The sequence below is a fragment of the Marinifilum sp. N1E240 genome (genome assembly GCF_009295825.1).
Lineage (GTDB): Bacteria > Bacteroidota > Bacteroidia > Bacteroidales > Marinifilaceae > Marinifilum_A > Marinifilum_A sediminis.
The window spans coordinates 1,193,006-1,250,676 of record NZ_WHKF01000001.1; the positions used below are offsets into that span (position 1 = coordinate 1,193,006).

A 57,671-nucleotide genomic window follows, 5' to 3' on the forward strand; every position below is an offset into this window, starting at 1 on the left:
GTTGCCTTTTTTAAATTTCCTATCGATTCAATAATCAACTTTACCAAATATTTAACCATTCCATTATTTGTTCATTGGATTTATTTGAACATTAATAGTGCAAAGGCTCTAAAAAATTTGCGACTTGTACCAGTGTTTATGGCTGCATTTTTCATTTTGAGTAATCTGCCCTATTATTTGGGTGTGTTTTCAGCACCAGCTAGCACAACCATGTTATGGATGGAAGATACACGTTTAGATGGATTAATAGGAATTTTGGGAGCTCCACATTATACATCTGCAGTGTTAGCAGTCGCATCTATTATTGTGTTGGACTTAATCGTGAAGAAAAGAGGGAACTTACGAGTTAATTTAATCATGATTCCTATCCTGCTTCTTGGGGTTTTTTTTCTATTTAAAACTTATACCCGAACTGGTTGGCTGATGTTTGTTGTAGGCATATTAGTTCTTTTTATCAGAAAAGTTTCATTTCGAAATTTAGGTAAGATTGCAATTGCAGGAGCTTTATTATTCGCTGGTTTGGTATTTCTTTTTCAGACGAATGAAGGCTTCAGACGAAGGGTAATGGATGACAGAGCCGGACAGGAGGATAAATCGGCTTATGAAACAGTTGGTTCAGGTCGATTACAAATTGCACAAATCTATTTGGAGAATTTGTACGAAAGTAATTTTGTGACTTATTTAGTAGGTATGGGCATGGAAGAATCGATGCGCCGATACGAGCAAAAAGATGGAATGCCATTGTTTGCACATAATGGATTTATCCAAACTTTAGTTGATAATGGAATTTTAGGATTTCTCCTATATATCCTGTTTTTACTTACCATTTATAATTCGATTGCTGGTTCTGAGAGTTCTCACAACCAGTTAACGGTTGCTCTGTTTTTTATGTTTTTATCTTGTCTGGCAACACAACAAGCCAATTATTTTTTAGTAGATGTTTTCCTCTCTATTTACATTGGAATATCTGTAATCGAGAGTAGGGTAAATCGCTTTATCGATTACCGAAAAAAGTCTGATGTTTATGAAAAGATAAAGACCTGTCAACCTGTTTATCGTCGCTAATTATTGTGAATATATGTACGGATTTAGCTTAATAACCATAAGAGATTTAGAGCGGATTGAATATCAGGGAAGTTTTCCTGGAATTCAAACCAATTGGATATCTAACTGGTACAATACATTCAGTAAGGTTGAAGACAATATTATTGGGTATTCCAAAAAGCCTTATATAATTACAGTTCACGAGGGAACAAGACTGGTTGCTATAGTGCCTCTTTTAAAATTAACTCGTACCTATTTTAAGTTTTTCAAGTTAGATTTTTTAGAATTCCTTGGACAACAATGGTCTGGTTTAGGTTATGACATTATAAAACTAAAATCATTGGATGATTGTTTTACTAAGGACCTCACTAAATGGATAAGAAATAACATTTCATATCATTTTTTATTTCTTAAATATCTTCCTAAATCAACAAGTTTTAAGCAAAAATATAAGTTATACAGATATGCTGGTGCTCCTTATATCAAGGCTTCTTCTTTTGTTGATTATGAGGACTTTTCGAAGAATGTATACTCAAGGAAATTTAGAGAGGAATTGCGTAGAACTTATAGAAGTATTTCTAAGAATGAGCTTGAAATGACTACGGAGGTCGAGGAAATAAATGAATCAAGTTTAAAACATATAAGAGCAATTGCTAAATCTAAGGTTGTTGATGGAAAAAGCTTTCTATACGGAAACAGTTCTAAAGAGAATTTTCATTTAAAGGTATACGAAACGTTTCCATCGAAAGTGGTTTTTATAAGATTTAATGGCAAACCTGTAGCTTATGCTACCGAGATTGATTTCAAAGGAAAACGAATTGGTATTGATGCCTCTTTTAATAGAAAGTTTCGTAAATATGGGATAGGAATTCACTGTATTGATGAGGTGATTCGCAATAGTTTTAAAGAGGGAGCTGAAATGGTTTCTTTTGGTTTAGGTCTTGATTCATATAAATTCAGATACTGTAATAAAATTGAAGAGTTTTTTATGTGTTTTGATTTTAAATTTAGGCTTAAGTCTTTATTGGCATTACCATATATGTATTATCGATTGAAGAAAACAGATAAAATGGTTGGGGAGATTATGGATAAAGCATTTGCCAATCGAAAAAAAAGAAGGAATCATCACAAAAGAAAAGCAAACGAAACAAAAATAAAATTAGAGAATATAGCAATTAATGATCTATAGTCTATCGAAACAAGAAGGTTAAAAGCCTTATTACTAAAACCCAATTTAACCCAAAATCAAACTATCATGTATCATTTTAGCTCCATCTCACTAAAAGAATTGGAGAGCATAAATTACAAGGCAAGTTTTCCAAGTAATCAATATAAATGGATTTCCGATTGGTATTCTGTTTTCGAAAAGGTTGAAAACAATACAATTGGATTTCAAAAGAAACCATTAATAATTGCAGCCTACGAAGGAGAAGAATTAGTGGCAATAATACCTTTGATAAAACTAATAAGAAAATATTGCAAATGTATAAAACTGGAGTTTGTTGGGTTTTTAGGTCAGCAATGGTCTTGCATCGGTCACGATCTGATTATAATGAAAGAACTGGATTCTGACTTTATTGATGAGTTATTGCGATGGATTAAAAAAAAGATCAACTATCATTTCATCTTTTTTAAATATGTGCCAAAAACATCCATTTTAAATCAGAAGTTTAAAATGTATCGGTATTCAGGAGCTCCCGTAATTCCAATTGCTGATTTTGATTCTTATGAAGATTTCTCGCTTAATGTTTACGCAAAAAAATTCAGAAAGAAACTTAGCAGAACAATTCGAAAAATAGAAAGAGATGGTTTCAATTTGAAATTATCTTATGAAGAGATCAACGAAGCCAATTTTAAGATAATTAAAGAGATTGCAAAATCAAAAGAGATCGACGGCAAGAATTATGTGTATGGTGATAAAAATAAAGAGAACTTTCATTTGAAATTGTACGATAATTTTCCTTCGCATGTACTCTTTGCAAAATTTAACGAAACGCCTGTAGCATATGTGGCTAACATAGAGTGTGATGATGTTCGCATTGCCGTTGATTGTGCTTTCGATCGTGATTATAGAAGTTATGGAGTTGGTGTTCAATGCATGGATTGTAACATTCGAAATAGTTTTAAAATAGGTAAAAAGAAATTTTCTTTTGGTGTTGGTTTGGATGCCTATAAATTTCAGTTTACAGATAGAGCGGCACCTTTTTACATGTGTTTTGATTATCGATATCGTTTAAAATCCTTATTGGCTTTACCTTATTTATACTATAAAGTTGTAAAAACAAATCATCAGGTTTCGAAGCAATTTAAAGAGATTCAAGAATATGTTTAGTCTGAAAAGATACATAAGAGATGCAATTAGTATTTTACTATTGTTGATTTTTAAAAAGTCAGCTTTAAAGCGATTTAACAATCATGTGCTTTCAATCTACTTTCACAATCCATCTCCAGTATTGTTTAAAAGTATTGTAAGATTTCTTAAAGCTTACCAATTCAAATTTATATCCGAAAAAGAGTATTTAGAAATTGTAGAGGAAAGTTATTCTATTTTGGAGAGAATGGTGTTTATTTCCTTTGACGATGGATGGAAAGGGAATTTGAAATTGATTAAGACAATAGAGAAATACCAAATCCCAGTCTCCTTTTTTATTCCGGTAGAGCCAGTTGTTACAGGAAATTTTTGGTGGGAATACACTCCGGCAGTTTTGACTGATAATATAAATTTTTTAAGTGTTGAAGATTTAAAGAAAATTTCAAATTCGGAACGATTACAGCTTATTAATTCCGCCATATCAAAATATGATTTGAAAAGGTCGTGTGTTGATTTAAACGAACTAAAGAGCTTCAATAAACATCCTTTAATCACAATTGGTTCTCATACTTACCATCATCCAATTACTCTTAATTGTTCAAATGAAGAGTTGGATTTTGAATATCGGGAATCTAAGAAAACACTGGAAAAATGGTTAGATACAGAAATACAATCTTTCTCTTATCCCAATGGGGATTTTGATCAAAGAGATATCAATTTATTGAAGGAATGCGGATATAAAATGGCATTCACAACCAATCCGAATCTGTCAATTGAAGGAGATGTATTTCAAATACCCAGGGTGTCTATAAATTCGAATGGAGGAACCTATGAGAATATTGCACGAATGTTAGGAGTTTGGCATCGATTTGTTCAGCCTTTTAAACTAATAAGAAGTCCATATCGAATATTAAAAATTAATTTTTCAAAAACGTAGGTAAAACTGAATTATTTAATGAAAGAAGTACTTTACATAGCTCCGGGAAATCAAAACAGTAAGGGAGGAATTGGTTTATGTGTTAACAATTACTCTCGGTATATGACCGACTTTAAGGTTTTGGTAACTCATAAGTATGAGTCTAAGTTTTTGAACACGCTTTGGTTTCCAATTTGTGTTTTGGAATTCATTATTCGATTGTTAAAAGACAGGGATATTAAAATATTGCACATTCATGGAGCTTCAAAAGGAAGCTTCTACAGAAAATACATCTTGTTTTCTATAGCTCGAATTTTCTTTACTAAAAAGATAATCTATCATGTACATGGAGGAGGTTTTCGGGATTTCTATCTTAAATCTTCCCCTTTTATTCAAAAGCGTGTTCGTTATGTAATCAATTCATCAGATGTTTTGGTTTGCTTATCGGAGAAATGGAAGCATTTTTTCGCAAGCGCTTTTAAAAGCAGACGAATTGAAATTGTAAACAACATGATAATTCCACCCGTTACCACTGAAAGAAATGAAAAGGAGGGTAAGTTTATTCTGTTCTTTTTGGGTTTAATAGGTGATAACAAAGGAATTTTTGATTTGATTAAAGTAATTGCTAAAAATCGAGACTTATTCGAAGGAAAATTGGAATTGAAAGTGGCTGGTAATGGAGAAGTGGATCGCTTTAAGGAAACCATTGAAAAATGGAAAGTGAAAGATATAGTCCAATTTGAAGGCTGGGCTGATTCTGAAAAAAAAGAGCAGTTGTTTCGATCATCCAATGCCTTTATTTTACCATCTTATAAGGAAGGGTTACCCTTATCAATTTTGGAAGCTATGAGTTATGGATTGCCGATTATATCGAGTAAAGTGGGAGGCATTCCGGATTTGATTTATAAAAGCCGCAATGGCATATTAATTGAACCTGGAAATCAGATAGCCATTAAAAATGCAATTGAAAAACTAATGACCAATAAAGATCTCTGTGATATCTATTCACAAAAGTCGAGCAAAGCTGTTGTTGACTATTATCCACAAAGCGTATTAAAATCATTATTCTCAATCTACCATGAATTACAAGGGAATAAGGGATTACTTTTTGAGCAAAATTAAATTCGGAATAGGATTTGAAAGAGAATTAAAAAGAATTAAGGAGTTATACTCAATTAGTGAATCTCAATTATCAGATTTAAAACACAAAGAGTTCGTAAAACAATACCGTAATGCATTTTTACATTCAAAATTTTATAATGAATTGTATCGCAAACACGGTTTAAACCTAAATTCAGTAAAATCAATTGATGATGCTGAAAAAATTCCAATAATAACCAAGGAGGACATCAGGCATAGAGTAGATGATTTGTTGACCACAAATCGATTGTTTTTGTATAAAGCATATACCAGTGGTACCACGGGTTCGCCTTTAAAGCTTTACAGAGATTATCTATCGGTTTGTAAGGAGTATTCTTATGGATATCATTTTCAGAATATTCATGGATATAATTTGGGTGATAAGGTAATCTCCATAAAAGGAGATTTGGATAAAGATGAAATTTTTAGGTATGACAAATCATTAAACACCTTGCATTTGTCTAGTTATAATCTCAACGAAAAAAATATTCTGAAATACTATGAATTGATTCGTGATTTTGAACCAAAAGTGGTGAAGGCATATCCAAGTTCGTTACAAATTTTGTCTACAGAATTGTATAAAAAAGGTTTGAATTTAAATATCCCTTTGGCATTCACATCATCAGAAGTATTGCATGATTTTCAAAGACGGATAATTGAAAAAGTGCTGCATACCAAATTAATGGATTGGTATGGTAATTCGGAGCAAACCATCGCATTGGGACAGGTGAAAAAAGATTTGTATCAGGATGTTCCCTTGTATGGTCATATCGAAGTGCGTGATAATCATATCATCACAACAGGATTTATAAACAAATCCTTTCCCTTGATTCGATATAAAATTGATGATGTAATTAAACTGAAATGCGATAGCAGTTGCATTCGATGTTGTACCAGTAGTATTTTAGGTCGCGACAATCAGTATGTTTTACTAAAGAACGGACAACAAATTGGTTTACTCGATCATGCCTTCAATTTTAATAATGTTAAGAATATTTTTTCTGCTCAGATCGTACAAAAAGTAGCAGGTGAAATCGACTTGAATATAATTCCTGGCTTTGGATTCACAACTGAAAATAAGAATGAATTGTTAGGTAATCTCAATCAGTTGTTGGGTGATGATTGTAAGATTCATTATAATGAAATTTGTGAGGATCAGATTATTAAAACGGCTGCGGGCAAATTCAATTTAATGGTTTCCTATTTAGATACTAAGGATAAGGATTCAACAGCACAAAAGATTCTTAATGAGATTGACGCAAGTTGATAAAAAAGATTTGATACTATAACTCTATCGATAATATGGCAGTTCAGCTAATAAAAGATCTTATTGCTTACAAAATTAAATTCGGAGGTGGATTCGAGAAAGAATTGAGGCGGATTATTGAATTGAGTCAAAAATCTAAATCTGAGATTCTGGAGCTTAAAAGTGAAGCTTTTGTAAATCAGTATCGAAATGCATTTAAGAATACTGTTTTTTATAAGAATTTGTATAGAAGTAAGGGTTTAACAATTCATTCGATTAAAGATTTATCGGATATTTCAAAAGTGCCGATAATCGAAAAAAAAGAAATACGAGAGTATGCAAAAGCCATGTTGGCTAAATCGCGACTTTGTGTTTTTAAAGCCTATTCGAGTGGAACAACCGGTACGCCATTGCAGGTTTATAGAGATTTCTCTTCAACCATAAAAGAGTATGCCTACGGACATTATTTTCAGCAAATGCATGGTTATCAGTTGGGAGATCCTGTTGTATCTCTTCGCGGAACTTTAGACAGAAATACATTTTCCTATTACGATAAAACGAATAATGTTTTGTACCTGTCTTCCTTTCATTTGAATGGAAACAGAATTGAGGAATATTACAAATTGATTTCGGATTTTAAGCCGAAAGTAATCAAAGCTTATCCTAGTTCAATGCATATTTTGGCAACCGAATTGTATAAAAAGGATTTGAAATTGGATATTCCAATTGCATTTACTTCCTCTGAAGTTTTACACGATTTTCAAAAAGAAATTGTTGAACGTGTTTTAAATACGAAAATATTTGATTGGTATGGCAATGCGGAACAAACAGTTGCTTTTGGACAGTTTGAAGACAATTTGTACCGAGAATTTCCAATGTATTCTCACACCGAAGTAAAAGACAATCATTTAATAACTACAGGTTTTATCAATTCTGCTTTTCCGCTTATTCGATACAAAGTTGATGATGTAATTCAACTCTCACCGACAAGTAATGGGACATGTGTTGTTCAGAAAATTGAAGGAAGAGATGATGATTACATTCTTTTAAAGAACGGTCAGAGAATTGGTCGTCTCGATTTGGCTTTTAAGAAAGCAAAACAACTTCTCGCAGCTCAGATAATACAAGATTCGGTAGGAGAAATAAAAGTTAATTTAATTCCCGATAAAAAATTCGGAAGAAGCGAATTGAGTGGTATAAAAGCAAATCTAAGAGATTTACTGGGCGATGAATGTGAAATACTCTTTAATGAAATAGAAACGGAACAATTGATTCGTACTGAAAAAGGAAAATTCAATCTGGTAGTGTCAAATTTGAAATAGACATTGAAATATGAATGCTGAAAATATCTTAATTATTGGTGCCGGACCTCAGGCTTTATTTTTGGTTCGCGAGCTATGTCGTCTAAATCATGATGTAACTTTAATTGGTCGAAATAGTGAGATCGCTATGCATTCAAAGTATGCTAAAAAAGTATTTGTCGAGACCGAAGAGAATTTAGTAATAGAATTAAGACGCATTGCATCGGATAATTCCAAGATGAAATGTTTCGTAGCCAGTGGTTTTTACCTTTCATTTCTGATGAATCATTTTTCTGATTTTACAAAATTATTCAATGTTTTTCCAAGTAATGCTCAATCGGTTGGTAAATTGATGAGCAAAATGGAAACTTATCAATTGGCGCATAGTGTTGATGTTTTATATCCCAAATCAGTTTTATTAAGCGATATAAATATTCAATTGGAGGAGCTAAACTATCCTCAAATCATAAAATGGAACAGAGATATTTATTTGTTCGAGAAACCTCGTTTTAAAACAACCTGTGTTAAGAATGCGAATGAATTGAGGGATTTAATTAGCAAGTTATCCGAGAAGGAAAAAGAAGCATTAGTAAGTCAGGATTATTTGGGTTCAGATTTAAGAAATAACTTTTCATATGGCGCCTATGTTATTGATGGGGAAGTGAAACTGGATATCTGTGTTAACGAAGTAAGACACTTTCGTTCTGGTGTTTCATCGGTGGTGGAAGAGTATACTGGTTCTTTCGCTTCGGAGATAAAGAATGCAGCTTTTGCCTTAATTTATCAAACACAGTTTACTGGTTTTTTAGATGTGGAATTTAAGATTAAAGATGGTAAGCTCTACTTGCTGGAAGTAAACCCACGACCATTTGGATTCATTAAAATAATGAAAAAGAAATACCCCGATTTAATGCTGGTTGTAATGGGCGAAAAAGCCGAATCATTCAAGAATAAAAAACCAGTAAAATGGATTAATTTCTTACGAGATATGGTGTTGATTTTTAAAAAACCAGCTTCAGTTTTTCATATGTTAAAGCTTGTTTTCGATTTTGAAAATCGGACTTTCGATGTGTGGGACATTAATGATCCTATTCCATTTTTCTATCAAATGAAGCGATAGAGCATAACTTGAAAGAATATCAGAAAGTTGGAAGAAGTAAACTGCTAATAAGAAGAATAAACAATCCATCGGAAGAATAATGACCAATCTTTGTCTTACACTCGATTACGAACTTTTTGGTTCTGGAAAAGGAGATGTGTTTCAGCATATTATTGAACCAACCTATCGATTGTTGAATATTTGCGCTGAGCATGATATAAAACTCACCATTTTTTTTGAGGTTGTTGAATATTGGAAAATCAAAGAGAATTACGATAAAGGAGAGCATATGGGCTATAAAAGCAATCCTGCTTTAGCCATGGAGGAACAAATTAGGAAGGCACACGAATATGGACACGATATTCAACTGCATATTCATCCTCAATGGATAGATGCCAAATATGAAAACGAAGAATGGGTTCTTAACATGAAGTATTGGCGGTTACCCGAAGTACCGGATCGGGTTGATGAGACAATTAGCATGGGATTGGGTGACCTGATTCGAAAGGGGAGAGAGGAGATAGAATCCATTCTTCATCCGGTAAATCTGGATTATAGATGCAATATATTACGAGCGGGAGGATACAATATCGATCCATCTGAAAGATTGTTAAGGGTACTTAAGGAGAATGATTTTATTGCCGACAGCTCGGTTTATTATGGTGGAGTAGCTAATGGTGCACTTTCACGTTACAACTATTCATCTGTTAAGGATAGCTTGCCTTATTGGTACGCAAACGGTTCGCTTCTTTCAGTTAATGCCAGCAAGAGTGATTTTTTAGAAGTACCTGTATTTGCTCAAAAAATAAGAAGATTTAAAAAATACGATTTGGTAAGAGTGAAATCTGCCTTGCATAACAAAGTCCACTCCATCGAGAAATTTAAAAATAATAGTGTGCGAAAATCCAAGTTTGAAACTTTAAAACAGATTTTTGAAAAAGAGGCTGTAACCTGGGATTTTTGCTTGTTCTCGAAATCTAAAATGAAGAACTTTTTAAAGAAAGCACGACAGGTTCAAGCCAAATCGGATTATAAATTTCATCCCTTTGTTTTGGTTGGGCATCCAAAGGATTTTTACTATTCCGATGCCATTGATTATTTGATTCAGCAATCGAAGAAAAAGAAAATTGATTTTCTGACCATGAGCGAAATGGTGAATCGCATCCATCAACTTTAGTTCAATTTACATGATAAACGAAAGTCTCGAAAAACTACGAGCATATATAGAAGACCAGGAATATAAAGGTTGGGATCCATACGATGGATTAAATTCTAAACTCTTTCAGGCTGTCCCTTTTTTAAGAAATAGCAGACTAATGAGGTTGGTATGGATACAAACTTTTAAAAGAAATCCAATTAATTTCCGGGATCTTGCGGGGATTAAAAAAGCTTATAACCCAAAAGGTCTTGGTTTATTTCTTAGCGGTTATTGTAAGCTTTATCAATTTGATCGCACACAGGAGGTAAGATCCCGGATACTTTTTCTTAGTAAAAAGCTGTTAGAGTTAAAATCCCCAGGTTGGTCGGGTGCTTGTTGGGGATACAATTTCGATTGGCAGGCACGAGCATTTTTTCAACCTAAAGGCACTCCTTCGGTTGTAGTTACTTCCTATGTGGCAAATGCATTGCTAGATGCCTACGAAATTTTAGGAGATAAAATCTTACTTGAAACAGCAATTAGTACAAAGGATTTTGTGTTAAATGATTTACATCGATCCTACGATGGGAATGGAGATTTTTGTTTTTCCTATTCACCTCTCGATGAAACAAAAGTGTTTAATGCATCTTTACTAGGAAGCAAATTGTTAGCTCGAATATATCATTATACAAAAGAGGAAGAGCTTGCAATTGCAGCAAAAAAATCGGTGCAGTTTTGCATTAATTATCAGAATTCAGATGGATCTTGGGCATATGGAACTTTACCTTATCATGCCTGGATAGATAATTTTCATACTGGTTTTAATTTAGAAGCCCTTTCCGATTATAGAAAATATACTGAAGACTATGAATTTGATTCCCAAATATCATTGGGCTTAGAATACTACCTGAATAACTTTTTTACGAACAAAGGAGTACCGAAATATTATAACAATTCTGTTTACCCTATTGATATTCACTGTCCGGCGCAATTGCCAATTACCTTAAGTAAACTGGATAAATTTAAGAACAATCATGAGTTGGTAAATAAAGTGATGAATTGGACAATTCAAGAGCTACAAAGTAACCAAGGCTACTTCTTTTTTAGAACTGGGAAGCGATTCAAAACAAAAATTCCATACATCCGTTGGGCTCAAGCCTGGATGTTTTTGGCTCTAACAACCTACAAAAGTGAAACTTTAAAAACACCGGAATATGAGAAAGAGAATTACGATAATGAACTCGCCGGTTGATGTTTTAACCATGCGCGAAACCATCAATTTAATTGATGATTCCATACATCAGAAAAAATCCATTCAGCATATTGTTGTAAATGCAGCCAAATTGGTTCACATGCAGGATGATGAAGAATTGTATCAGTCGGTTATTAGTAGTGATATAATAAACGCTGATGGAATGGCTGTTGTATGGGCCGCAGAAATTCTTGGGAAACCACTTCCGGAAAGAGTTGCTGGGGTTGATTTGATGCAGGAACTTGTGATTTTAGCTTCCGAAAAAAAGTATAAGATATTTTTCTTTGGAGGTAAGGAGGATGTAGTTAGTGAAGTGGTTAGAAAGTACAAATCGGTATTTGGAGAAGAGATTATTGCCGGATATAGAAATGGATATTTTAAGAAAGAGGAAGAAGCTACTATTGCAGAGCAAATTGCAGTATCTGATGCTGATATCTTATTCGTAGCCATTAGTTCTCCTACTAAAGAAATTTTTCTGAACACCTACAAAGAACAATTGAAAGTTCCTTTTATAATGGGAGTTGGAGGCTCTTTCGATGTGGTTGCAGGAAAAGTAAAGAGAGCACCAAAATGGATGCAAAAATCTGGATTAGAATGGTTCTATAGGTTCATGCAAGAACCGGGTAGGATGTGGAAACGATATTTGATAACCAACTCTAAATTTATCTATTATGTTCTAAGAGAAAAGATAAAAAACATATTCTAACCAAATATGTTATCAATACAACACTTTAAAACCTTAATAAACCAACCATGATTAAAGGACGAGAAAAAACGCTAGCCCGGATTAGTACGCTTTCGCAAGTGGCTTTATCCGTGGGCTGTTATTGGTTCGTTGCCTGGGCGGTAACAACTTATTTACGACCGGTTCAAATTGCAACTCATGATAGCAATACTATTTATTTGTTGATCATTGCCATTTGGTATACTCTAATTAAAGAATTCAATCTTGGGAAAATACTAAGGGTTAAAACTTACTCAGAATTGTTTGCTGAATATTTTGCCATGGTATTTATCAGTTCGGGATTACTCTATTTAGGGAGTTTATTTTTAACTGATACAGTTCAAGTTTTGATTTTAGGACTATTTGCATGTTTAAATATGTTGGTGCTTTTCGGATTTAGAATGTTAAGTTATACAATCTTTAAAAAGATTAGAGGAAAAGGATACAACACAAGAAATGTATTGATTGTTGCTGATGATGAATCTTATCTTCATTTTATAGATAGAATGCTTTTTATTCGCGATTGGGGATACAATGTATGGGCAATAATGTCAGATGGAAAGCACATAAAAAACAAGTATGAATCCAATGTAAGAGTTATTCATGAGCATTTTCAACTTACCGAAATTATTGATGCTAATGTTGTTGATGAAGTGATTTATTGCAAAGGTAATTTTGATAATGATGAGGTGAGAGCTCTGATATATGCTTGTTCCGAAGTCGGAGTTACTTTTCGTGTGTACTCCGAATTATTGAGCGTAGTTAGCATGCGATCGCACTTAACTTATTTCAAAGAATTGCCATTTCTTACATTTGCGAATACAACCAAAAACTACTTTGCTTTGAAAGTTAAGGAAATACTGGACTTTGTATTTTCTTTTTTCATCGTACTACTCATATCACCTGTGATGTTAGCCATTGCCATAGCCATTAAAATAGAGGATGGAGGTTCGATATTCTTTAGACAAAAAAGGGTGGGTCTTAACGGGCGATTGTTTGCATGTCTGAAATTTAGGACAATGGTCGAAAATGCAGAAGCATTACGTGTTCGTCTCGAGAATCAGAATGAGCAGGAAGGACCTGTGTTTAAAATAAAGAACGACCCAAGAGTAACAAGAGTTGGTCGATTTCTTAGAAAGACATCTTTAGATGAATTGCCACAATTTTTCAATGTTTTAAGAGGTGAGATGTCAATTGTAGGACCTCGTCCACCAATTCCTTCTGAAGTACAACAATATCAACGTTGGCAACGTCGACGATTAAGTATGAAACCTGGTATTACTTGTATTTGGCAAGTTTCGGGTCGCAACAACATACCTTTTGATGAGTGGATGAAATTAGACATGATGTACATTGATACCTGGTCGCTAAAGCTTGATTTAATGCTTTTTTTAAGCACGATAAAAGTTGTGTTAACCGGTGATGGACAATAAGATATAAATCCAAAGGAGAGAGTTGATAATGGATAAGAACTCCTGTTTGTTTATTCATTCATTCTCTCCAAACCTGATTGTAAGTTGTAACAATTTACAAGTATGGGTAGGTAGTTCCTATCTCGTAATTTTTAATTCGTAATTCATAAAAAACCAAGACCATGAATAAAAAGTATTTACTCCTAATGAGTCTTCTTATAGTAATGAGTCTCATTTCCTGTCGATCGAATAAAGATTTGGTTTACCTGCAAGATGCAGAAGCTGAAGTATTAACTCCTGAATTTGTAACCAAAGTTCCGGAATATAAAATCAAGACCAACGACAATTTATTTGTCAGTATCAAGTCTATGAATCCTGAAATAAACCAATTGTACAATCCTGCACAAAGTACAGGTGGACAACAAGGATCGCAGCAATTGTACAGTCAGTTACCAGATCAATATCTAAATGGATATTTAGTAGATTCCAATGGGAATATTTCACTTCCTATTATTGGAAATGTTGGAGTAGCAGGATTATCACAAATTGAGGCTCAGGCAAAGGTTCAGGAACATGCTGATGAGTATTTGAAAGATGCCAGTGTAAAAGTAAAACTCTTGAATTTTAGAGTAAGTGTTATGGGTGAAGTAACAACGCCTGGTGTTTACTACAATTACAATAGTAGTCTATCTATTTTAGAGGCGCTTAGTATGGCAAATGGAATTACCGATCATGCTAAAATAAACAGAGTTTTAGTAATGCGAACGAACGATAAAGAAAGTAAAACCTATCGCATAGATCTGTCTTCAAAGAATTTTCTTAAGTCGGAAGCCTTCTTTTTGCAACCAAATGATGTTGTTTATGTGGAGCCTCATAAAATTAAAAGTACTGATATGAACTCCAATATTTATAGTATTCTTCTATCTACGGTTTCTACAGCAGTATTAATTACAAGTTTGATTATTTCTAACTAAGATTGAATAACATGCAATATGTTGATGAGGTAATGGACTATTTCGATAAAAAGGAAGGTCCTGACGTAAAAGATTTCCTCTATCGGATTCTTTCGAAGTGGAAATTATTCATGATTTGTGGTGTGCTAGGCATATGTATAGGCTATTTGGTAAGTAAATACTCTACAGCTGTGTATATGATGCGTAGTTCTTTGCTTATTCATGTTGATCCTGACGATACCAATGCAAAGCAAATGTTCGAGGGGTATCAACTTCGTGAAAAAGCCAATATCCAGAATCATGTGGAAATATTAAAATCTTATACTTTAAACCGAAAGGCGATGGAAAACCTGGGCTGGAATCAGTCCTGGTATAAAATGACCATATTTTCGGATAAAGGAATGTATAGAAATGAACCGTTTGATATTGAAAAACTCGAGGGCACAAATCTATTAGACATTCCTATTTCGATTTCTCAGATAGATAAACATTCATTTAAAATTAAAGTTGATGGAAAAGCCGAATTTGAAGGCAACGAGATAGATGTGAAATTCGAGAAAGAAATCTATGGTAATCAAACATTTAAAAATAAATACTTTCATTTTACAATAAAGCCTAAACAAACAAAGGTGGATAAAAATCCAGATTATTATTTTGTGTTCAATGATTTGGATAAGTTAACCTTGAAATACATGGAAAGTATGATCATAAGTGTTGCTGAGAAAAAAGCAGAATTAATTCATTTGCGAATTGATGATAGCGAACCAGCAAGAGGTGTTGATTATTTGAATGAGTTGAATTGGGTTTATTTGCAGTTCGGATTGATTGAGAAAAATAAAAAATCGGAGAATACAGTTCGATTTATTGATTCACAATTGGAAGGAATTGTAGATTCTTTGCAACTGGCCGGTCAAAGCTTTACTAATTTCAGATCTCGAAATCGAATTGTTGATTTGGGGCAGGAAGCTGGTGTTGTGGTAGCCAAAATGGAGGAGATAGAAAGCGAGTTGTCTAAGGCACAAATTTCCTTTGAGTATTATAAGAATCTTTTGAGAAATTTGGATGATGCAAATCAAATGAAACAGGTGGTTTCTCCATCAGTTGCAGGAATTACCGACCCATCGCTTGATGCTTTGGTTTCCAAGTTGACTGATTTGTACGGGAAAAGAGAGGTTTTATCATATAGTGTACAAGCAAAAAACCCAAGTTTGGTAATTCTCAATAAAGAGATCGATTTAATTCGTCAAAGTCTAGATGAGAATTTAAAATCGATGGTGGCTAATTCGCAAATTGAGGTAAAAAGTTTGAGTGATAGAATGCAGAAAGTGCAAGCACAACTTTCCCGAATGCCAAAGAACGAACAGAAGTTGAATAATATGAAACGCAACTTCGATTTAAATAATGAACTGTATACTTTTCTCTTGAAGAAGAGAGCTGAAGCAGCAATTGCTAAGGCATCTAATGTTTCCGATTCTCAAATTATTGATCCTGCTCGATTGGCAACTATCATAAAAATTAAACCTAAACTTGCCATTAATTTACTTATTGGTATGTTTTTAGGATTGGGCTTTCCTTTTTTACTTATCATTTTAAGAGAATTTTTTAATGATAATATTCAAAGTAAAGAGGAATTGGTTAAGAAAACTCAGTTGCCAATTTTGGGAACAATTGCGCATAATCGATATGCAAATAATCTTCCAGTTTTTCATCAGCCTCGTTCAGCAATATCCGAATCGTTTCGAACTTTACGAACCAATTTGAACTATGTATTGCCCGATCATCCAACCAAAATTATTGGGATACACTCAACAGTTCCAGGAGAAGGCAAATCATTTGCTTCGGTGAACTTAGCAAGTATAGTTGCAATGAATAACAAAAAAGTTCTCCTGATTGGCGCCGATATGCGCAAGCCAAAAATTGAGGGAATGTTCGATTTAGAGAATAAAGTTGGATTAAGTACATATCTGATTCGTTACAACAAATGGCAGGAGGTTGTTCAGAATACGCACATCAAAAATTTGTACTGTGTTACTTCTGGTCCGGTTCCACCAAATCCTGCAGAATTATTAGAGAACGGTCGTTTGGAAATGTTTTTGAATGCGATTAAAGGTAAATTCGACTATGTATTTATTGATAATGCTCCGGTTTCGGTTGTAACAGATGGTTTTATTACTGGAAAATTAGCTGATGCAAATCTGTTTGTTCTGCGTCAGGGATTTAGCCATAAGGAACAAATTAATTTTGTGAATCAAATTTCCGAAAGAGGAACATTGGAGAATGTATCCTTGGTTTTAAACGATGTTACGGCAAATGGAATATATGGTACGAATAATAATGGTGAAGGCTATTATTTCGAAGAACCTTCGCCTGGAATTGTCCGGCGTTTATGGGAAAAAGTAAGTAATAATTAATCAAGATATAAAGGTTCGATGAAAATCGAGCCTTTTTTTATTCCTATAGATTGAGATAGATTGAAATATTTGCATAATTTTAGAAGAGTATTGTTCCCAAAACTTTCGTTTATGATTATTGCAGTTGATTTTGATGGTACTATTGTAGAACATAAATATCCACAAATTGGTAATGAAATACCATTTGCAATTGAGAGTTTACTTGCCTTGCAAAAAGAAGGTCATCAGCTTATTTTATGGACTTACCGTACAGGAGAATTATTGCAGGAAGCCGTGAATTATTGTAATAATAATGGTCTTGTATTCTACGCAATCAATCGTAATTATCCCGAAGAGGAATTTGAAGAAGAAACTGTAAGTCGAAAAATCTATGCGGACTTATATATCGATGACAGAAATATTGGAGGATTACCTGATTGGGGACATATTTACAATTTAATTTCTAACTATGAAATTGAACAAGAGAAAGAAACAAAGCCCAAAAATCCGCTAATACGTTTTCTAGATCAGATTTTTGGGGATTAATTCCTAAAAGGACAATTCAATTTTGACTTTCTTTTTCTTTACTTTTTCGTGCTTTAATTTGCCAATGAGTTTGCGTCCTAAGCCTCTTTTTACAGCAACATAAGAGGTGTGATCGAGTACATCTATTTTACCCAATTCATCTTTCTTCAATTTGCCCATTTTAAAGAAAAAGCCAACCAAATCCACCTTATTTACCTTCTCTTTTTTACCAACACCTACATATAAAGTTTCCCACTCTGGCGATTTTGGTGGATTACTATCTTCTGTTAAGGTTAGAGTTTCCATATCAGTCGGTATAAACTCTGGTATTCTCTCATCTTCTTTAAGAACAATAAATGAATTGCCATCAGCATGCATACGTGCTGTTCTTCCATTACGATGAACAAAAGCCTCTTCAACTCTCGGCAATTGATAGTGAATTACATTTTTGATTTCAGGAATGTCGAGACCGCGTGAGGCAAGATCGGTTGTAATCAGTAAATGATTACTACCATTTCTAAATTTTATAAGAGCTCTTTCTCTGTCTGATTGTTCCAATCCGCCGTGAAAAATATCACAGCTGATTCCTTCATCCAATAGCAATTCTGCAATTCGCTCAACTGCATCACGATGATTGCAAAATACCAAACTAGGCTGATCTCCAACTTTACAGATTAGTTGAAAAAGAGCATTTAATTTGTCCTTATCATTGGCAATTACCTTCATTTGAGTTAAAGCAATTTGTTTTTCCTCTGGTAGAAAATTAATTTCCTGATGAGATATGATTTGAGCAAATTCAGGAATTTCAATTCCTTGTGTTGCCGATGTTAAAACCTTTCTTAGGCGATTCGGTAATGCTTGAATAACTTCTGACATTTCTTTCTGAAATCCCAATTCCAAAGCCTTGTCAAATTCATCTAAAATTAACAGTTTAATTTTTGAGCAATCTATATTTTCGCGGCGGATATGATCGGCAATTCTACCTGGAGTTCCGATTAAAACAGTCGGTGGCGTTTTTAAATTGTTTTGTTCTATTCGCATTGAATGTCCGCCGTAGCAACAGTTTACTTTCATGCCTGTTCCCATCGATTTAAAAACAGATTCTATTTGAAGAGATAATTCTCTGGCAGGAGTTAGTATCAAAGCTTGAACACCAGATTCATTAGGTTTTAAGTCTTGCAGCATTGGCAACAAAAAAGCCAGCGTTTTACCAGAACCAGTAGGAGATAAAAGGACTAAATCCTTATTTGTCTTCCAGGATTTGGAAAAGGCATTTTGCATTTCGTTTAATTCCTGGATACCCAGTTTTTTCAGTATTTCTTCATTTTTAAATCGCATGGCGCAAAGGTAATAACAATTATCAGTTACCAATTATCTGTTTGTCATTCTAACTTTAATTAATAATTCAAATAATATTTTTATAAGATGTAAGTAAAAAGAAATGATTTTTATTCAAGATCTAAAAGTATTAGGTTTGTGATGATAACAGATCATATTCCTATTTTTCAATGACAAAAAACTCGAAATTACTGTCCTCTTATTTAAAACAAAAGCAGCTTAATGCAATAAAGGAGCTAATGCCTCAAATGTTTGATGGAGATCTGCTCAATCTTAATAAATTGAAAAATTACCTGGATTCATCCATGTATATCAATCAAGGCAATTATGGTTTAAATTGGTTTGATAAACAACAAGCAATTGAGCTGGCTAAAGAAGAATGTCTGGGAAAACTGCTTTTAGATAAAGAAAAATCGCGAGCGCCTGAAAGTGGTAATTTACTGATTGAGGGTGATAATTTGTCTGTCTTAAAATTGCTAAAAAAGGATTACGAAGGAAAAATTAAAGTGGTCTATTTCGATCCTCCATACAATACCGGAAAGCAATTTGCTTTTAATGATAATTTTCAGTTTACATCTAATCAATATCTGGAATATCTAAACGAAATAAATCCGGGTAGAGTTGATCGATTTATGCAACACAATATTGAGAGTGGCGAAAACCATACACAATGGTTGAATATGATGTTGCCACGTCTTATTCTGTCGTATGATCTTTTAAGTGAGGATGGACTCGTATATTTGTCGATAGATGAATCGGAGAAGCACAATTTGCAAATAATGTGTAACGAAGTATTTGGAGAAAGTAACTTTATTGGTTCATTTATTTGGGAGAACCGAAGTGTAGCCAATGATTCTCAGAATCTGTTTTCTACTATTCATGAGTACATTCTGATGTATGCGAAGAATAAGGAACTTGTTCAATTTAAGGGAGAGGAAAAGGATTTATCTACTTATACCAATCCTGATAATGATCCCAATGGAGATTGGACTGCTGATAATCCAACCGCTGCGAGTGGCAATGACAATTCAAGATTTTCAATTCAAAATCCGCTAACAGGCGAAGAATATATACCGCCATCAGGAAGATACTGGGCATTTTCGAAGAATCGTGTTAAAGAATGGATAGCTTCTGGGAAAATGGTTTTTCCAAAAGAATTGGGTAAACGATTTTTATTAAAGAAATATAAGAGTGAATTGAGAACATTGAAAAAACCGATTTCATCTGTTATTACTGATATTCCAACATCGAAAGGAACTAAAGAGTTGAAAAATTTATATCCTGAAGGTTTGCCTTTTAAACATCCAAAACCAACCGATTTGTTGATGAGACTATTTGAGCAAATAAGTGACGATGGCGATATAATTTTGGATCCTTTTGCTGGATCAGCCTCCACGGCTCATGCAGTTTTTAAGCTTAATCATAAAGAAAATTGTAACAGAAAATTTATCTGTATTCAAAATGATGAAGCTCTTGCTTTAAATGCAGAAACAATTTCATTAGGATTTACCAATTTAAGTGAAGTTGCACAAGATAGAATAGAAAGAGCAGGAAAATTGTTTTCTTCAGAAAATGTCGGGTTTAATTATTTGAAATTGACATTTGAACAGGAATAATTACTTCAGTAGCATTATTATTGCCATTTATTGTATTGTTTGGGAGTGTTGAATTACTATCATTCAGTTTTATTTACTTAATAGAGTCTCAAGTTGTTGAATTTATACTCAAGTTTTTTTACTTTGCGTAAGACTTACAATAAGTCTGTAGATTGAATTGAAATACTTAAACAAACTATAATACACTAGGAAACAATGGCAAAAATGAAAGCTCTAGTAAAATCTAAAGCCGAAAAGGGCATTTGGATGGAAGAGGTTGATATTCCTGAAATTGGAGTAAACGACGTTCTTGTAAAAATTAGAAAAACTGCTATTTGCGGTACCGACTTACATATTTACAAATGGGATGAATGGTCACAAAATATCATTAAACCAGGAATGATTATCGGTCACGAATATGTGGGTGCAGTTGCTCAAGTTGGAGCAGGTGTAACTGGATTCGAAATAGGAGATCGTGTTACTGGTGAAGGTCATATAGCATGTGGTCACTGTCGTAATTGTCGCCGAGGACGTAAACACGTTTGCGAAAATACAGTTGGAATTGGTGTAAATATTGATGGTATTTTTGCTGAATATGCTGCAATTCCTGCTTCGAACCTAATGAAGATGAGTGATAAGATTGATGACGAATTGTTGGCAATCATGGATCCGTTTGGAAATGCGACTCACACAGCACTTTCTTTTCCTTTAATTGGAGAGGATGTTTTGGTAACAGGAGCCGGATTAATTGGTAGTATGTGCGTTGCCATTGCAAAATTTGCTGGTGCTCGTTATGTTGTAGCTACCGAAACAAATCCTTATCGCATTGAATTGGCTAAGAAAATGGGTGCTGATCGTGTAATCAATCCAATGAAAGAGAGTTTGGATGATGCTATCAAAGAATTGGGAATGATTGGTTTTGATATCGGATTGGAATGTTCAGGAGCTCCTGCTGCTTTTAACGATATGGTTGGTCACATGTACAATTCTGGTAAAATCTCATTATTAGGAATTCTTCCTTCACAAACAACTGTAAATTGGAATGATATCATTTTTAAAAGCCTTCAGCTAAAGGGTATCTACGGTCGTGAGATGTACGAAACCTGGTATCAGATGGAGCAAATGTTAATGAGTGGATTGGATCTTTCTCATATGATTTCACATCGCTTTAAAGCAGATGATTTCCAAAAAGGTTTTGATATCATGGAAGAAGGAAATTGCGGAAAAGTAATTTTAGATTGGGAATAAAATTATTTTTTTTAAAAATATGTTAAGCTCTGAGTGGAAACTCAGAGCTTTTTTGTGCTTACAAGGATAAGTTAATGTTAAAAAATGGTTTGCAGAAAACAAAAATAATTGCATTCTTTGATCACCCAACTATACCATGAGAACCACTGATCAATACATATGTGAGCTGTTGTCGTCTGATAACAAGCAAGGAATGAACCTTTTGTTTAAAAAGTATTTTGAATCACTTGTGATTTGGGCAGATACTTTTTTAAACGATTTAGACCAATCAAAAGATTTGGTACAAGATTTATTTGTGAATATCTGGAAGAAAAAAAATTACCGCAATCTGAATCCAGACAAATTACCTTCCTATCTTCATGTAGCGGTAAAAAATGCTTGTTTTAGTAAATTAAAAAAGAAGGATCTTTTAAAGAATACTTGCGAACTAGAACTATTCGATAAAATTTATGAAGAATACGAATCTAACAGGGAAGAGATCATAGCTAAAATTCTCGTCGAAGTTGAGAAGTTGCCTGCAAACGGTAAAGAGGTTATAAAATGTATCTACTTACGAGGAATGAAATATCAGGAAGCTGCCGATGAATTAAGTGTTACAGTTTCAACGATAAAGACTCATTTAGTTCGTTCTCTTAAAACTCTTAGAATTAACTCCGAAAAACTCAGCGATTATTTTCTTTTGTACTTTTTTGCAAAATAGTTGATTTATTTTGTCAACCGTTTTTAATTTTTACTTGTACTTGTTGTGAAACTACACTTTTATACCAGTACAAATGAATATTAGCGATCAAAAATATCAAGACTTAATCGATTATATTTCGGATGAACTCAAAGAATCTGAACGAATAACTATAGAAGTATGGATAAATGAATCAGATGTAAACCGAAAAATATACGAGAAAATACTTCGGAAAGTAATTTATACTCGATGGAGTTTAAAATCTACACAAATTGATTCGGAGAAAGAGTTCAAGAAATTTGAGAAGAAATTATCTGCCAAGGTTCGTTACTTCACTTATATTGCTGTTGCGGCAAGCGTTATTATCTTATTCGGTATATCTACACCGTTACTTTGGAATCAATATCAGGAAAATCAAGAAGTGATTGCATCCTTATTACCAATTCAACCCGGTAAAAAAGGAGCTCAACTAATCTTATCAAATGGAAAGAAAGTTGAGATTGAGAATCAAAGCAAAGAGATAAAGGAAAAAAATGGTTCTTTAATTCAAATAGATTCTTTAACAGGTTTGGAGTATGATCAAAAGCAAAGTGAAACTCAGAAATTAATTTACAATACCCTAAAAGTTCCACGTGGGAATGAATTCAATTTACAATTGGCGGATGGAACTAAAGTGTGGTTGAATGCCGATTCTGAATTAAAATATCCTGTACAATTTAATGGTGACGACAGACAAGTGTATTTGAAAGGAGAAGCTTATTTTGAAGTTACTCATAACAAGAATAAGGCATTTATTGTGAATTCTTATAATCAGCAAGTAAAGGTTTATGGGACAGAATTCTGTGTAAATGCATACAATCATGATGTGATAAAGACGGTGTTGGTGGAAGGATCGGTTGGAATAAGAGCTAATTCGAGAGCTAAAGAATTTAAATTGAAACCTGGAGAATTAGGAGTGGTAAATCATGAAACTGGACTGGTGCAAATTAAAAAGGTGAATGTAAGACCTTATATCGCGTGGAAGAATGGAGATTTTGTATTTGAAAACGAAAGTTTGGAAAATATCATGTTACGTTTGGAACGTTGGTACAATGTTAAAATTTTCTATATGAACGAGGAGTGTAAAGACTTTCGTTTTTCAGGAGACATGAAACGATATTCTGATGTTAGAAAGTTGTTGTATTTCATTCAGAAAACATCAGATGCAAAATTTGAAATTAATAATAATACAATTGTTGTAATGGCAAAATAATATATATAAATAAAAAAACGGAAGGTTTTGCAGAACCTTCCGTTTAGAATTAAATAATCGAATAGATTCTTGGAGGTTTCTATTCAAATGTTAACTCATTTCAATACAAAATTATGAAAAAAAACCATTTATTGGTGCATTTCCCGAAACGGAGATGGCTAAAAATCCTATTGGCAATGAAATTGGTGTTCTTTTTAACATTGGCATTCTCTTTAAGTGCAGCAGCTGGAGTTTATTCTCAAGATCAGAAAGTAAGTTTTGAGTTTGAAGACGCTGAGATTTTAGATGTACTTAATGAAATCAAGACTCAAACAGGTCTTTGTTTTATCTACAACGAAGATAAAATTGTTGAATTGGATGCTATCAATATTGATGTTACAGATAAGAGAGTTGATAAAGTACTTGATGCGATCTTTGAGAATACGAATATGGAATGTAAATTTCAGGATGAGGTGATAATGGTTGTTGACAGAGTACCAGAGCCTATTCTCAAAGAGCAAAAAGAAAAGAAAACTATTAACGGGAAAGTCATTGATAATGATGGATTGGCTCTTCCTGGAGTTACAGTTATAGTTAAGGGTTCTTTTTTGGGAACGACAACTGATGTAAATGGTAAATATAAGATTGTAGTACCTGAGAAGGCAGAAGTGTTGGTTTATAGCTTTGTAGGGATGATCAATCAGGAGATTACTCTCGGAGATAAAACAGAAATAAATGTGACCTTACAATCGGCTGCAGAAAAATTGAAGGAGATTGTAGTTACAGGTTATCAGAAAATCGAAAAACGAAAGCTTTCTTCTTCAGTTATTACCGTTAATGCAGAGCAAATTAAAGAAGGAGGAGCCTTATCGGTTGATAATATGCTGCAGGGGAAAATTGCAGGATTATCCGTCGTTAACAACACTTCGACTCCAGGTGTAGCTCCTAAAATTAGAATACGTGGAGCTTCTTCTATTTCAGGCAATCGTGAGCCAGTTTGGGTGGTAGATGGTGTAATTCTGGAAGATCCGGTTCCATTATCTCCAACAGAGTTGAATTCATTGGATAATATAAACCTGATTGGTAATGCGATTTCTTCACTAAATCCAGAAGATATTGAACGAATTGATGTATTGAAAGATGCTTCAGCCACAGCTATTTACGGAGTTAAAGCTGCCAATGGTGTAATTGTTATTACTACGAAAAAAGGAAAAATAGGACCGGCGAAAGTCCAATACTCAACAAATTTTACTTTTAATGAACGTCCTTCTTATAAAAATTTGAATAGGATGAATTCAAAAGAAAGAATTGATGTATCAAAGGAAGCAGTGGAGAGAGGATTGCTTTATAATCAGCCTCCTGCTCATGTATCCTATGAGGGAGCCTTGTACGATTTTTATGCGAAAAAAATAAGTTACACTGAATTTCTTGAGAAGGTAAAGTTCTTTGAAGAGCAAAATACAGATTGGCTGGATATTTTATTTCGAAATTCTGTTTCACAAAAACACAACCTTAGCATTTCTGGCGCCAACGAGAAAACCAACTATTATTTTTCAGGAGGATTTACCAATAGCAATGGCACCTTTAAGGGCAATGATTTGAAGCAATACAATGCTACAATGAAAATTAATAGTAAACTAACAGAAAAACTGAATGTTGGTTTGCAATTGAGGGTATCTGCCAGTGAAAGAAATTATCAGCATTCCGCCATTGATCCTTTCCAATATGCTTACCAAACCTCTCGAGCTATTTCAAGCCATAACCAGGATGGTAGCTTGTCTTATTATAATAAATCTCAAGGACATGATGTTCCTTTACAATTTAATATTTTAAATGAATTGGATAATTCAGGGCGTAATATTGAAAATCAATCCCTCAATTTTGTTGCTAATTTAAACTATCAATTGTTGCCAGATTTACGATTGGGAAGTGTGATTAGTCTTAATAGAAGTAATACTTATCAAAAGGAATGGTTTAATGATAAAACACATATTGCCGCTGGTTTGAGATATTTGAATTTGGGTGATCCTTTCCCGACTAATTTAGATGATCATTTTTACACAGGACAGTGCGAGTTACCATATGGAGGTCAGATTACGAATGATGATACAAAACACACTTCTTATTCGGTACGATCGGATTTGAATTACAAGAAGACATTTTTTGATAAACATGAAATAAGTACTACGGTAGGTACTGAATTTCGTTCTTCTCAATACGATGGAATTAAGACTACACAAATGGGATATCTTCCCGATCGGGGAAATCAATTTGTAGATGCAGATATGATTAAATTTCCTAAATATAGAGAACGGGTTGAGAGATTTAAGGATGTCATTACTGATCGTTTAACAAATGTAATGTCCTTTTATGGAACCTTTACCTATTCTTACGATTACAGATACATTGCTAATTTTAATATTAGAGCTGATGGATCAAATAAATTTGGACAGGATAAAGACAATCGGTTCTTACCAGTATGGTCTGTTTCCGGACGATGGAATATGCACAATGAAAAGTGGTTTAAGAATATGCTTTGGTTGAATCAATTATCTATACGTGGATCCTACGGAGTTCAAGGAAATATTGCTAGTAATGCAAGCCCTAATTTATTGGTTAATCTTGGTTCACGTGATGCAACTTCGGGGCACTTGGTTTCAACATTAGATATGCTTCCCAATCCTATGTTAAGATGGGAAAAAACTAAATCATACAACCTGGCTTTAGATTTTACTGTTTTTAATGGTAGAATTAGTGGAAATGTTGATTTATATAAGAAAAAAGGAGAGGATATGATTGTGTCTCGCGATGTATCTATTACCACAGGAAGCAATTCAATGACTTTAAATGCAGGGAATATTGAAAATAAAGGATTTGATATTAATATCAATATGACCCCAATAAGAAGCAAGAATTTTACATGGAATTTATCAGTGAATGGAGGAAGGAACATAAATACGGTTACCGATGCAGGAACCTCTGATTTGACCTATGAAGAGTATTTATCTGGCAATGCAGTAATCCCTGGAAAGGCATTAAACTCATTTTATTCCTATAAATTTGGTGGCCTCGATGAAAATGGCTTACCAACCTATAAAGACATAGAGGAAACCGATGGCATAACAAAGGAAGAAATGTATGCAAAGATGCTTGCTTTTTCAGGTAAAAGAACGCCGGATATAGAAGGAGGTTTCTCGACTACACTACGGTATAAAAAATGGTCAATAGGAGCGATTTTCTTCTATAGCTTAGGACGAGATATTCGATTAAATCCACTTTACGAAAGTACAGGACAACATCTGCCCAATCCACAACAAAACATGGATGATGTATTTGTGAATCGATGGAGAAAACCAGGCGATGAGAAACATACTAATATACCTACTTTGTCAAACGATCCGCTTGATATGACGCCTTCAATATTTGGTAATGGAAGACAGATTGAAATAGCTAAAAATAAATGGGAAATGTACAACAAGTCAGATTTAAGAGTTGCTTCTGGCGATTACTTACGACTTCGAACTCTTTCGTTAAAACATTCTTTTTCGGAGCATATTTGCGATAAACTACATGTGTCGGATGCAAATTTTAGAGTAGAGGTTAGTAATGTTTGGACCTTAAAAGATAAAAAATTAAGAGGTAGAGACCCTGAGCAAATTTCCTTCTCAAAGAACACCGGAGCAATACCGATGACTCCTACTTATACGCTTGGTTTTGATGTTACTTTTTAAATACTAATAATGATGAGATATAATATATATACAATACTGTTTTTATTGTTGTTTTCTTCTTGCGATGATTTTCTTGAAGAAATACCTAAAGATAAAATTATACCCGAAACGGTGCAGGAATATGATGAGCTATTATACGGTGAAGCTTATATGAGGGCTCAAGATATGGTGGCTAAATATCTGGATTTGATGACAGATGATGTGAAAAGCTATGCTAAAACCAGAGGATTCTCAGATGCCAGGGAGAAAGCATATGGATATTATGCTTGGCAAGCTGATCCGGAAATGGCTATCTCAGGAGCTCGTAATAGCGATGATGCATGGGAGTGGTACTATCATTCCATCTTGATTTGTAATATGACTTTAGAGGATCTTCCTGATGCTAGTGGAAGTTTGACAGATAAAGAGGATGTAATGGGACAAGCTCATTTTTTAAGAGCATGGAATTACTTTATGCTAGTAAATCTTTATGGGCAACCTTTTAATCAGGAAACTGCAAGTATCGATTTAGGAGTGCCGATTAATGATGTAACAGGAATGGAGGATAAGCAATTTTTGAGATCTTCTGTTGCCAAAAATTACAGCTTTATTGAAGAGGATTTAGAAACTGCTATCGATTTACTTTTATCCTCAAATAAGGAAAAGGATAATTTTAAGATAAATATTAATGCAGCATATCTTTTTGCTTCACGTGTTGCTTTGTATCAAAAGAAATATACCGAGGCGATTAAATTTGCAAATTTGGCACTAGCTAATAAATCTGCTCTTTACGATTTAAATAGTAAAAATCCTTCCGACAGGTTTATTAACTATAAGAATCCGGAAATAATATTTTCTTATGGGGAGGAAGTGACACCTTATTATAGTAGTGGATATATTTACAAATCAAATTTTCCCATATCTGATGATCTTGGCAATTTGTATGTTTCGGGTGATTTAAGAAAGCAAAACTTCTTCAAAAGCGGTTTGCCCAAAAAAAATGGCAGTGGCGAAACTACAGGTGTATTTGGCTTTGCCATGCGAACTTCTGAATTGTATTTGAATAGAGCGGAAGCTTATGCCGAATCTGGTGAAATTGATAAGGCAATGAAGGATATTAATAAATTAAGATCGAATCGATTTTCTTCAGCGGATTATATGCGTGAGGCTACTACAAAAGAGGAAGCCATTAATATTATTCGTGAAGAAAGAAGAATGGAATTTTGTTTTGAAAGACATAGATGGTTCGACCTGAGAAGGTGGGATCGCCCTAGCATAACACATGTATTTATCCGAGATAAAAAGAATGATGTTATTGAAACTTATGTTCTTAAGCAGGACGATCCGGCATATACACTACCGTTGCCATTTGCTGTAACTACAAATAATAAAGAGATAAAAAATATTGATAGACCGGAAAGAAATCCTGAAAACTAACAGAAGTTATGAATAAAAAAAATAGATACATTACTGCAATAGTTTTTTGTTTAGCAATTGGTCTTTCTTCTTGCTATAATGAAGACAGCATTAGCTCCGAACTTGGTATTGATGATTTAAAGCCAGTAGATAGTTCTGAACCTTTGGATCATTATATCTATGAATTTTACAATCAATATGGATCTTACATTACATATGAATATGATACCTTAGATTATCAATGGGATTTTAGTATAAAAAAGGAGGTGACTTTTGCTCAACAAAAAGATAAAGAGATTTTATTTAGGGGAATTCAACATGTTGAAAATGTACTGTTTGGATTGTATTCTGAAGATTTTAAAAAGCAATATTTGCCAACCAAAATTATGTTAGCTGATTCGATAAATGAACCGGGTTCTCGCGGTAAATTGGATAAATTCTCCGAATCAGGCACAGCATATATCGCTGTTGGTAAAATACGTGATGGTATTGTGAATATTAACGATGAAGATTTTAATCAATCCAAAGCTGCTATTAATTATAATTTTTGGATGGGGTATTTGAGAGCTAATGATAAGTTGATAATTCCTTCCTCATTTTATAAGCCTTCTGAGGGATACTATCATGTAAACCTAAAAACTTTAAGCGAGAATGAGGACAATTCAAAAATAGATATTAAAAATTATGGATTTTGGGCGGATAAAGATGGTAAACCTAATGGGGGTTATTATTTTTGGACTCCGGATGAAGAGGTAGATGTAGAACAATTCTTCGAAAAAATACTTTCTCATTCCAAAGAAGAGATGACTGTAATGATGGAAGGGTATCCTAAACTCCAAGATAAATACAATATTTTGATCAACCATATTCAGAAAGAATTTGATTTTGACATTCAATCCATAGGCGATAAAAATAAATAACAAATAATAATTAGCAAGGAGAAGTTAATTTCTTCTTGCTAAGACTTCTTAAGCCGACTGATTTTTATCTGTCTGGAAGAATATTGCCTTTTTTTTAACGATCAGAAATTTTAAAACTGTTGAGGGACAATCAACTAAACTCAAATAAATAAATTTTATATTATGAGATGGTATATATTATTACTAAGTGTAATGCTTTGCATTTCCAGTGTAAATACAACGCAAGCACAACTATTCGATGCTTTAAAAAAGAAATTATCGGAGAAAAAAGACGATGATAAAGAAGAGAAAAAAGAAGAGAAGAAGTCGTATAGCGATTTACTAAAGGATTTTGAATCGCAAAATGGTTTATTTCAATTACATACAAAAGGCACAAAATTGTATTTTGAAATACCTGATAGTCTGTTAGGACGTGAGTTTTTGTTAGCTTCCCGAGTTTCAGCAACTTCGAACAATAAGGAGATAGTAGCCGGGCAAATGCCAAGACAGCCTCTTTTGATAAAGTTCTCGAAGGATGCGGAAAAAATTTATATGCATGTTGTGAATTCCGACAACGTGTGCGATGAAAATTCGGATACTTATAAATCTTTGCAGCGAAATTATCTGAATCCAATTATGAAATCCTTTAGCATTAAGGCATTTTCTCCTGATTCATTGGCTACAGTTATTGATATGACTAAGTTTTTCAGTTCCGATGAAAAAGAATTGAATCCATTTAAAAAGAAAAGTATCCTTGATATCATTTTTGGCAAAACACCTATGAGTGGGACGTATGATGCTAAAAGTTCTGGTATACTAAGCTCTAAGTCATTTCCTTTAAATATAAATGTACGGAGTCGATTGGCGTATACAGTTGATGATGCACCTTTTGTTGCAGAATTAACTCGTTCAATAATATTGTTGCCAAAAACACCTATGAAACCACGTATTTCAGATTCTCGATTGGGTTTCTTTACAGAAGGAAAGATAGTGTTCGATGAGAATAAAGATAAAGTAGAGAGAATCAGATACATCAATCGATGGAATATTGAGCCCAAAAAGGAAGATCTTGAAAAATACAAAAATGGTGAGTTGGTAGAACCTATAAAACCTATTGTCTATTACGTTGATACTGCAATTCCTGAAAAATTCAGAAAGTATATCATGCAAGGGATTGAAGATTGGCAACCTGTTTTTGAGGCTATTGGATTTAAGAATGCAATTGTAGCGAAAGAGTATCCTAAAAATGATCCTGACTTTGATCCAGACGATATTCGTTATTCATGCTACCGTTTTGTAACTACAACTGTAGCAAACTCCATGGGGCCTTCATGGGTTGATCCTCGTTCAGGTGAAATCATAACGGGTGATGTGTTATATTATTCCAACGTGATTAAATTATTACATAATTGGAGATTTGTTCAAACAGCAAATTTAGATCCGCAGGTAAGAGGAGAAGTTTTTCCTACCGAACTTATGGGGAAATCATTGCGATATGTTGCAGCACATGAGATTGGACATACTTTAGGTTTAATGCATAATATGGGAGCTTCTCATTCATACCCGGTAGATTCGTTACGTTCTGCGTCTTTTACTCAAAAATACGGGACAACCCCATCTATTATGGATTATGCTCGTTACAATTATGTAGCTCAGCCTGGTGATGAGGGGGTTCGTCTAACTCCACCAGATATGGGAGTTTATGATTATTATGCAATAAAGTGGGGATATAAGCCAATATTCGAAGCTAAAACTGCAGCGGATGAGTATGAAACTTTAAATAAATGGATTTTAGAGAAAGCAAACGATCCAATGTATCATTATGGTCCACAGCAATTTTTCTTCGATAAGATAGATCCGGCTTCTCAATCTGAAGATTTGGGAGACAATTCAGTAAAAGCTGCTGAGTATGGTATGAAAAACCTAAAGTATACCATGAAGCATTTAAAGGAGTGGACTACCACACCTAATAAGGACTATTCCAGAATGAAGGAATTATACGGAGAGATCTTTAAGCAATTTAGAAGATATATGGGACATGCGGATGCATATCTAGGTGGATACTATCTTTATGAGCCAGTTGCAGGAGAAAACCGTAAAGCAAGTGTATTAGTGAGTAAGAAAGAGCAACGATATGCTTTGGATTTTATTTTTAACAATTTAAGAGATATGCCTAATTGGTTGTTGGACAATGAGATTGTGGATTGTTTTAGACCTGATGATATGAAATTAGGTGAATATACTAGAATCATTACTAAAGGTTTGTTTTCTTCCAAAATTACGGTTCATTTAAGTTGGGATGAAAAGAAAAACCCAAACAATGACTATTCGGTACTGGAATATATGGATGATTTATTTGATCGAACTTTTGCATTAACCAAAAAGGGAGAAAATTTGAATTTTTACGAGAGAACTTTGCAATACACATACATAAAACAGTTGCTTACCGATGCAGGGTATTTTTCTGGTTCGTCATTAAAAAAGAGATCATTTTCAATGGATGAGGAAAATGTTATTTATCCATGGGAAAAGATGAATGTAGAATTGGAATCACTTGTACGTCCAGGGAAAGAGGCGGATGTAAAGGCAAATATGAATCCTATATATCTTCATGAATTGCAAAAGGCTGTGAAGTTGCTTAAAAAGAATATGAATAAAGGGGATTTTAAAACTCAAATTCATTATAAGAATTTATATAAGCAGATTTCCGATTTTCTACAAAAATAACAGGTGTTGAGTAATGATGTAATTATTGTCTTCTCTAAAAGAATTTTCTGATACCTATTGATAAGTGGAGGACATTTTTTATAAGGTGTTGTGAAGTAGTATTAAATAATTTAAAACAAAAAAGATGAAGAAAAAATATGATCTATTACCCGATGCTTTAAATTTTATAGCGTGGTTGATATTGGCAATCGCAATATTCTCTCTATTTTCTAGAACAGGACATTATGTAGTTGCAGATAATTGTTTTGATTATATGGAATTCATGTCAATGATTCTAACATTATTAATACAGCCTTTGTTTTATTTCTGCGTAGCTCTAGCATTGGCAAGAATAGTGAGAAAATATAATTAGTTAAATTTTAAATGTACAATATGAGTTAATACAAATTGATCTTTCTCTTTGAGTAATTGTTAGGATGTTAGTGGTTAACAATGCAACTTCTAAATGCATAGTTACTGTTTGTTGATAACTCAACTTTCATAGTTTCTTGTTAAGCATGAGTGCTGTGTATGGAGCACATGTTTTAGAATTTGCAAGTTTTACTCAGGAGATTCATCATAAAATTAAATTTAGATATATTAATGGTTTTACCACTCCCAATCCGGGAGTGGTTTTTATTGTTGTAATGATAAGGGTTAAGTATGACTGAATTTAGTTAATTAAAATAAACGTAAGAAAAAAGTTCTATATCAAATACATTGGTTATCAAATATTGACAGGATACGATCTATTAAATAATGTTAAAATGGGAAAGGATCAAAATTTCCTTAAATTGGTTTATTAAGAAGAATGATTAGCTGTTGGATACAACAGCTTTTTTTGTGTAGTAGATTGCCATATTTAAAATGATAGCTCAATTAAACAATTAATTCTCATGTTCTCCTCTTAAGTGCTATTTAGAATAGATATTATTAAAGCAATAGAATAATTAAACCTTCCTTATGATGAGAAGAGAGATGACGGACTTTAAGAGGCAGATAATTAGTGTTATATGATTGATTGAAGCGGTTGGAGCTTGCATGGATGGAAACTTGTTTCGAACCAATTTTTATCTTTTGAGCAGATCCAATATAATACAAAATACATACAAAAGGTATGTACTTTGCATTACTATGTACTTTTCATTACATTTGTATCGAAAAGTCAGATAGAATTGTAATGAACTGATTGAAAAGTATCGATAAAATTGAATTGATCATGAACAAGAATAAATCCAAAGAGTATGACGTGATAATTATCGGTGGTGGTGCTACCGGTGCGGGAACTGCACGTGATTGTGCAATGAGGGGACTGAGTGTACTTCTTGTGGAGCGTCATGATTTTGCTACAGGAGCGACAGGGCGTAATCATGGATTATTGCATAGTGGAGCTAGATATGCTGTTACTGATCATGAATCGGCATCGGAATGTATTAAGGAAAATATGATCTTACGCCGAATCGCAAACCATTGTGTTGAAGAAAATAACGGATTATTTCTTACACTTCCTGAGGATGATATTACTTTTCAGTCTCAATTTGTAGAGGCTTGTTCAAGTGCAGGTATTAGCTCTGAAATAATCGATCCTGAATTGGCTCGTCGTATGGAGCCTTCGGTTAATCCTGATTTAATTGGTGCTGTACAAGTACCGGATGGTTCGGTTGATCCATTTCGTTTGACCATGTCGAATGCACTTGATGCAAAAATACACGGTGCTGATCTTTTAACCCAACACGAAGTAACTGGATTTGTTCGAGAGCAAGATAGACTTTGTGGTGTGGAGTTGTTTAATCATCAGAAGAAAGAAAAAGTAAATTATTACGGAAAAGTAGTAGTCAATGCTGGAGGAATATGGGGACATCATATCGCAAATCTTGCTGGAGTTAATATAAATATGTTTCCAGCGAAAGGATCGCTACTTATTTTTGGTCATCGTGTTAATAAAATGGTACTAAATAGATGTAGAAAGCCAGCTAACGCGGATATTTTGGTTCCGGGAGATACAATTTGTTTGATTGGAACCACATCTGAACGTATCCCATATGATCAAATAGATAATATGTTTGTTTCAAAGGAGGATGTAGACGTTCTTATACGTGAAGGAGTGAAGCTCTCTCCATCACTGGCAACAACTCGTATTTTACGTGCTTATGCAGGAGTTCGTCCTTTAGTTGCAGCAGATAATGATCCAAGTGGAAGAAGTATTAGCCGTGGAATTGTATTGTTAGATCATAAAGAACGGGATGGACTAGAGGGATTTATCACTATTACAGGTGGTAAGTTGATGACATATAGGTTAATGGCTGAAGAAGCGACCGATTTGATCTGTAAAAAACTTTCAGTTGATAAAAAATGTGAGACTGCTGATAAGCCTTTGCCAGGATCAGAAAAGAGTGATTTATCTCTGGAAAATGCCTCGCAAAAAATTTATTCCAGTTCTAGTATTGCTCAGAAATCGGCACAGGATCGACATGGCTCTCTGGCTCACAAAACATCTAATGGGGGGAGCAATGATGATTCATTGGTTTGCGAGTGTGAGGGAGTATCAATAGGTGAGGTCAAATATGCGATAAATGAATTGCATGTGAATAATTTAATTGATTTGCGTCGACGTACTCGTGTTGGAATGGGAACATGCCAAGGAGAATTGTGTGCTTGTCGGGCAGCAGGTCTTCTTTGTGATTCACTAGAAGAAGCGGGTAAGGCAAAAGATGATTTGGCAAATTTTCTTCAGGAGCGATGGAAGGGAATGTCGCCAATTGCCTGGGGAGATACAATTAATGAAGTTCAGTTTACTTCCTGGATTTATGAAGGGATTTATGGATTGAAACCAGAAAACAATTAAGCAATTACTATGAAATTCGATAACATTATAATAGGTGGTGGGTTGAGCGGGCTCACTTGTGGAATTAAATTGGCGGAGCAGGGTAAAAAATGTGCTATTGTTTCATCGGGTCAGAGTGCTATTCATTTTTTTTCTGGTTCATTCGATTTATTAGGAAAGGTGAATGGAGAGGACGTGAGTAACCCATTAGAGGGAATGAAATTTTTATCTGAAAAACATCCTTATCAGCGTGTTGGGCTTGAAAATATAGAGCGTTTAACAGATGATGCTTTGCATTTATTAATTCGGGCAGGTTTAAGTTTTACAGGACATGCAAATAGAAATCATTTTGTATTAACTCCAATGGGCATAATGAAACCAACTTGGCTTACATTGGATGATTTTACAAGTTTTGATCACAAAGATCATTTTCCATGGAATAAAGCTGTAATTCTTAATTTCAGTGGATTTCTTGATTTCCATACTCTATTTATTAAGGATGGTCTTAAAAAGTTAGAGGTGGATGCTCAAATCAAGAATATTTCGATGAAGCAGTTTGAAGCGATTCGAAAAAACCCAAGTGAAATGCGTTCCACAAATATTGCGAAAGAATTTGATAAGGGAAATGCTATTGACGAATTTGCTGAAAAGGTAAATCTACTTAGCGAAACTACTGAAGTGGTAATTCTTCCAGCGGTATTTGGCTTGTTCAATAGAAATGTTGTGGAAAAACTCAACCAAAAGATAAATAAGCCCTTGGTATTGCTTCCTGCTATACCACCTTCGGTTCCTGGTGTGCGAAGTCAAATAATGCTTCGACAAAGATTTCAGGATTTGGGTGGTACTTATTTTATGGGCGATAATGTAGAAGGAGGCACCTTCGATAATAATCGCTTATTAGATATTAAGACCAACAATCACGATGATATAAAATTGGAAGCAGATCAATTTATTTTAGCTAGCGGAAGTTTTTACAGTAAAGGGATTGTAGCAACACATAACAAACTTTACGAGCCAATTTTTGGTTTGGATATAGAGGGAGATTCTGATCGGAACAATTGGCTTGATGAGAAGTTTTTTAACGATCAGCCTTATATGCATTATGGAGTGAAAACCGATGATAAATTTCGTGCATTAATGGATGGTCAGTCAATAGAAAATCTATATGTAGCAGGTTCTGTACTTGGAGGAGCAAACCCTCTAAAGGAAGGTAGTGGAGCTGGTATTAGTGTATTGACATCTCTTCATACTGTTGAGCAAATTTTAAAATAGCAGGACGATGAAAAAGGAAATATTTGAACCATACAACATAAGTGATAATAATTTTGAGCAGTGTGTAAAATGTACGATTTGTACCGTGTATTGTCCTGTTTTGGAAGTAAATCCTGAATATCCAGGACCTAAGCAATCAGGACCTGATGGGGAAAGAATGCGCTTGAAGGATCCAGGTTTTTACGATGAGGCTTTAAAGTTATGTTTGAACTGTAAACGTTGTGAGGTTGCTTGTCCACATGGTGTGAAAATTGGAGATATTATCCAAATGGCACGTATTAAGCATAGTAAGAAAAAGCCTAAGTTTAGGGATATGATTTTGGCCAATACCGATATAGTTGGAACTATGGCGAGTACATTTGCTCCTATTGTTAATCCTATGGTAGCACTTAAGCCTGTTCGACGCATAATGGATAGTGTGCTGAAAATTGATCATCATCGTATGTTTCCTAAATACACTGGCTTAAGATTCGAAAGCTGGTATCGCAAATATGCAGAAAAGAAACAGAAAGAATTTAAGAAGCATGTAAGTTATTTTCATGGTTGCTATGTGAATTATAACTTTCCTCAATTGGGTAAAGATTTAATTAAAATAATGAATGCTGCTGGTTACGGTGTTCATCTTCTTGAAAAAGAAAAATGTTGTGGAGTGGCATTAATTTCAAATGGACTTATCAAACAAGCTACCAAACAGGCGAAGCACAATGTAGAGGCCTTTAAGAAATCAATTGTGGAGAAGAATATGCCAGTAATATCTACATCCTCAACATGTATTTTCACAATCAGAGATGAATATCCGCATTTATTAGGAGTAAAGAATAAGGAAATTCGTGATGAAAGTGAATTGGCTACTCGTTTCTTATTTCGTTTAGTTGATACCGGAAAGCTAAAGCTTGTTTTCAAAAAGAACTACAAGAAACGAATTTCTTATCACACACCATGTCATATGGAGAAATTGGGGTGGTCTATATACTCAACTTCGCTATTGCGTATGATTCCAGGATTAGATTTTGTACCATTGGAATCACAATGTTGTGGAATTGCTGGAACTTATGGATTTAAAAAAGAAAACTATGAAACTTCCCAAGAAGTTGGAAAGCCTCTTTTCAATCAAATAGACAATTCAAATGTGGATTTTGTTGCTACCGATTGTGAAACCTGTAAGTGGCAAATCGAGATGTCTACCACAAGTAAAGTTATGCATCCCATTTCAATTCTTGCAGAAGCATTGGATGTGGAAGCTACTATGAAATTATGGGAAGTTTAAATTAATGTATATCAAAATATAATAAAAAAAGCTATCGTTCTCGATAGCTTTTTTTATTATAGGCATTATTATTGTTAATACTCAATTTCAATTTAATAAAATAGGATAATCCCTACTTGTGTAATCCATATGTGTAATCTATTTTTACGCGCTGAAAGTAAGAACAACTATACCTTAAAATAAAACTAAACAAAGAATTGATATGAGTGTTGAACAGGTGAGTAAGGTGAAGGAACGCTTTTCCAAAGCCTTTTGGGTTGCCAATTCGGTAGAGCTTTTAGAAAGAGCTGCCTATTATGGTGTATTTATAGTAATTACGATTTATTTGTCCCGTATCTTGGGATTTACTGATATCGAAGCTGCCCTTATTTCTGGTGGTTTTTCTGCAGGATTGTATTTATTACCTACATTTAGTGGTGCCTTAGCGGATAAAATGGGCTTTAGAAAAGCATTGCTATTGGCATTTAGTTTATTGAGTATTGGATATGCCGGGCTTGCAGTCTTACCTACCATGTTGGAATCGGCTGGTTTAGTTAAATATACTGATGTAACTGTTTTTACCGGATTGGAGAATACCAACTGGAAGTGGATGATTGTACCTATTGTTATTGTTATAATGATTGGTGGATCTTTCATTAAATCTGTTATCACAGGAACAGTCGCAAAGGAAACTACGGAGTCGAACCGAGCCAGAGGGTTTTCTATCTTTTACATGATGGTGAATATCGGTTCATTCTCAGGTAAAACCATTGTGAAACCATTACGTGAAGCCATGGGAAATGAAGGTTTGGTTAACCTAAATTACTTTTCGGCAGGGATGACTTTTCTAGCCGTATTAGCCGTTTTCTTCTTTTTCAAAAGCACGAAGCGTGAAGGAGAGGGGAAATCTATTAGCGAAATATGGGCCGCACTAATCAGAGTTGTATCCAATGGAAGATTGGTTGCCTTAATTCTGATTGTTACCGGATTCTGGATGGTACAGCATCAATTGTACGCAACCATGCCTAAATATGTATTGCGTATGGCAGGTGAAGGAGCTTCTCCTTCATGGTATGCCAATGTTAATCCTCTGGTAGTTGTTTTATCGGTTGGATTAATTACTTCATTAATGGCGAAACGATCAGCATTGTTTTCAATGACAGTTGGTATGTTTATTATGCCTGTGTCTGCACTTTGTATGGCAGCAGGAAATTTACTTAATGTTGAATCGATTGATTTAGGACTTTTTAGCATGCACCCTGTTGCATTTATGATGATTATCGGAATTATCTTCCAGGGATTGGCTGAGTCGTTTATTTCACCTCGTTTCCTAGAGTTTTTCTCGTTACAAGCTCCAAAGGGAGAAGAGGGAATGTATCTTGGCTTTAGTCACTTGCATTCATTTGTGTCGTCGATTTTAGGTTTTGGTTTATCTGGGGTTTTATTGACAAAATATTGTCCTGATCCTAGCTTGTATGAATCAAGAGCTGAATGGGAAGTTGCTTCGGCACACGCTCATTACATATGGTACTATTTTGTTGCTATTGCCGCAGTTTCAGCAATTGCTTTAATTGTATATGGTAGAGTAACAAAAAAAACGGATGAAAAATTAGCGGCTTAATTAGCTGATAATAATATTTAGAACCGTCTCTTTAAAGGGACGGTTTTTTTGTGGTTTATAGTTTAGACTAAAATGTTTAGTAATCTTATTGATATTCTCCTTGGGATCATCTAAATATATATATGCAATTCAATTCATTTACTGTCAAATAATTGTGTTAAATTAATAGGAGTGAGTGAATAACTGAATTTGATAGATAATAACGGAATAAATTTAATGAGCTATGGAACAAATTTTTTATCCTATACAAATTACAAGCATTGAAAAACCAATACAAGAAGCAACAACATTAAGTTTTAAAATTCCGGACGAATTACTTAAAGTTTTTGAATTTAAAGCAGGACAACATTTAAGTATTCGATTTATTATTGATGGAAGAGAGGAGAAAAGAATGTATTCTCTTCACAATTCACCATACGAAAAAGCTAACTATCAGATTACTGCAAAAATAAAAGGTGAAGGTTTAGTTTCAAATCATATTGCTCAAAATCTTAAAGTTGGCGATAGACTTGAGGTGTCGAGTCCTGAGGGAAATTTTACAATTCTACCAATTAAAAATTGTTGTAAGACGCATTATTTTTTTGTTGCGGGCAGTGGAATTACACCTGTCTTTTCTATGATCAAGACCATTCTTTTAAGAGAAACGAGAAGCAAGATAAAATTGCTTTATGGAAATAGAAATATTACGGATATTATCTTTTACGATGAAATTAATAAATGGAAAAAAGAGTATCCAGAGCGATTACATGTCACGCATTCTTTATCCAAGAGATTTTTAGATACTTCATTAATTCAGGAAGATGTAAACAGAGGAAGAATTAATGATGATATGGTTGCGGAATTTATCAATGAACACCGAACAGAAATAGTGAAAAGTGAATTTTATATTTGCGGACCAGGAGGAATGAATCAAATGGTTTTTGAGACATTAAGCGAATTGGGAATTCCCTCTAAATTAATTCAATACGAATATTTCTCTGCTGAAGGAGTTGAGTATAAAGATGTACAGTCAGCTGGAAATATTGAACTTAATGCAATTATTCGAAATCAAAATTATAATGTAGTTTTAAGTGAAAATGAAACGATATTGCAAGGTTTAAAAAGAGTTGGTGCGCCCGTGCCATTCTCTTGTCAGAATGGTATTTGCGGTACCTGTAAGACTAAATTGACGAATGGAAAGGTAGAAATGAAATCGTCAATGGCATTAAGTTTAAATGATAAAAAACAGAACTACATTCTTGCCTGTCAATCGTTGGCTCAATCTACAGTTGTAAAGGTAGATTTTGAATAATTTATGGAGTCTTTTTTCGCATTTCTTTTAGGAGCTAAGAATTGCACTTTCAAACTTTGGAAGCGATGTCAATTTGCGAACTAATTTTCACTTTATAAGTTTTTTTGCATCTTTGACAAACCTATAATTAACTACCTAAGAAACCTAAACCATTGAAAACGCATTCCCAAAACATTGATGTTCTTATCAATAGATTATCTTTAGATTCTGACGAACGAGCTTTAGATGAGCTCTTTCATATATATTACGACAAGCTTTTAACTTCATCTTTTGTATTCGTAAAAAGTAAGGATCTTGCTGAAGAAGTTGTTGCTGATGTATTTTATAGACTTTGGCAAAACAGAGAAAAATTGCAGGAAGTTAAAAATCTGGATAATTATCTTTTCATCAGTGTAAGAAATCAATCCTTGAATTATATCAGCAAAGAGCAAAAAGTTGGTAAAGATTCTATTGATGATACAATTTCAAATAAAGTGAGTGAGAAGAATACAGCGGAAGATTTTATTGTTGCGAAGGAATTACAGGACAAAATCACCAATAGTATTGAAAGTTTACCACCAAAATGTAAAGAAATCTTCTTAATGATACGTTTTGAAGGAATGAAGTACAGAGAAGTAGCAGAAAAGCTTAAAGTGTCAGTAAATACGGTAGATACACAAATGGGAATTGCTATTAAAAAACTGGCAGAAATGATCGGATATAAAGGAAAAGTGAAAAAAAAATAAATTTTTTCACTTTTCCTTTAGTGGAAGATTAAAAATAATTGGTCTTAAAATTGAACTACTAGAATACAATGACGGAAATGAATACAATGAATCAATTAATAGCAAAATATTTTGCTGGAGAAATCTCAGAGGATGAGATGGGCCAATTAAGGGGATGGCTTGAATCTTCAGTAGAAAATAAATTGTTATTTGATGATTTAAAACAAAATTGGGAGAGCCTGGAATTGCAAAGTTCGCCTAATGATAAATCGCGTGTGTTAAATCGCGTGAAAGCTAAAATAAAAGCTGATGAGCCAATAGTTGAAAAAGAGGTGAAAAGATTATTTGTACGCAGTTGGTACAGAATGGCAGCCTCTGTAATTGTTGCGATATCAGTGGGTACTTTGGCATGGTATCAGATTAATGAGCCTTTTTCAACTTTGAATACTTTGGGATATGAAGTGAGTGATTGTGAAGCAGGAATGCAGAAAGAGATCTTGCTTGTCGATGGTAGCCACGTATTCATGAATGGTGATAGTCGTGTAAAATATAAAAAGGAACTATCTGGCGATGAAAGAAATATTTTTCTAGAAGGAGAAGCTTTTTTTGATGTAGCAAGAAATGTGAAAAAACCTTTTGTTATTGGTTTGGATGGCGCAGAAGTAAAAGTATTGGGAACATCTTTCAATATCAAAGCTTATCCTGAAGATAAATTGATGGAAACATCTGTATTAACTGGAAAAGTATCCTTTAAACATACGCATGGCATCTGGGAAAAAGATCAGGAAAGTATGTTTTTAGTGCCAGGGCAGAAAGGTGTTATTAATCATGAAAGTGAAGAATTCGATCAGTTTAATGTAGATAATCAATACGATGTGGCATGGATGAAAAATAAATTGATCTTTAATAATACGTCACTTTTAGAAATAACAAAAACTCTATATAGAATGTATGGCGTGAATTTTAAACTTACTGATGGCAGTCTGGAAGATTTAAAAATTACGGCTGATTTTGAGAATGAGGAATTGGAAGAAATCATGAAGATTCTGGAAATGACTAGTGAATTTTCTTATAAAATGGAGAATGATTTGGTCTTTATAGGAAAGAAAGATGAATTCTAAAATAAGGGAGGAATCCTAGATAACATTCAAAAAAAATACCAAAGAATGGCAGCTCTTCGGTATTTTGACTCACATGTAGTAAATTTACTTGTCAAGTAAACAACTAATTGAAACAAACGCAATTGCTTCAACTAGCATTATGTACGACAAAATTAGGAAAAAATATCGATTCAACGCAAACAAAATTTCAAATGTTTGCAAAACATCTGTTGTTAATAACGGATGGAAGGTATTGATGGGGATATTTTTGAGTCTTTTTCTTGTTTTAATTTCTTTCCAATCCTATTCTCAATCAACACCAATTTCGCTAAGTTCAATGGGGAAAAGTACGACCATTGAAGCTTTTTTTCAAGAAATTGAAGTGCAGTCAAACCTGTCATTCGTTTATAATCCTGATAAAATAAAAGGTATTGATGTAAGAATACCTGATAATGGAAATCTTTCTTTAGAAGAATTATTGAGTATAGTTCTAAGTCCAATAGGTTTTACTTTTACTTTATATCGTGATAAAATCATAATTAAAGAATCTGGAACGAAAGTTCCAATGACGAAATTGAAAGCTTCAAATAAAATTGAAGCGACCAAAATTATCAGGATGCAGAAAATTATGATGGGACGTGTGCTTTGCAATGAAGATGGTTTGCCAATTGTTGGTGCATCGGTAAGGATAAAAAATAAACTTAGAGGTACTGCTAGTGATAAAGATGGATACTATAACCTGAACTGTTTTGTTGGCGATACTATCGTTTTTTCCGCTATTGGTTTTAGCGAAGTGGAAATTATTGTAGGTCTTAAGATGATAGAAGACATTCGCTTAAGCACTGATGTGGTAAATCTTCGTGAAGTAAATGTTATTGGATATGGCGAAGAAACTAAAGAGGAACAAATTGGAGCGATGAGTTCAGTTACCAATTCAATGACGGGAGAGGTTCCAAATGATTTGGATGAAACATTAGCAGGAACAGCTAGTGGATTGTGGTTTCAAAAAAGTTCTGGTGTGCCTGGTAGTGCTTCTACCATTGCCATAAGAGGTGTAACTTCTTTGCAACCCGATGCCAATAGTCCTTTAATTGTTGTAGATGGAGTTCCATTGTTTAATACCGAGGAGGGGCTGAGCCAAATTACATTTCAGTCGGGTTCAGGTGATCCTGCCTTCGGATTATTTGACAATTACGTTTATAATGATCTTCGGGAAAGTAGTTATTTTCAGAAGAATGGATTAAATATGCTGAATACAGAAGACATCGAATCCATAAGTGTACTGAAAGATGCCTATTCAACTTCGATATATGGCTCGAGAGGTGCTGCAGGAGTAATTTTAATCAATACAAAACACGTTCATAAGTTTGGGTTAAAGGTAAATTTATTGATGGAAACCGGTGTTTCTGTTCCTGTAAATAAACCTGATTTAATGAATGGTCAGCAGTACGCTAATTTTTACAGTAATTACTATAGTCAATTAAAAAATAGCGAAGTTGTTTTTCCTGATGATATAAATACCAATTGGTACAATAAGGTAGTACGAAATGCAAATAGCAATAAACTTGCTCTTTCAATTCAAAATAAAAAACACAATGGTTTTCTATATTTTAGTTTCTCTCATTTAAATCAGGAAGCATATATAGTTGGTTCAGATTTTAAACGATATACAGGAAGATTTAACTTTCAACAAAGTATTAACAATCGATTTAAAATAGGTTCGAATATATCCATGACTTCCGAGAAGAACAATTGCTTATTAGCACCAAAAATTTATCGTGATGCTATTCTAAAAGCACCTAATGTTGCAATATATGATGAGGAAGGAGATTATAATTTTTCTACTTCTACTAATCCTTATGGTAATTATTCCGAGAATCCATTGGCCATGGCATTAAACGATAAGGGTGAAGTATTGGATAATTATATTATAGCTAATGTATATACTGATTTACAAGTAACAAATTGGTTGTTTTATCGATTGGATTTAGGAGTTAATTTTATCGAGACGGATGCAATTTCTTCCTATAGAAATAGCAATTCGAATGATGAAAGATTGACAATTGAAACAGATGGATATTCTAGGAAATTCGTAGTAACAAATACTCTTACGGGTAGCAAAACATATGGTGATCATGCATTTAAATTTGTATTGGGGCAAAGTTTCGAAGAATCAAGACAAAAAGAGGAGCAATTGAATTACGAAAGTTCATATAAGCTTACGAATCGAAATGGGTTTGATTTGGTTGATTACAAAACTGATAAAAGAAAATATGCATTAGCATCATGGTTTGGGCGAGTGAACTACAATTACAAGCAAAGGTTATTTACCGGTATTAGTTATCGAGTTGATGGTTCTTCTCGTTTTAGCAATGACAATAGATATCAAATTTTCCCCGCATTTTCTTTAGGTTGGCTAGCAATAAAAAATGCTAATGAGTGGCTCTTAAACAATTTAAAGTTTAGAGCAAGTTTTGGATATTCTGGAGTAGAACAATCAACATATACCTACGGAGCATTGAGAACTTATGAAACTCAAGAATATAATTTAACCTATGGGAAGAAGAATATTTTGACTGAAGCTAATGGTACAAACCTTAATTTGTCCTGGGAAAAAACGAAAAATTTTGATCTAGGTGTTGATTTTAGTTTGTTGAAGAATACAGTGAATCTTTCGCTTGATTACTATTCGAAAAAAGTAAATAATTTATTGTTATTCACCGATGTTCCTGCCGTTTCAGGTTACTCAAAACAATGGGTTAATGTGGGATCAATGAAGAATACGGGGATTGAGATGACTCTTGATTCAAGAATTGTAAACAATGAATTTACATGGGATTTGTTTTTAACAGCGGCTTACAATCGAAATGAAGTATTGGAGATAAATCAAACAGGTTACGAAGTTTGGGAAGCTGATCAGGCATACAAGTATTTTGAAGAAGGAAAAGAAGCAGCTCAATTTTTCTTATATGATTGGAAAGGTGTAAATCCAGTAAATGGAAATCCATTATGGCGCTATGCCGATGGAAGTATTAGAGAAACTCCTCCGACAAAATTGGAAGATAGAAAAGCATTTGGTTCAGGAATGCCTAAGTATTCGGGTGGAATAAGTAATGTGTTTTCATTTAAAGGAATTGAGTTGAGTGCATTTTTGACCTTTGTGAAAGGGAAAAAACTGATGAATGGAACATCGGCTATTTTAAATACCTATACCACAACCGATGTGAATAATTTATCTGTAAATGTTGCAAAATACTGGAAAAGTGAAGGAGAAGTAAACAGTCGGCCGGCTTTGTTTAATACTTCCATTACCAACCAGAACAATTATACCACCAGCCGAACAAGTACAAGGTTTTATGAGGATGCGTCTTTTATAAGACTAAAAAGACTTGTGTTGGCTTATCATTTTCCGATGAAACTAGTGAAGAGTTTAAAGCTTGAGCGAATCAAACTGTACGCTCAAGCAACAAATCTGTTCACTATCACTAACTATTCAGGTCTGGATCCTGAGGTAAGTGCCTTTGGTGTTTCATCGCTCTTATCAGGATATGATGAGATAACGATGCCCCAGGCAAAAACATTTAGCTTGGGTTTAAGAATTGGTTTTTAAAAAGAAATTGTCAAGTAAATAATTAAAAAAGAATGTAGTAAATGAAGATGTTACTATGTCTGGCAGGGCAGAGTAATCCTTTCATTAATTAGTTACAAAACAATGGTCTGAATTTAAAATAATATCAATCATACGATTGGTAATTGGGGAAGAAACATACCTCTAAAATTTAGATAATGTATCGCTATTTAAGTGATAATTAAAAGTGTAAGAGAGGTTGATTTATATAATCAGATAATAGAATAATTATCCGATGAAAAATGAACCGATCAAAAAACATGTTTTGAATTAACTCAATTAATAACCTAAAATTAAAATTTTATGAAAGTTTTTAGAAACTCTTGGAGTGCAGCATTGCTAATGTTTGCCATTGTATGTAGTGGCGCACTAAGTTCGTGCAGCGATGATGAAAAATTAAGTGATTTAACAGGACTATTAAGCTTTGGATTTACCGACGAAGCTCTTGCTGGTTATGAATTTACCATTGGTGGAGATAATGTAATAACAAATGAGATTGCTCTTCCTTATGGATTTGATGCATCTTCTTTAACTCCTGTATTTTCATCTGTACCACAATCAACTGTATTAATAGGTGATGTTGAACAAGTAAGTGGAGCCACAGCTATGGACTTCTCTAGTGAAATAGTTTATAAAGTGGTAGCCGAAAACGGATCAAACCAAGTAAGTTATACTGTAAAGGTTAATGTTGCAACAGACATTACCGCATGGTCAAACTTATCACCTGATGCGAATTTCCCAGATTATACGTCAGTTGTTGGATATGCAATTGATGGAAAGTATTTTATTATGGGAGGTAAAAAAGGAGCTTCCGGTATTGGAGGTCATACTTATGGTATCTTTTCTTCAACCGATGGATCGGATTTTTCTGAAGTAAATACCAATATTTTCAAGGAGTATGGTATGGGATTAGGAGCTGCTGCAGTTAAACATGGCGATAAGCAATTGTTGCTAGGTGGTTATACTCCTTCTGACTATGAAGTTTGGGGTGAAACGGGTAATGGAGCTGGTAATAATACAGTTTGGTCATCTGAAGATGGTGAAACCTGGACAAAGGTGAACGAAGGTGCAGCTGCAGAGCAAACATTTACAGTACGAGGAAATGCTTCGGTTGTTAATATGAATGGTGATTTATATTTAACTGGTGGATATTCTGTTGCTTATGGTGCATTACAGCAGCCAATTGCTGATGCATGGAAATCGACTGATGGAGGTGCAACCTGGACCAATCTTGAAGCTGACTTTGGTGCTGAATTTACACCTAGAGCAGACGGTAAGCTAATTGTTTACAAGGATGAGCTTTATCTAATAGGTGGTAGATCAGGATTTCCATACACTTATTACAATGATATTTACAAATCTGCAGATGGTGTAACCTGGACTAAGTTAGATGTAACGACTCCATTCTCAGAGCGTGCAGGTTTCTCTTGTTTTGTTTATAACGATAGAATTTTTGTTGTTGCAGGATTAAGTAACGAAGAAGTAACTGAAGGGGAAACAACTACTACAGTAGATGTTCTTTACAATGATATGTGGGTTTCTGAAGATGGTGGTCTTTCATGGAATGAAATGTCAAATGGAGCTTTACCTGCAGGTTTTGCAAAGAGATATGGACAAGCAATAACTGTTGAGAATAATATGGTTCACATTTTTGGTGGTAATGGAGTTGATGCTGATAATAACGCAAAAGCATTGACTGATTCTTGGAAAGGTGTTCTAAATTAAATAAGAACGAGAGTCTCAATTTTGTTGAGACTCTCATCTATAATTCATCGAATCATGTCTGATTATTGGCAGATAATTAGAAATTACATAATGATGAATGTTTAAATTTTTCGAGTTAAACCCGATAAATATCAACGGTGATACTCATTTGACATGTAGTAAAATTCATGAATATGAACAAGATATTAGTCAGGTTCTTGTCGTTTATAGTCTTGATGCTGAGCTTTAGTGTTCAAGCACAAACCTATAAACAACAAGAATTAAAGACAAAACATATAACAGGAACTGTATTGTGCAGTTCAGATCAAACCCCTATTGTTGGGGCAACTGTAATCGTGAAAGGAACCACAAATGGTGCAGCCGTTGATTTTGACGGTAACTTTACGATTCATGCCAATCTAGGTGATATATTACTTATTTCATCCATTGGTTTTACTTCAAAAGAAATTAAGGTTACAGAAGAGAATCATTATCATCTTACATTGGATACGGATAATGTATCCTTAACTGAAATAGCGGTGATTGGTTACGGAGTGCAAGAACGTCGAGACCTAACGGGTGCGGTAACTTCAATTAATGTAGAAGCTTTGGAACAACCTGCTTTAAGTATTGATAATGCGTTAGCTGGACAAGTTGCAGGTGTTCAAATTAATTCAAGTAGTGGAACACCAGGAAGTGCTACGGCGATTACGATCCGTGGAATTACATCTTTAGCTGCAGATAATAATCCTCTTTTTATTATCGATGGTGTACCTGTTTATGGAGCAGGTGGATTTTCAAAAACCTCTTTTGCTGAAGGAAGTGTACCAATGGTCGGAATCGGAGGTAATAGTGCATCTGGTCAAATTGGAGCAAATTCGGAATTTGAGAGAAATCCACTTTCTAATTTGAACATGGACGATATTGCCTCTATCGAAATTTTAAAGGATGCTTATGCAACAGCAATATACGGCTCTCGAGGTGCGGCAGGTGTAATTTTAATTACAACCAAAAAAGGTAAAAAAGGACAGCCAAAAGTCAATTTAAATATTTCAACTTTAGTAGCTGAACCTGTTGGTGTACCAGATGTTTTAAATGGTGATGAGTATGTAGATTTTTACAATGGTTTTGAAGCCGGATTGAATAAACCAAAAGGAATTAATACAGATTGGTTCGATAAGGCAACCAGAACAGCTATTACCAATAATGTATCTGCAACAGTTTCTGCAGGAACAGATAAAAGCACCTATTTTTTATCTCTGTCCTATCTTGATATGGACTCTTACATTATCAATAATGATTTTAAGAGGTATACAGCAAGGATAAATTACGAATATAAATCAAGCGAAAAATTTAGATTTGGTAATAACCTAACCTTCTCGTATACTGACAATAATTCATTGAACTCTGCACAGGTATATCGAAATTCTATTATTGCAGACCCTAGTATTGCTGTGAAAGACGAAGAGGGAAATTATAATTTTGTAGAGAACAAGCAAAATGACCGTTTTAACCCAATTGCAAAGGCTAAAGAGGATATCAACTATGTTAGAGATCGTAGATTGATTGGTAATTTGTATGCAGAATACAAAGCCTTGCCATGGTTAACCTTGCGTTCAGAATTTGGTATTGATATGATGGTTTCAAAGGCCTATAATAGAAACATGGCCTACGAGCAGATTGATAAAGAAGGTGATGCCAATCAAACTAACGTGCAAAATATGAAGTATGTCTTTAATAATACAGCTTCAATTTATAAGGAGTATGGTGAACATGTTTTCAATGGTGTCATAGGTCAAAGTTTCGAAACATCTGATGAAGATATTACAAGAATAGGTGGAACGGGATTTCCTACTAATGATGTACTAAGTATTAGTCAAGCTGATAATTCGAGTGTATACGATGCGGTAAGAAAAGAGTGGGCAATGATGTCCTTTTTTGCAAGAATGAATTATCGTTGGTTGGATAAATATATGGCTGGAGTTACCTATCGTGTAGATGGTTCATCTCGTTTTAACAAGAATGAAAGATACGTAGGATTCCCTTCGTTCTCTTTAGGATGGAGATTTTCCAAAGAGCAATTTCTTGAAGCATACACATGGTTAACCGATGCAAAGTTAAGAGCAAGTCTTGGATACAGTGGTATTTCAGGATCAGGAGGATACTATGGTCATCAAGGGCAGTACGTTTTGAAACAGTATGCATCTAAGTATGGAACAACTAATATTTTAGAAGTTGATCAGCCAAGTAATCCTGATTTGAAATGGGAACGAACCAAAACTTTTGATTTAGGGTTGGATGTAACTCTATTTGGTGATAAAGTACAATTCACGTTCGATTATTATAACAAGAAGAGTGTTGATATGTTAATTCAGTCTGCAGTACCATTGTATTCTGGGTATTCAGGTCAGCAACAAAACTTGGTAGATATGACCAATAAAGGAATTGAATTCTCCTTGAGTACCTTGAATATAAACAAGGAATTTAAGTGGAGTACGAATTTAAATATTGCAAAAAATACCAATGAGGTAACCAATTTGAATTTAGATGGTTCATATAAACCAGGAGGTGCGGAAACAGGATATGCCTTTTATCAGGTAGGCGAATCTGCTACTGCTTGGTTTTTATACGATTGGCATTCGGTAGATCCTTTAACGGGTAATCCTTTATGGAAATATGCCGACGGAACTATTTCCAATACACCACCAGCTTCAGTTGAGGGCAATGCCACAACTGATAATAAAATGGTTATGGGAGATCGTTTACCGGAATTCACAGGTGGTATTACCAATGTTTTTTCCTATAAGAATTTTGAGCTAAACACAATGTTTGCTTTTTCTTATGGAGGAAAAATAATGAATGGGACAAGAGCTGAGCTGTTAACTTATACAGATCAAAGATACCGTAATTTGAGTCGCGATATTTTAAATGAGTGGATTATTGCAGGACATAAAACTGATATTCCTAAGAAGAATAACACCTCAATTATCAAATCAGGATATGGCGGTGGTTATACCGATTACACTGTTAGTAGGGAATCAGATCGCTTCCTGGAAGATGGGTCATTTATTAGATTGAAGAATATTTCGCTAACTTACCGCTTTAATCCAGAGCAAATCAGAAAGTTTGGTTTAAGAAGCTTAGCCGTATACTTAAAAGGATCTAATTTAATTACTTGGACAAACTATAGTGGTCCTGATCCTGAAGTTAGTGCATTCGGATCTTCTGCTACATACGCTGGTAACGATGAGTTAACGATTCCACAGCAGAAATCAATTCAGATAGGAGTTAAAATTGGGCTTTAAAAATGGAACAAATGAAAGAGAGAAAACACAATAGATACGTATTGATACTTGTAGCTTTTATTTGCATACTTTCGGCTTGTGATAAACAATTGGATTTGGCACCTGAAGATACAACGGTTGAAACAGAAGTGTTTCAATCTGAGAGTTCTGCGGAGTCTGCCTTAATGGATGTTTACAACAAAACTTACGAAGCAAATAACAGTACAGCATATACATTTGGTGATTTTACAACAGATTTGTTAGTGACAACAAATTCGTACTTTAATCTTATAAATTCAGGAGATATTCCTACAGACGATACTTATTTTGTAGCTGGTACCTGGGAGAATACTTATGCTGCAATAAATGTAGCGAATGTAATTATAGAATCTGCTCCTAAATTGGGAACTTATAGAGAGGAAGCTATAAAGCAACACGTTGCTGAAGCTAAGTTTTTAAGAGCTTACAATTATTTAGTGCTTCAAAAACTATATGGTGATGGAGCATTAACTGGAAAAATGAGTGGTTTGGGTTTGCCATTGCAATTGGAGCCTTATGAAGGAACTAAATACAATGCAGCTAATGCCTTAACTCGTTCTACGATACAGGAAACCTACAATCAAATCATTAAAGATTTAACTGAAGCTCTTCCTGATTTATTAGAGGCTTATGAGGATGACTTGGAAACTCGTGCACGTGCTACAAAAGGAAGTGTCCACGCCTTACTTTCCAGAGTGTATTTATACATGGGTGATTATGATCAAGCTGCTAGTGAAGCCGCATTCTTAATAGGAAATGGAAATTATCATTTAAATAGTGATTTGAAAGCTGTATTTCCAACGAGTAGTGGTTACGATGTTTCTTTGGATAGAGAGTATATTTATGCAATTCCATTGACCTACAATAATGGTGATCATCAGTTTGGAACTCATTTTTATTCCTATTACCATAAATCTTCTCAATACGTAGCAGATGATTTTATTTCCAAATATACGGATACAGATCAAAGAAAAACCAAGTTACTTTGGAAAGCATATACCGAAGGTTATAACCCTTCTAAGTTGACTACTGCAAAATTTAATAACAGCGATGGGAGAGATAACATTCCAATGATTCGTTTATCGGAAATGTATCTGACGAGAGCTGAAGCTTTGGCTCATACATCAGGAGTGAACCAGGAATCTGTTGATTTACTAAATGCGATTGCAAGCAGGGCAGATGATGGTTTTACAAACTATATAACTTCTGATTTTACAAATGCCAACGATTTAATTGATCGAATTTTGCTCGAAAGAGAGCTGGAATTGTGCTTTGAAGGACTTCATCGTTATGATTTGATTCGTACAGGAAGAAAATTGAAGTATAAAGAACTTCCTGAAAACAAATATGTACTTCCAATTCCAAAAAGCGAGATTGAAATTACCAAAGGAAGCTTGGTGCAAAATCCAGGATATTTGTAAGACTACATCTTCGATAAATAGGATTCAAATTTAATTCAAACTTTTTACACTCAAGTTTTATTGTTAAGAAGTGTCTGTGGGTTTTTTCTGCAGCACTTCCTAATGGTACTCCATTATATTCTCAAATTAAAATAGAAATGTATACAAAACTGACAACAGTTTTGCTTTTGTTACTATTTGTTGTTTCGAATAGTGCAATAGCAAAAGCATCTTCAAAAGAAGACAATAAAACAGGTATTTCTTTCAATCGTAACAGTTGGAGTGAAATTTTGGAAGAAGCAAAAACACAGGATAAACTCATCTTTGTAGATTGTTACACTACTTGGTGTGGTCCGTGCAAAATGATGGCTAAAACTGTATTTACAGATCAGGAAGTTGGTGATTATTTCAATCAAAAATTTGTGAATGTAAAGCTGGATATGGAAAAGGAACCAGGTATTGCCTTAAAAAGCAAATTTGGCATAAATGCATACCCAACATTACTAATAATTGATGCAGACGAAAATATTGTTCACAAACTGGTGGGAGCAATGTCTAAAGCTGAATTTTTAAGTTTCGCCAAGGAAGCAAATGGAACACATTCCTTATCTGCATTTCATAAAAGATATCAGGAAAAAGGAGTGTCGGATGCAGACTTTGTTTTTGAATACATAAAAAAGTTGGAGACGGCTGGAGAAAAATCAATTCTTACTAATGTAGTTGAGCGTTATTTCAAAAAAATAAACAAGAACGCTTTAGTGGAAAAGCAAAATTGGGATGTCTTAAATAAGTACGTTCATAGTATTCATAATGACGCTTTCCAATATCTGTTATCCAATAAGAAAAAGTTTGTGGACGCATATGGAGAAAAGGCAATTGAAGATAAGGTTTACTTCACCTTTTTAAGAGAGGGAAACGGTTTGTGTGACAAACAAGAGGATGGGAAATATAGTTTGAATCAGAATCGAAAAGAAAATTTTATCGCTGAACTGAATAAGAATGCGCTTAAGAATAAAAATAGAATTCTGGCTTATTCTGAAATAAGTACGGCAAGAACTACGGGAAACTGGTCAGTCTACATTGCCTCAATATCAAAATATTTAAAGGCGAATGTGATTGATAAAGGAGCTATGTCCTTGTACAATTATGCATTACCAATTGATAGAGCTGTTAGCGATATTGAGTTAAGAAAAGAAGCTGCTAAATGGTGCGAATTGGGAATAAAGATTGAAGGTTTAAGTGAAGGATACATCAACGTATTCAAGAACTTACAAAAGCAATTAAACACAGTTCGAAAAGATCAATAATCATTGATTAATAGGGATAATTAACTGATATAACCAAAGAACCAAATGAATAGAATAATCAAGTTAGTAGCATTTGTACTTATTGGCATTTGTATTGAGGGTAATGTAAATGCGCAGAATTGGTCTGTTGAATTTGAGCATACCGCTTGGAAAAAAGTGCTAAAAAAGGCAAAGAAAGAAAAGAAGCTGATATTTGTTGACTGCTATACCTCCTGGTGTGGACCATGTAAAATGATGGCAAAAGACGTCTTTACTCAAGATCATGTAGCTGACTATTTCAACGAAAATTTTGTCAATTTTAAAATTGATATGGAAAAAGGAGAAGGTCCCGATCTAAAGCCAGGCTGGAAGATTAATGCTTATCCTACTTTCCTTGTAATTAATGTTGAAGGAGAAGTTATTCATAGAGTGGTTGGAGCTTATGGAGCGGATGAATTTATCAATTACATAAAGGATGCACAGACCGAGGATAAGAATTTTGCCGCTTTGAAAAAGGCTTATGCTGATGGCAAACGCAATGGTGAATTTATGTTTTCGTATTTACGTGCTTTGCGATTGGCGAATCTTTCTAAGGAAGAATCCCGAAAAGCCAATAAGTACATATCAAGTCTTCCTAAAGAAGATTTATTGAAGAAGGAAAATTGGAACATCATTAAATATTTCATGAAGAACCCTCTAACTGATGAATTTCGATTTGTAGTTAAAAACAGAGATCAATTTGCCAAAATGCTTGGAGAAAAGGAGATTGATGAGAAGATATACAACACCTATAGTAAGAAAATAGAATCCTTTGCCTATTTCTATCCAGGCAATGGAAGAGAATACGATAAAGCTGGATTTGACGGAATGATTCAGGATTTACAAGCTGCAGATTTTTCTAGAAACAAGGAGTTGATAGCACTTGCGCTTAAGAATGAATATTCCAGACAGAACGATTGGAGTAAGTTTGCTAGCGTTATTGATGCAGCAATGGATTTTGCCTTGTTAAAGAACTACGAAAAAGAGTTCGCTTATTATGATTCAGCAGCAGCAATGATTGCTAAAGCGTCAAAAGATAAAGAAATGTTGGAAAGAGCGCTTCGATGGGCAACTTATGCTGCAGAAAATGAAGAGAGAGTAGAACACAAATCTGGATATTTCGCAACCAAGGCAAATTTGCTTGAACTTGTGGGAAATGCCGAAGATGCAAAAACTGCAAAGTTGGAATCCGAAAAAGCAGATATGGCTGCTGAGAAAGCTGGTACTAAAATAATTTCTATTCCTGCATTTAAAATGGGTGGAATGAAACCAGCGAAGAAGAAATAGGAGACTTCAAACTGCAGATTTATTGTAGTGTTATTAAGGCAATAAGAGCCTGATTAAATTTTTAAAGAAATTATTCAATAAACATTATATAATTAAAAAGATGAGAACAATATTAATCGCACTAATTAGTGTATTGTTATTTAGCTGTGTACAACAGCCAGCAAATAATGTAATCACAATTAAAGGGAATGTGAAGTTTCCAGATAATACTTTTAAAATGCAGATTATCAAACGATCTGGTTTTGATAAGCAAATTATCGATTCGGTAGAACTAAATGCTGATAACAACTATGAGTTTAAAATGAAAGTTGATAAGCCGGGTGTTTATACTTTGGATTGTCAAAAATGGCAATCGGTTCAATTCTGGGCAGAAGATGAGGATCTTGAAATCGATTTTCGAGGACAGGATACGGCGAAAATAAAAATTAAAAACCCACCATTTGTTTACATTAATGGAGGTAAGAATAATGAAGTAATGAACTTGTTAAATTTCAATTATTATCGCTCTTACCAAGGCATGATTGCAGCCGGAAAAATTATGTATCAGGCTTCATTATCAGACAGTAAAGATTGGAAAGAAAGTGCTGCTGAGGGGTATAACAGAAACTATGTACAAAGCGACGCCTACATGCGTTATGTTGCTGAGCATTATGCCGATCGTAATTCAATTATTACTGTATTAAGTTCATTAAGAAAAGAGAGTGATAAAGAGCTAAAAGAGAAAATATTAAAAACTCTGGAAGCGAAAAATCCAAATTATCAGCCATTGTTAGATTATAAGAAAGCACTAGCTGAAGCCAAGGCTGCAAAAGAGAAAATGCAGGTAGGAAAAGTAGCTCCTGATTTCTCATTTCCAACTAAAAAGGGAGATAAGAATTACGGACCAAAGGATTTTCGTGGAAAGTATGTAATTATTGATTTTTGGGCATCATGGTGTGGTCCTTGTCGTCAGGAGATCCCTCATTTAAAAGAAGAGTACGAAAAGTATCATGATAAAGGCTTGGAAATGTTAAGCGTTTCTTTGGATAAGAGCAAGAATGCCTGGATGAAAGCAATGCGCAAGGAGAAAATGCCTTGGGCACAAGTGTGTGCTCCTAATGCAGGAAAAGACATTATGAAAGAGTATCAATTTTCGGGAATTCCTTTTATTATTTTATTGGATAAAGAAGGTAAGATAGTGGCTAAGAACTTAAGAGGAGAAAAGATGTCTGAGGTTTTGAAAGAATTATTTGAAAAATAAGCTTTTAAAGATTGTTCAATTAAAATATTAAAAGGGGAAGTCCCAATTACCTCTTGGTGGTTGGGACTTTTCACAGAATAAATTTAAAATATGAAAAAATATTTGATTTTAGTAGTGGCTCTATTGTCTATAAATATTGGCACATCTGTAGCACAGAGTGCCATGACCGCAGCTACAAAAGTGCCACCGACACTTCAAAGAGAAGGTGTTATTAACGCCACTCCTGATGAAGTTTGGAAATTAATTTCTGTATTGGATAAAGTAAATGAATACAATTCAGAATTGGTTCAATCGGTAGAAAAAGAAGGAGATGGTTATGAAGCATACCGTTTGGTAAAAATGACAGATGGAACCGAACGAGGAGAAGAGATTACTGTTTTTGCAAAATCGAGTAAACGAATTTGTTTTAGATCAGAAGATTCTCAATACCCGGTAGAGTACTATGTGGTGAATTACTACATAAAACCTTCGGGTAAAAATAAATGTAAGTTAAGTTTGGAGTGTTATTTCAAGGTTAATAAAGGTGCTCCTAAAACTAAAACCTACAAGGCAATTGGCAAGGAACTTTCTACAACAATTAAGGGATTACAAAATTATTTTTCAAAATAAACCGATTTTTTAAATAAATATGATGCATGTTTTCACCCTAAAGTGCAATTAACTTGTCTTTATAGTATAGACATATAAGTTGAATTATCATGATATTCTGGATATGGCTCAATTATTGGCTTAAATAGCTGTAAACTAAAATTATAAACGTATGAAAAGTAAGATTACCGTGTTGTTTGCTCTTTTATTATTGGGAAGTACAGTTTCATTTGCTCAAATATTAAAACCAGCAAAGTGGAATTCTGAATTGTCGAAGAAAGAGATTAAGGTGGGTGATGAGATTGAAATTATTTTTAAAGCTACAATTGATAAAAGCTGGCATTTGTATTCTAACGATTTTGACCCAGAATTGGGACCAATATTAATAGAATTTGACTTTGAAGAGGATGCAAGTTATGTGAGAATTGGTAAAGTAAAACCAATGAATGCAGTAAAGCATTACGACAAAATTTGGGAAGGCGATGTAAGTTATTTCGAGAATACTGCTGAAATGCGTCAAAAAATAAAAGTGAAAAGTTTGCCCTTACATATCGAAGGAACATTTGATTTTCAGACATGTTCAGACAAAAGTGGACAATGTGTAATGGGTGATGATGAATTTGAATTCAATTATCCTAACTAACATTTTACAATAGTGAATTTCTTTGCTTCATTTCTTACTATGATATAAAATGAAACTTGGTTTGGACAAGGTGACATCTTATTCCTGAATGGTTCAGGTAATTGAAATGTAAGAACCCCTCAGTTAAATACTGAGGGGTTTCTTTTTGCTTGTTTTGAATAATGCAGATCTTATTGCTATCAATCAGCACTTAATTAAGAGA

Annotated in this window: 40 protein-coding genes (1 of these 40 cut by a window edge); 39 read left to right on the plus strand and 1 reads right to left on the minus strand. The window is 34.1% G+C overall.

The features are described from left to right. From GCQ56_RS04825 to GCQ56_RS04895, 15 genes are all read left to right on the plus strand, one after another. A protein-coding gene (locus GCQ56_RS04825) for an O-antigen ligase (RefSeq protein ID WP_152733236.1) crosses the window boundary here: on the plus strand, window positions 1-1,065 show its 3' portion. The gene continues 204 nt to the left of window position 1, outside the view; the window shows 1,065 of its 1,269 coding nt (coding positions 205-1,269); its start codon lies off the left edge, out of view; it ends in the stop codon at window positions 1,063-1,065. Between the two features lie 13 nt (window positions 1,066-1,078). After that, a complete protein-coding gene (locus GCQ56_RS04830; protein WP_152733237.1) occupies window positions 1,079-2,233 on the plus strand; it encodes a GNAT family N-acetyltransferase in 1,155 nt (384 codons plus the stop codon). A gap of 66 nt (window positions 2,234-2,299) precedes the next feature. Beyond that, on the plus strand, window positions 2,300-3,376 hold the full coding sequence (locus tag GCQ56_RS04835; RefSeq protein ID WP_152733238.1) for a GNAT family N-acetyltransferase: 1,077 nt from the start codon (window positions 2,300-2,302) through the stop codon (window positions 3,374-3,376). Beyond that, window positions 3,369-4,292 carry a polysaccharide deacetylase family protein gene (locus GCQ56_RS04840; protein WP_152733239.1) on the plus strand — a complete coding sequence of 308 codons (924 nt, stop codon included), beginning with the start codon at window positions 3,369-3,371 and terminating at the stop codon, window positions 4,290-4,292. The genes GCQ56_RS04835 and GCQ56_RS04840 overlap by 8 nt, the downstream gene beginning before the upstream one ends. 18 nt (window positions 4,293-4,310) lie before the next feature. Further along, window positions 4,311-5,393 (plus strand): glycosyltransferase family 4 protein, encoded by a 1,083-nt coding sequence (locus GCQ56_RS04845; protein WP_152733240.1) that lies wholly within the window; start codon window positions 4,311-4,313, stop codon window positions 5,391-5,393. Next, window positions 5,380-6,678, plus strand: a complete 1,299-nt coding sequence (locus GCQ56_RS04850) for a hypothetical protein (protein ID WP_152733241.1) — start codon at window positions 5,380-5,382, stop codon at window positions 6,676-6,678. The genes GCQ56_RS04845 and GCQ56_RS04850 overlap by 14 nt, the downstream gene beginning before the upstream one ends. A gap of 35 nt (window positions 6,679-6,713) precedes the next feature. Further along, complete coding sequence (locus GCQ56_RS04855; RefSeq protein ID WP_152733242.1) at window positions 6,714-7,979, plus strand: phenylacetate--CoA ligase family protein; 1,266 nt, start codon at window positions 6,714-6,716, stop codon at window positions 7,977-7,979. A gap of 10 nt (window positions 7,980-7,989) precedes the next feature. Next, entirely contained in the window at window positions 7,990-9,078 is a 1,089-nt protein-coding gene (locus tag GCQ56_RS04860) for a hypothetical protein (protein ID WP_152733243.1), read from the plus strand. A gap of 79 nt (window positions 9,079-9,157) precedes the next feature. Then, complete coding sequence (locus tag GCQ56_RS04865; protein WP_152733244.1) at window positions 9,158-10,234, plus strand: hypothetical protein; 1,077 nt, start codon at window positions 9,158-9,160, stop codon at window positions 10,232-10,234. 10 nt (window positions 10,235-10,244) lie between these two features. Continuing rightward, window positions 10,245-11,447 carry a delta-aminolevulinic acid dehydratase gene (locus tag GCQ56_RS04870; RefSeq protein WP_152733245.1) on the plus strand — a complete coding sequence of 401 codons (1,203 nt, stop codon included), beginning with the start codon at window positions 10,245-10,247 and terminating at the stop codon, window positions 11,445-11,447. Next, window positions 11,410-12,153: a WecB/TagA/CpsF family glycosyltransferase gene (locus tag GCQ56_RS04875; protein WP_152733246.1), complete on the plus strand. Its 744-nt coding sequence runs from the start codon at window positions 11,410-11,412 to the stop codon at window positions 12,151-12,153. The genes GCQ56_RS04870 and GCQ56_RS04875 overlap by 38 nt, the downstream gene beginning before the upstream one ends. A gap of 47 nt (window positions 12,154-12,200) precedes the next feature. Continuing rightward, the gene (locus GCQ56_RS04880; RefSeq protein WP_152733247.1) at window positions 12,201-13,604 is read left to right on the plus strand and encodes a sugar transferase; all 1,404 of its coding nucleotides are present in this window, start codon (window positions 12,201-12,203) and stop codon (window positions 13,602-13,604) included. A gap of 161 nt (window positions 13,605-13,765) precedes the next feature. After that, window positions 13,766-14,557 (plus strand): polysaccharide biosynthesis/export family protein, encoded by a 792-nt coding sequence (locus GCQ56_RS04885; protein WP_152733248.1) that lies wholly within the window; start codon window positions 13,766-13,768, stop codon window positions 14,555-14,557. An 11-nt stretch (window positions 14,558-14,568) separates the two neighbouring features. After that, window positions 14,569-16,947, plus strand: coding sequence for a tyrosine-protein kinase (locus GCQ56_RS04890; protein ID WP_152733249.1), 2,379 nt, complete (start codon window positions 14,569-14,571; stop codon window positions 16,945-16,947). A gap of 111 nt (window positions 16,948-17,058) precedes the next feature. Then, window positions 17,059-17,472, plus strand: a complete 414-nt coding sequence (locus GCQ56_RS04895; protein ID WP_152733250.1) for a BT0820 family HAD-type phosphatase — start codon at window positions 17,059-17,061, stop codon at window positions 17,470-17,472. 3 nt (window positions 17,473-17,475) lie between these two features. On the opposite strand, the gene GCQ56_RS04900 is transcribed toward GCQ56_RS04895, so the two are convergent. Then, a complete protein-coding gene (locus GCQ56_RS04900) occupies window positions 17,476-18,789 on the minus strand; it encodes a DEAD/DEAH box helicase (protein ID WP_152733251.1) in 1,314 nt (437 codons plus the stop codon). A 170-nt stretch (window positions 18,790-18,959) separates the two neighbouring features. On the opposite strand from GCQ56_RS04900, the gene GCQ56_RS04905 reads away from it, so the two are divergent. The 24 genes from GCQ56_RS04905 to GCQ56_RS05020 all read left to right on the plus strand — a co-directional run bounded on the left by GCQ56_RS04905 (window position 18,960) and on the right by GCQ56_RS05020 (window position 57,469). Beyond that, complete coding sequence (locus tag GCQ56_RS04905) at window positions 18,960-20,405, plus strand: site-specific DNA-methyltransferase (RefSeq protein WP_152733252.1); 1,446 nt, start codon at window positions 18,960-18,962, stop codon at window positions 20,403-20,405. Window positions 20,406-20,609: 204 nt separating this feature from the next. Further along, entirely contained in the window at window positions 20,610-21,632 is a 1,023-nt protein-coding gene (gene tdh / locus GCQ56_RS04910; protein ID WP_152733253.1) for an L-threonine 3-dehydrogenase, read from the plus strand. A 136-nt stretch (window positions 21,633-21,768) separates the two neighbouring features. Further along, window positions 21,769-22,332 (plus strand): sigma-70 family RNA polymerase sigma factor, encoded by a 564-nt coding sequence (locus GCQ56_RS04915; protein ID WP_152733254.1) that lies wholly within the window; start codon window positions 21,769-21,771, stop codon window positions 22,330-22,332. Between the two features lie 73 nt (window positions 22,333-22,405). Then, window positions 22,406-23,563 carry a FecR family protein gene (locus GCQ56_RS04920; RefSeq protein WP_152733255.1) on the plus strand — a complete coding sequence of 386 codons (1,158 nt, stop codon included), beginning with the start codon at window positions 22,406-22,408 and terminating at the stop codon, window positions 23,561-23,563. Window positions 23,564-23,676: 113 nt separating this feature from the next. After that, complete coding sequence (locus GCQ56_RS04925; RefSeq protein WP_152733256.1) at window positions 23,677-27,273, plus strand: SusC/RagA family TonB-linked outer membrane protein; 3,597 nt, start codon at window positions 23,677-23,679, stop codon at window positions 27,271-27,273. 9 nt (window positions 27,274-27,282) lie between these two features. Beyond that, window positions 27,283-28,689, plus strand: coding sequence for a RagB/SusD family nutrient uptake outer membrane protein (locus GCQ56_RS04930; RefSeq protein ID WP_152733257.1), 1,407 nt, complete (start codon window positions 27,283-27,285; stop codon window positions 28,687-28,689). Window positions 28,690-28,697: 8 nt separating this feature from the next. After that, window positions 28,698-29,588, plus strand: a complete 891-nt coding sequence (locus GCQ56_RS04935; protein ID WP_152733258.1) for a hypothetical protein — start codon at window positions 28,698-28,700, stop codon at window positions 29,586-29,588. A gap of 162 nt (window positions 29,589-29,750) precedes the next feature. Beyond that, complete coding sequence (locus GCQ56_RS04940; RefSeq protein ID WP_152733259.1) at window positions 29,751-32,294, plus strand: zinc-dependent metalloprotease; 2,544 nt, start codon at window positions 29,751-29,753, stop codon at window positions 32,292-32,294. A 1,198-nt stretch (window positions 32,295-33,492) separates the two neighbouring features. Next, window positions 33,493-35,118, plus strand: coding sequence for an anaerobic glycerol-3-phosphate dehydrogenase subunit A (gene glpA / locus GCQ56_RS04945; RefSeq protein ID WP_152733260.1), 1,626 nt, complete (start codon window positions 33,493-33,495; stop codon window positions 35,116-35,118). A gap of 9 nt (window positions 35,119-35,127) precedes the next feature. After that, complete coding sequence (glpB, locus tag GCQ56_RS04950) at window positions 35,128-36,369, plus strand: glycerol-3-phosphate dehydrogenase subunit GlpB (protein ID WP_152733261.1); 1,242 nt, start codon at window positions 35,128-35,130, stop codon at window positions 36,367-36,369. Window positions 36,370-36,376: 7 nt separating this feature from the next. Next, on the plus strand, window positions 36,377-37,636 hold the full coding sequence (gene glpC, locus GCQ56_RS04955) for an anaerobic glycerol-3-phosphate dehydrogenase subunit GlpC (RefSeq protein ID WP_152733262.1): 1,260 nt from the start codon (window positions 36,377-36,379) through the stop codon (window positions 37,634-37,636). A 202-nt stretch (window positions 37,637-37,838) separates the two neighbouring features. After that, window positions 37,839-39,236, plus strand: coding sequence for an MFS transporter (locus GCQ56_RS04960; RefSeq protein WP_152733263.1), 1,398 nt, complete (start codon window positions 37,839-37,841; stop codon window positions 39,234-39,236). A 223-nt stretch (window positions 39,237-39,459) separates the two neighbouring features. Beyond that, window positions 39,460-40,527, plus strand: coding sequence for a 2Fe-2S iron-sulfur cluster-binding protein (locus GCQ56_RS04965; RefSeq protein ID WP_152733264.1), 1,068 nt, complete (start codon window positions 39,460-39,462; stop codon window positions 40,525-40,527). A gap of 152 nt (window positions 40,528-40,679) precedes the next feature. Further along, window positions 40,680-41,252: an RNA polymerase sigma-70 factor gene (locus tag GCQ56_RS04970; RefSeq protein WP_152733265.1), complete on the plus strand. Its 573-nt coding sequence runs from the start codon at window positions 40,680-40,682 to the stop codon at window positions 41,250-41,252. A gap of 86 nt (window positions 41,253-41,338) precedes the next feature. After that, on the plus strand, window positions 41,339-42,352 hold the full coding sequence (locus GCQ56_RS04975; protein ID WP_193323713.1) for a FecR family protein: 1,014 nt from the start codon (window positions 41,339-41,341) through the stop codon (window positions 42,350-42,352). 139 nt (window positions 42,353-42,491) lie between these two features. Then, the gene (locus GCQ56_RS04980; protein ID WP_152733267.1) at window positions 42,492-45,941 is read left to right on the plus strand and encodes a SusC/RagA family TonB-linked outer membrane protein; all 3,450 of its coding nucleotides are present in this window, start codon (window positions 42,492-42,494) and stop codon (window positions 45,939-45,941) included. Window positions 45,942-46,262: 321 nt separating this feature from the next. Beyond that, on the plus strand, window positions 46,263-47,684 hold the full coding sequence (locus tag GCQ56_RS04985) for a DUF6242 domain-containing protein (RefSeq protein WP_152733268.1): 1,422 nt from the start codon (window positions 46,263-46,265) through the stop codon (window positions 47,682-47,684). A 173-nt stretch (window positions 47,685-47,857) separates the two neighbouring features. Then, window positions 47,858-50,968, plus strand: coding sequence for a TonB-dependent receptor (locus GCQ56_RS04990; RefSeq protein ID WP_193323714.1), 3,111 nt, complete (start codon window positions 47,858-47,860; stop codon window positions 50,966-50,968). A gap of 11 nt (window positions 50,969-50,979) precedes the next feature. Then, window positions 50,980-52,407: a RagB/SusD family nutrient uptake outer membrane protein gene (locus tag GCQ56_RS04995; RefSeq protein ID WP_193323715.1), complete on the plus strand. Its 1,428-nt coding sequence runs from the start codon at window positions 50,980-50,982 to the stop codon at window positions 52,405-52,407. A 137-nt stretch (window positions 52,408-52,544) separates the two neighbouring features. Then, window positions 52,545-53,693: a thioredoxin domain-containing protein gene (locus tag GCQ56_RS05000; protein WP_152733271.1), complete on the plus strand. Its 1,149-nt coding sequence runs from the start codon at window positions 52,545-52,547 to the stop codon at window positions 53,691-53,693. A gap of 45 nt (window positions 53,694-53,738) precedes the next feature. After that, window positions 53,739-54,998, plus strand: a complete 1,260-nt coding sequence (locus GCQ56_RS05005; protein ID WP_152733272.1) for a thioredoxin family protein — start codon at window positions 53,739-53,741, stop codon at window positions 54,996-54,998. A gap of 100 nt (window positions 54,999-55,098) precedes the next feature. Next, on the plus strand, window positions 55,099-56,238 hold the full coding sequence (locus GCQ56_RS05010) for a TlpA disulfide reductase family protein (protein WP_152733273.1): 1,140 nt from the start codon (window positions 55,099-55,101) through the stop codon (window positions 56,236-56,238). 90 nt (window positions 56,239-56,328) lie between these two features. After that, entirely contained in the window at window positions 56,329-56,847 is a 519-nt protein-coding gene (locus tag GCQ56_RS05015; RefSeq protein WP_152733274.1) for an SRPBCC family protein, read from the plus strand. 151 nt (window positions 56,848-56,998) lie between these two features. Next, a complete protein-coding gene (locus GCQ56_RS05020; protein WP_152733275.1) occupies window positions 56,999-57,469 on the plus strand; it encodes a protein-disulfide reductase DsbD domain-containing protein in 471 nt (156 codons plus the stop codon). Window positions 57,470-57,671 lie beyond the last annotated feature (202 nt).

Bases quoted from the DNA above. Each gene is read 5' to 3' on its own strand.
- GCQ56_RS04830 (WP_152733237.1), top strand. From the start codon at position 1,079: ATGTACGGATTTAGCTTAATAACCATAAGAGATTTAGAGCGGATTGAA.
- GCQ56_RS04835 (WP_152733238.1), top strand. From the start codon at position 2,300: ATGTATCATTTTAGCTCCATCTCACTAAAAGAATTGGAGAGCATAAAT.
- GCQ56_RS04840 (WP_152733239.1), top strand. From the start codon at position 3,369: ATGTTTAGTCTGAAAAGATACATAAGAGATGCAATTAGTATTTTACTA.
- GCQ56_RS04845 (WP_152733240.1), top strand. From the start codon at position 4,311: ATGAAAGAAGTACTTTACATAGCTCCGGGAAATCAAAACAGTAAGGGA.
- GCQ56_RS04855 (WP_152733242.1), top strand. From the start codon at position 6,714: ATGGCAGTTCAGCTAATAAAAGATCTTATTGCTTACAAAATTAAATTC.
- GCQ56_RS04860 (WP_152733243.1), top strand. From the start codon at position 7,990: ATGAATGCTGAAAATATCTTAATTATTGGTGCCGGACCTCAGGCTTTA.
- GCQ56_RS04865 (WP_152733244.1), top strand. From the start codon at position 9,158: ATGACCAATCTTTGTCTTACACTCGATTACGAACTTTTTGGTTCTGGA.
- GCQ56_RS04870 (WP_152733245.1), top strand. From the start codon at position 10,245: ATGATAAACGAAAGTCTCGAAAAACTACGAGCATATATAGAAGACCAG.
- GCQ56_RS04875 (WP_152733246.1), top strand. From the start codon at position 11,410: ATGAGAAAGAGAATTACGATAATGAACTCGCCGGTTGATGTTTTAACC.
- GCQ56_RS04880 (WP_152733247.1), top strand. From the start codon at position 12,201: ATGATTAAAGGACGAGAAAAAACGCTAGCCCGGATTAGTACGCTTTCG.
- GCQ56_RS04885 (WP_152733248.1), top strand. From the start codon at position 13,766: ATGAATAAAAAGTATTTACTCCTAATGAGTCTTCTTATAGTAATGAGT.
- GCQ56_RS04890 (WP_152733249.1), top strand. From the start codon at position 14,569: ATGCAATATGTTGATGAGGTAATGGACTATTTCGATAAAAAGGAAGGT.
- GCQ56_RS04895 (WP_152733250.1), top strand. From the start codon at position 17,059: ATGATTATTGCAGTTGATTTTGATGGTACTATTGTAGAACATAAATAT.
- GCQ56_RS04900 (WP_152733251.1), bottom strand. From the start codon at position 18,789: ATGCGATTTAAAAATGAAGAAATACTGAAAAAACTGGGTATCCAGGAA.
- GCQ56_RS04905 (WP_152733252.1), top strand. From the start codon at position 18,960: ATGACAAAAAACTCGAAATTACTGTCCTCTTATTTAAAACAAAAGCAG.
- tdh (WP_152733253.1), top strand. From the start codon at position 20,610: ATGAAAGCTCTAGTAAAATCTAAAGCCGAAAAGGGCATTTGGATGGAA.
- GCQ56_RS04915 (WP_152733254.1), top strand. From the start codon at position 21,769: ATGAGAACCACTGATCAATACATATGTGAGCTGTTGTCGTCTGATAAC.
- GCQ56_RS04920 (WP_152733255.1), top strand. From the start codon at position 22,406: ATGAATATTAGCGATCAAAAATATCAAGACTTAATCGATTATATTTCG.
- GCQ56_RS04925 (WP_152733256.1), top strand. From the start codon at position 23,677: ATGAAAAAAAACCATTTATTGGTGCATTTCCCGAAACGGAGATGGCTA.
- GCQ56_RS04930 (WP_152733257.1), top strand. From the start codon at position 27,283: ATGATGAGATATAATATATATACAATACTGTTTTTATTGTTGTTTTCT.
- GCQ56_RS04935 (WP_152733258.1), top strand. From the start codon at position 28,698: ATGAATAAAAAAAATAGATACATTACTGCAATAGTTTTTTGTTTAGCA.
- GCQ56_RS04940 (WP_152733259.1), top strand. From the start codon at position 29,751: ATGAGATGGTATATATTATTACTAAGTGTAATGCTTTGCATTTCCAGT.
- glpA (WP_152733260.1), top strand. From the start codon at position 33,493: ATGAACAAGAATAAATCCAAAGAGTATGACGTGATAATTATCGGTGGT.
- glpB (WP_152733261.1), top strand. From the start codon at position 35,128: ATGAAATTCGATAACATTATAATAGGTGGTGGGTTGAGCGGGCTCACT.
- glpC (WP_152733262.1), top strand. From the start codon at position 36,377: ATGAAAAAGGAAATATTTGAACCATACAACATAAGTGATAATAATTTT.
- GCQ56_RS04960 (WP_152733263.1), top strand. From the start codon at position 37,839: ATGAGTGTTGAACAGGTGAGTAAGGTGAAGGAACGCTTTTCCAAAGCC.
- GCQ56_RS04965 (WP_152733264.1), top strand. From the start codon at position 39,460: ATGGAACAAATTTTTTATCCTATACAAATTACAAGCATTGAAAAACCA.
- GCQ56_RS04975 (WP_193323713.1), top strand. From the start codon at position 41,339: ATGAATCAATTAATAGCAAAATATTTTGCTGGAGAAATCTCAGAGGAT.
- GCQ56_RS04980 (WP_152733267.1), top strand. From the start codon at position 42,492: ATGTACGACAAAATTAGGAAAAAATATCGATTCAACGCAAACAAAATT.
- GCQ56_RS04985 (WP_152733268.1), top strand. From the start codon at position 46,263: ATGAAAGTTTTTAGAAACTCTTGGAGTGCAGCATTGCTAATGTTTGCC.
- GCQ56_RS04990 (WP_193323714.1), top strand. From the start codon at position 47,858: ATGAACAAGATATTAGTCAGGTTCTTGTCGTTTATAGTCTTGATGCTG.
- GCQ56_RS04995 (WP_193323715.1), top strand. From the start codon at position 50,980: ATGAAAGAGAGAAAACACAATAGATACGTATTGATACTTGTAGCTTTT.
- GCQ56_RS05000 (WP_152733271.1), top strand. From the start codon at position 52,545: ATGTATACAAAACTGACAACAGTTTTGCTTTTGTTACTATTTGTTGTT.
- GCQ56_RS05005 (WP_152733272.1), top strand. From the start codon at position 53,739: ATGAATAGAATAATCAAGTTAGTAGCATTTGTACTTATTGGCATTTGT.
- GCQ56_RS05010 (WP_152733273.1), top strand. From the start codon at position 55,099: ATGAGAACAATATTAATCGCACTAATTAGTGTATTGTTATTTAGCTGT.
- GCQ56_RS05015 (WP_152733274.1), top strand. From the start codon at position 56,329: ATGAAAAAATATTTGATTTTAGTAGTGGCTCTATTGTCTATAAATATT.
- GCQ56_RS05020 (WP_152733275.1), top strand. From the start codon at position 56,999: ATGAAAAGTAAGATTACCGTGTTGTTTGCTCTTTTATTATTGGGAAGT.